Here is a 56,597-nt window from a genome sequence, read left to right as displayed (position 1 = left end):
GTACCTGGAGGTCAAGTGCCGCTGCGCCGTCCCGGCCGATGGCCATTGTACTTGGTGCACCCTCGCAAGGCGAAAAGAACCCGGCATCTTTTTTTAGCGGGAGCTTTCCCTTGAGGTGCCGGACAGCCACGCGGCCGAAGAAATGCCCAAGCCACATATCTGCGGTAATGACAATGATCCCGGCAATAAAGATCCCCATGGAGACAAGCACCCCCGGTTCCGGGGAGAGGCGCCAGGGATGCCAGGGAAGGGAGAGCGCCAATCCCAGCAGTTTTGCGACGGCAAGGAGCAACAGGACCGCCCCGCCGCAGATCATGGCAAGGCCGGCGATAAAGACCAGGCTAAAGACTACGGCAAAGAGGATGAACGGTACGATCACCGCGGCGAAAGAAAGGCCGTGAAGGCGGGTCGTTGCCCGGGTCGCCTGCCAGATCGTGCCGGCGCTTTTCGTCTGTTCTGCCTTATGGATCAGGAACGCGGCCCGGATCTCCTTTGCCACGTCTTCGGGCGAGCCGAGCGCTGTGCAGAGTTCCTCTTCGGTCCGCCCTCTGGACTTCCCGATGGCAAAATGCCCGGCATATTCTTCCATGACCTCGTCGAGGTCCTCGCCCGTGACATACCCGGTGAGCCGGTCCCTGAGTATGTCGAGGTATTCTTTTTCAGTTGTCACCATGTGATTCACCCTCCAAAAGCGCATTGACAGATGCCGCAAAATGGATCCATTCATCGCGCTGCTCCTGTTCTTTTGTCCCTCCCGTGTCGGTCAGCCGGTAATATTTCCGGGGCGGGCCTTCACCGGATTCCTGCAGGTACGTGGTCACCAGGCCATCGTCTTTGAGCCGGTGGAGCAAAGGGTAGATGGTACCTTCTGCGATGTCGATTTTTTTCGAGATCTCGTCCACGAGCTCGTACCCGTAACAGTCTTTTCTGGCAAGCACGGAGAGCACGCAGATCTCGAGCACTCCTTTTTTGAACTGGATATTCATGGCATCCCCGATATGATTTCATACGCCGGTTCCCGGCCGGCGTACTGAGTTGTGTTGCACAATATCTTGCATTGTAAGATACATGTTAGTGTTGGGATGGGTGGTATATTAAATCATCGGGGAACGGGGCTTTGCACGGTCTGGCCAGGTTTTGGGATTATAGAGGAAAGGACGCTCTGAACGGGGCTTCTTTAGTCCGTATCTTTTTCTTCGGGATCGTGGAGGGCTTTTTCGATCAGGGGTTTTAAGACCGGGAGATCTTCCTTTGCTACTTTCCAGACACTCAGGGGATCTGTACCGAAGTATGCGTGGATCAATTTGTCCCGCATGCCTGCCATATCGTTCCAGGGACCCTCCGGGTACCGGGACCGCAGTGTGGGAGGGATGTGCTTTGCCGCTTCACCGATAATTTCGATGCACTGTACCGTTGCAAAATAAGTTTTTTCATCGTCCCGGAACTCTTAAAAACGTGATCCCTTCTGTGAAGCGTTCGGTTCGGGTGATGTTGTCGGCAATATCTTTTAAGAAGATCCGGATATTTCTCTCTCGCTCCTTCACAGGTAGACCGCCTCTTTGAGGATGGCATCTTTAAGCTCCCTGCGGATATCTTCCCGGGGAACGACATCGATTTTGATGCCGATGAGTGCCGTAAGGTAATTTTCAAGGGAGACAAGTTTGAGGAGGCTGATAGTATCGGAAAATTCCACGAGCACGTCAACATCACTGCCGCTATGGGTGTCGCCCCTCACGTACGAGCCAAAGAGCCCGATCCGTTTAACCCTGTACCGGTCGCGGAGGATCTCCTTGTTGGCGCGGAGAATTTTTTTGATGGATGCAATTTGGTCCTGGTCGGATCTCATAAGGGCACGGCTTCCTGCATCACGGTTTTTCTGAAATTCTCACGAATCCCGTTCACCGATGCGACATCGACATCCCTGCCGAGAAGTTCTCTGAGCTCCCGCTGGAACGCGGCATGGGTCAGGAGAGATGTGCCCGGGGGGAATTCCACCAAAAAATCGATATCGCTTCTCCCGGTTGCTTCCCGGCGGGCGACCGAGCCGAAGATCCGGATGTTCTTTACGGCGAACCGATCTGCGAGTGCAAGAATGTCCGTTCTTTTTTGTGCGATAAGCTCGTAGATGTCCATGACGGTCGCCTCGTTCTTCTCACAGAATACATAGGCAAAAGAGGATATTAATGCATTGACCGAAGTACCCTGACCCGGATTTTTGCACCTTTTGTGCACTCCTCCCCTCCCCGCTGGTATCCCCATAATTCCCTCTACCCATATTCTCCACCCATCCGGGCCCAGATTGAGCCCGGATTCCCCTTTTCCGGATCCAAAAGAAGCCCGTATCGGGCTCCGATTAAAAATAAGCCCAAATAGGCCTTATTTTTGCAATCGGGCGAAATAAAACGACCTCATAAAGGCCGATTCCTGCCCTGATCTCACCCCAAACGGGCTTCCGACCCATCCTGGAAAAAGAGGCCGAAAAAACATGAATATAGCCCGATTATGGGCATTATATGGGGCTCAATTTTGGCGTATTTTGGCAAATTGTGGTATATATGGGCACGGATTTTTGGGCCGGGGAATCGGGCGGTTTTACGGGCTTGATTATGCCCTGCGTGACCGTGGCTGGTTCGATGAGTACACCGGTAAACCGGGAACCGAACTCTTCGTTGCCCGGGATAACAACTGATGCCCGGCTTTTTGCATACCATATGCGCAGTCCGCAGTAGTATCCCAACCCGCGGGCGGCAGGAGCCGGGAGAACAATAAAAACAGAATCTTAATCAATAGAAATCCAGATGATTTTGAAAATTCTCACGCAATAACGGATAATTACAGCACCCAGAAAGGAATAAAAGATCAGAAGTCCTGCCAGTGCCATAAGAATGAACGCAATATTAAGTAACACGGACATATCTTCCATGAAATTTCCTTTAGACCCTGTTTGGCGATATACTAAAAAGAATTTTGGGATTACTACGATACCGTGATCGTGAACCGGTTTTGGGCACTGGGAATAGTTCCGGTACCTACGACACTCGCAACAACTTCATATGTTCCGGCCTAAGTAAATCTCACACCCCATGAAGACGAAAAAGTGTCATGCAAAATAACATATCCCGTTTTGCTGTACATATCTCCGGTCTGGATCCATCCCGATGGTGTCGAGGTATACTGAATTCCGGCCTGGGTTCCGGTATTTAAATTCTGGATATAAAATTTTTGCCAGTACACATTGATAATGTTCCAGGATCATATACGTGGCACTCTACATTTAACAAAAAAGCCGGTGATACCATGAAGGTACTCCGGAGTTTTCCAAAATGCCCGCAGAATCCCCCCTCCGCTTTTTCCTGGATGAGGGTCATTACGAATAAAAATCCGATGGGGAAAAAGAGAAGACTGCATCATTTTTTCCTGGAGTATCCTGCCATTACAGCACATATCCCTAGCGAAGTAATCGCGATTGTCGATGGGAGCGGTGTCTCCTGTGTTTCTGAAAGAGATTGAATTGTTTCTCCAGCAATTGTATCAGACCTGTTGCCCGAAAAAAAAGTGGAGTGAACGGTAAGACCCGGTTCTACTGGAGGCAACGGCATCGTGGGAATCGATCCGAGATCGATCTTTTTCGTATTCCCGAATTGATCGATTATATCAAATAAATTATTGTACGTCCCGACAACAATAATCTCACCATTATGCGAAATTGAAATACTATCCGGTTTCGAATCAAGCGTGGATTTCCATAAACAAGTCCCGTTCCGCTCAAAATAATAAATTGTATCGCGGGAGGCCACGACGAGATTTTGTCCATTATGAGAAAATTCGATGTGATACACGTAATCATCAAGCGGATACTCCCAGAGGATCATACCGCTTTGATTGAAACAGATGAGTTGGTACTGGGTACCGGCAGCGATAAGCATTCCTTCCGGTGAAACTCCGATACTTCGAACCAGGTATTTTGGAGTGATATTACCGGTTACCTTTCCCCATTTACTAAAGAGGGTTATTCGGGTATCAGTTGACGCTGCAACCGTGGTACCGTCATCAGATATCACAACTCCGGATATCTTCCAGTTTTCCGCCATTTTTTTCCGCCATTCTTCAGACCCGGTGCTGGAGATCATTATGACGTCATTCCCATAATGGCCCCGGGTCCCGAGAACTGCGTTTTTTGCATCAGATGATATAGCTGTGACGGATAGTTGAGGGATATTTTTTTCCCAGAGGACTGTCCCATTAAAATCAAAATAGAACGTCGTATCGCTATCCTGGTGATCTTTTGTTCCGCTGTTAAATACAAAACCACTTCGGCCGTCACTGGATAATTCTACCTGATTATTGCATCCAAACCCCGTCTCGTTCCAGAGAAGTTTTCCCGAGTTATCAAAATAATACAAATTCCCGTGATACGTGGCGGCAGTAACAAAACCCCCATCGTTTGACATTGCGACACTGGTAATATTATCGTTGGTCTGGAAACTCCATCCAGACGTACCATTGGGATAAAACAAAGTGACTGTACCGGAATCCGGAGATCCGGTTGCAATAAATTTCCCGTCTTGTGAGACAACGGTCTGAACGGATTTTCCATAGATTATCGGATCAAAATCAAAACACGAATACTGTTGAAGCGCACTGGTAACGGGGATCAGGAATACTATGAACAGTGCACAAAAGAGGATGCGAGGGAAGTCATTTTTTTTCATGTTGCACCGGCCTTCATGTTTCTATTAATAAAATTGAGTTTGATTAAAAAAATTATGGGTTTTTCATTGGACTATGATATAATCATTATATCCCGTATTGGATCCGTAGGGATATGGTGCCGCTTCGATCTCGAAAACTCCTCCCTGCGAATTGGAAAACTTATAGTACGTATCGCCACCGGGATTTCTGCTGTATCCGATACAAGCTCTCGAGTGCCCATTTCTTCCTACTTTTAAAGGCGCCCGGTACTGAGTGATTTGTTCCTTTACTTTTTCATATGTCAGATAATTCCCACCCAGGGTCCCATAGTATGATGAAGTTTTTCCAAGTCCTCCGGTCGCCGCACCGTTCTGGTAACTGCTGGTGTAATAATTCAACTCTTTGTCCCACGTGGCAGAGTGATCCGTATCGGGAATTTGCATTTTAGTGGCGATGTTCTGGAGGGTCCTGGTATTTGAGGGGTAATAATATTTGGTAATTACCCAAGCCGTGGCAACCTGGCACCATTGTGTCTGTCCCTGATCGATTCGTGGAAAACTACTGGGTAGTTCATCATATTCGTAGACACCGGTTACTGAATCAGAGATTATCTGATTCATTGATTGAACTGCTGCATCAGAATTCAGAGCGGTAAGATCTATTCCGGAAGATTGAGCTTTGGATTTTATCTTACTTATCTGAAGATCATTTGTATTCCAGTGAGCGATATTGTCTGAAAATGAAGACTCCGGAATACTTCCATAATATGAAAATGCACCAGACTCATTATCAGAGATCATATTATTTAGAGGAATAATCTGGGAGGTGTATGCATCAAACAGGATATCCTGATATTCCGTTGTTGATTTATTTACAAGTTGTACCATTATTCCCATTTTCGGGTAACTATATGATACTATTTTCGTTGACTGGATTGAATAACCGGGATAATTTTTCTCTGCCAGTTGCCGAGCATTAATTTCACTTTTCTTCAGATCATAAGAACTGGCATCACTAATTTTCTGCACTGACACTCCGAGTACCTTGCTAGCTGATACAAGGATCTCCCCTATTTTTTCCCCTTTTTTCTCTGCAGAAAACTGGTAGAAGAGGATCTTTCCATTCAAGTCATAGATTAACTGAGGTTTCGGATCTACTGTTGCGCCATTCCAGATTTGATCGATTAGATTTTTCGAAGAAAAATCAAGAATCGCAACAATTGCGTGTTCTCGTGCGGTACTAATTGATACATAATTTGATTCAACCACGTCATTTGATGAAACAGCAGACTGCTCATCAAGTTGTTTCTCATCGGCACTTGCCATAGGTACCATCACCATCGCCGCCAGCAGCAGTGCCAGCAGCATGACGCCAATTTTTAGTGTTTTCATGTTCTTTACCTCTGCACATTTTTGTTTCACCCGGAGGCATGGGAACAAGATTCATAACCTGATGAGTACATGATCTCATACCTTCGGGCGGGACCGGGCCCGGCCGCAATTTGACGTGGGGCGGGCCCGACCTCCTGATTGCGGGACAACCCCCCGGCTGTCCACGCTTTGGCGTGTTCGCGACGGCAGATATAAGGATTCTAACTCGTATGTCTACCGGTTTTCCGGATCGGCAGAATGCTGGGCGGGAAACAGTAAGAGACGGCTGGCAGCCCCTGGCCGGGATATCCCCCGGCAAAAATCCTTATCTCCTGTCCCTTCTTCCTGCCATATCGCTCATATAGGGAAAATGCCCATATCTCCCACTAAGCATATGCAGGACACTGCCGGGATACTGGAGCAGCTGCGGGGCATGAGGCACGAGCTTGAGGACCAGTACCACATCAAAAGGATAGGGATCTTTGGGTCGTACGCAAAAAAGCGCAGACAGACGAGAGCGATCTCGACCTCGTAGTGGAATTCTCCCGGCCGATAGGCATGATGGCATTTGTGCACTTAAAAGACCTGCTCTCACGGCGGCTCAATCTCCGGATCGACCTTGTCACTCCCGACGGCCTGCACCCGCTGATCCGCGACCAGGTGATGCACGAGGTAGTCTATGCCTGAGAAACGCACGGCCTCTCTCCTGCTGTACGATATTTCCCAGGCCATAGAAAAGATCGAAACCTTCTGTGCCGGCTTTTCCTTTGAGCAGCTCATGGAGGATCAAAGAACACAGGATGCCATCCTCCGCAATATCCAGATAATTGGCGAAGCTTAGGAAAGAACTCGGCCGCCGGAACTGATCGCCCGCCACCCCGGAAGTGGACTGGAGCGGACTTGACGGGGTACGGGATATTGTAACCCACCGGTATTTCCGGGTAGACTGGCATCTCTTATGGACCAGTATCCATGACGAACTGCCGGTGCTCATGGATCAGATCCGCACGCTCATGAAATAAGGGGAATAACTGCCGGCCGGACTCCTCTGCCATCACCGGGACCTCGTTCCCGATAAACCCGCCCCTCACGTCACTTCAACGAGATTAAACACATTGGCATACTCGTTCTGCCGTGACGAAACCGGCAGTCTCGTCCACCCCAGGTTGCATGAGGCGTATTAAAAAAAATAGTTAATTTCCGTTCTTCCAGAAAAGGAAGATCGCACCACAGAGGCCAAGTGCCCCTATAACCGGTACCGCGTCAAGCCCGGACCGGGGCGTATTGGTGGGGAGCGGGGGTGCCGTAGCCGATGGCGTAACCGGCGCACTGGCGGTCTGCTGCACACTGGGTAACGGTGTCGGATTGGCTATTAATGGGGTGGGTGCCGGGCCGGTGTACCCATAATCCTCGCTGTTACCGGATTGTGCCCAGTAATCGGTACGGCTCTGGCCGCCAGAATTAGCTGATGCTGGTGCAGGTGTAGGTGTTGGTGTCGGCTCTGATACTGAAATATAGGCGCTTACATCCTGTCCGTCAACGGTGGCATTGATCATTACCGTCCCGACTGCCGTGGGGGTAAACGTCGTCGTGTTCGTGCCGCTCGTTGTATTCCCGGCCAAAGGCAGGATGCTGCCGCTTCCGCTTTTTATCGCAAACGTGACAGGTATGCCGTCCGCAAGGAACACCCCCCCACCCGCGGTATTGAAATTACTTCCGGATGAAGTCTGGTTGTACGTCAGGTTCGCCTGGATCGCGGAGGTTCCGGTGGTGTAGAGGGTGGACGGGCTGGCTATGGCTCCCAGGATCAACCACGAATTGACCGTGATTCCTGAAACCTCTCCCGTGGCAGGTCCGCTGTTCTGGCCCCACCAGTTATTATCGGCCGATCCTGAGCCTGAAGATACCAAAACCGCTTCAGTCCCATCCTGGTAAATCCGGGAAAAATTCATGGAGATGCTACCACTAGATATCGCGATCGCGCCGGGTCCGCTGCCTGCCGAACAGCCGGTAAATGTGGAGGAGGTAATGCTCGGTGTGACGCCAGAGGAATAGATCGCTCCGCCATACGACGCCTGGCAGTTTGTGAATGTGGAGGAGGTCAGCGTGACGGTGCCGCCATAGATCGCGAGCGCACCCCCATTATTTCCCTGGCAATTCTTGAATATGGTGGAGGTCACCTTGGCGGTGCCTTCGGAAAAGATCGCGCCTCCATTGTCATTGGAAGTGACCCCGCAGCTGGTGAAATTGGACGAGGTTGTGGTAAGCGTCCCGGTGCCATAGATTGCGATTGCGCCGCCATCGCCACCAGAAGAAGTGACCTTGCAACCGGTGAAATTGGCGGAGGTCAGCGTAACGGTGCCGGTCTCGGTATAGATCGCGCCGCCCCGGAATGCCGAGCAGCTGGTGAAATTGGAAGAGGTCAGCGTAACGGTGCCGGTCTTGACATAGATCGCGCCGCCAAGACTGCTACTGGAACCTGTCCCCGTGCAGTTGGTGAACGTGGAGGAGGTCACTGCAAGTGTCCCGGAGGATAAGGAATCGATCGCGCCGCCATTGCCCGATGCAGACCCGTCCTTCAGCGTCAGGTTGTCGATGGTGAGGTAAGTAGTAGAACTGGAAACGCTGAAGATTATGCCGTCCATCTGCGCATCAATGATCGTGTTTGCCGGGCTGCCACCAGCTGACGCGGACGTGTTTGCCTCGATCGTGAGAGAAGTGATACTGGACGGGATCGCGATGTTATTTTCGAAGTATGTCCCCGGGTTGAGGATGAGGGTGTCGCCGGTATTGACATTATGGGTGATATTGTAAGAAAGAGCAGTGGGCGAGCTGTTATCGATCGTAATCGTATTTGCTGACACCGGTGCCACGATCGCTCCGAGCGCAATGATCAAAAATCCTGCCAGAACCAGACTATACCGTTTCAAACTCAATTGTTTCAACTCCACACTATCGATCAAAAACCAGGGAATGCACGTAGTATTAAGAACGTATCATCAAGACACAATTTTGAGATGTCGCGGTTCAATAAGTCTGTATACCTGGTTTATTAAATTAAGGGAAAATTAGTATATAAAACGCTGGCAAATGAATTTTACAATTTGTTAACTCTGGTAATATGAACAGGAGTTTCTGCAGGAAACCGGGATTTGATTATGTAACAATAGATTCCCTTTATTTTTCATGCAGGATTCATCAAAACGGGTCTCACCTTCTTCCCGGTTTCATGGGTGAGGCCCTGAATATTTTCGGTACCGGAAATATTTTCTCTCATACTGCAGTTGAAAATCCTAAAAAAAATCCAGACACTACCACCGGGTTTTGGTGAAAATGTAATTTATTTTACTAATAAATTAGTGAGCGCCCAAAAACAGATCTTCTGCCTCCATTCCGGTACGCATTTCCATTTTTTTGCTCTGGAGAAATCCATGAACAGATTGTATGATCGCTCTTTTAGGTCTCCGGCACTTTTTGCCTTCGCGCCCGCATGCTTGTGGCATCCCCCGGTTGCGACAGTGCTCTGTATTACGCGTACTCAGGTATGCCCCCCGACACAGGTAATACAGAAGCATCGCATGTGCGCCCCGTCCATTGGGGGGGCAGGTGGCGCGAAGAGGGGGCTGCACTAATTTAAAAACAGGTTTTCTACAAAAACACATTTTTTTATAAAATTCTATCCTGCAAGGCTGCGCTGGTTGTGAGGCAAAAGCTCCTGTTGAAGCGTCCTCTAAAAAACCCCGACAATCTCCCCGATCACCTTCCCCACGACTTCCTCGAAATCCTCCTCTTCGCAATCGACCGTGATATCGGCGTACTTCTCGTACAGCGGGACCCTTTCGTAATACATATCGGAAAGACTCTGGCCCGCAACAAGGACAATCCCCCGGGTCGTGATGTTTTTGAGCCTGCGGATCATCTCTTCGCAGGAGATCTCCAGGTACACGACAACGCCGGCCTTCTTCAGGTGATCCATCGCTTTTCTCGAAAAAACCACGCTGCCCCCGGTGGCGATGACGGAATTGCGGCAGTGAATGGACAGGACGGTCCCTTCCTCGGTCGCGAGGAACGCGTCCGGCCCTTCCGAGTCGATAATCTCCTGCAGGAGCCGGCCGGCCTGTTCCTGTATCGCGATATCGGTGTCGACAAACGTCATCCCGAGCGTTTTTGCAAGGATGACGCCGACAGTGCTCTTCCCTGCGCCGGGCATGCCGATAAGAACAATGTTTTTCATGGGCATTGTGCACCCTCCGGGCTCCTAATCACCGGAAAACGGTTTCCGGTCCGGTAGTTTTTTCCTGGACCCGGCTTCTTTTTTCAACGGTATCCCTGCATTTTCAATCCGGTAAGGGACGGAAATGTTGCCGGTATTGGTGTTCCGGTGTGCATCGATGAATTCCCCGGAAGCCGGAATTCGTATATCATATAAGAGTTTTTTATATATCATGGATGAGGCCGCACGGTGGTTTGAAGAAGGGGTGGCCCTTTACGAAAAAGGCTATTACCGGCGTGCAATAACGGCATTTGACAAATCAATCGCTATCGATCCAGCCATCGCCGAAGTATGGAATAACCGTGGGTTAGCGCTTGTCCAGGCCGACCAGTACGAGGAGGCCCTACGGTCCGTCAATAAAGCATTATCTCTCAGTCCCGGTTACGAAAATGCCAAAAAAGCAAGGAACATAGTTCTCGACCTGTTAAACAACCAGAAAACTGCACCGGGGCCGGCAGGCACTCCCCTGCCAAAGGTCCCCGTGGCAACGGCACGGAAACACCCGCGGATCGTTGTGGCAGCAGTCATCGTGATCGTGGTCATAGGAATCGTAGCCGGTGGGCTCCTCGCCATGAAAAGCCTGCAGGATAACGCCGGCACCACCCTGCCTGCGTCACCGGCAGCAGCGCTGGCAACCCCTGCAGTACCAGCGACAACACAGCCTCCCGGGAGCGGACCTGAAGGTATTCCGGTGGGAAGGGGGCAATTCGTGTTCAACGATTCGCTCGGGAATGCTGATCGCCCGATAACGGTGTACACCTACCGGCCGGCGGCATGGAACCAGTCCGGCCCGGTACTGTTCGTCATGCCCGGGGCGGGCCGCGACGGGCTGCCCCCCCGGGAAACCTGGATCCCCTATGCCGAACAGTACTCCGCGCTTCTGGTCGTCCCGGAATTCTCCCAGCAGTATTACCCCGGCGACATGTGGTACTCCTTAGGGAACACCTATGATGACAAGAACTGGGTGCCGAAAGCGAACTGGTCATTCATGGCCGTTGAGCACCTCTTCGATTACGTCCGCGAAAAGAGCGGGGCGACACAGCCCACCTATTTCCTCGACGGGCACAGCGCAGGCGCCCAGTTCGTCCACCGGATGGTGACGTTTCTCCCCGATGCCAGGTACAACCGTGCAGTAGCAGCGAACGCCGGGGTATATGTCATGCCTGACTATTCGGTCCCGTACCCGTTAGGCCTGAAAGACTCGCCGCTTCCAAAGAACCGGCTTCCGGACGTGTTCGCCCGCAAACTCATTATTATGTCCGGCGGGAGCGACACGAACCCGAACGACACCAGCCTCGCGAACTTCCCCGGGGCCGAGGCGCAGGGCAGCACCCGGTTCGAGCGGGCAAAGACGTATTTTGCCACCGCACAGGCAGAAGCAGCAGGTCTGGGTGTTCCGCTGGACTGGGAATATTATGTGGTGCCGGGGATCGGGCACGATGAGGCAGGAATGGCCGGGCCGTCCGCAGCGATGCTCTTCAACAGCAGTTGAAGGGCCCGGGCAGACACGCAAGTGGGTAAAGTGCAGGCCTTTCTAAAAAAAGACCGGATCTCTCCCGTGCCTAATGTGCCCGGATACGTCCCCGGTAATCTCATTTCCCCTCTTTTTTGGCACAACCCACCGCACCCCGCCTCGGGGGTCCCGGACATCGCCGGCATACCGGGGGATCACGTGGCAATGGCAGTGCATAATGGTCTGCCCGGCTGCCTCGCCCACGTTGACTCCGATGTTGTAACCGGCCGGCTGGAATTGTTCCCCGACGATGCCTTTGCACACGTCAATGAGGGCGACCATCGCCTGTTTTTCCTCAATAAAGAGCGAGAAAAAATCCGGCTCATGGCGGAACGGGATCACGAGCAGGTGCCCCCTGCTGACCGGGAACCGGTCCCAGCGGGCATAGCAGAGATCGTTCTGTGCGACAATCTCATCCGCGATGGGATTGCAGAACGGGCATTTTTGGGAAGACACCATACGTTTGACCTCTCGACACAAGTATGATCGTGGCATTTCTTTTTAAGGTTCCGGATGGCCGTCTCCTGCAGCACGCGTCCGCCCTCCTCCCCGCGAAACGGGAACGTGACCCCCCCTCTCCCGGCCCGGCAACACGGGTTTTTTCCTCCCCTCAGTCCGCATTTCCCCCCGGGGGAATCCGGTACCTCCCGTGCGGCACCTTCATCTCGAAGCGTGCGCCCCGGCCCGGCTCCCCGGTCTCGCTGATGGCGATCCCGGTTATGGAAAGGATTTCCCTGGCTAAAAAGAGGCCAAGGCCGGTGTTTTTCCCATAGCCCCGCTGGAAAATCTTCTCCTTCTCTTGTACCGGAATCCCGATGCCGTCATCCTCCCAGAAGATGTCCAGCCCGTCTGGGCATTCACGGGCATACACCCGGATCGTTGTTGCATGCCTGCCATGACGCAGGGTATTGTCCAGAAGGTTGAAAAAGATTCTTTCAAGAATCGGATCCCCATATACCTCGACACCCCCGACATCAGACTGCAGGGTTACTCCCGGGGGGACCTGGGAACGGGGAGGGAGTACCCGGGCAAGATCCTGCCACCGCGATTCCGTGGAGCCGAGGTCCTGGTAAATCCTGGTGAACTCAATGTGCTCGCCGATCGACCGGGTGGTGGACGCAAGGATTCCCACCATGTCCATTACCTTCGGATCGAGCGGCTCCTGTTTTACAAGTTCCAGGTACCCGGAAATTTCCATAACCTTGTTGAGAATATCGTGGCGTGTGATGCTGTTGAGGAGATTGAGCTGCCGGTTTGCGGCGCGCAGCGCTTCCTCGGCCTGCTTGCGCCCGGAAATATCGCGGCCTACGACCTGGACCGCCGACTTTCCCTGGTACACGGTAGCGGTTGCGATTACCTCCACGTCAACAGTTGTCCCGTCAACACAATGGAACCGCTCTTCGATCAGGGGGACCGTTGCACCGGGATTTTCCAGCATTATCCCGATCCGCTCGCTTACAATACCGAAGAATGCCGGATCGACGAAATCGAGGGTCGCCCTCCCGATGATCTCATCAGGACTTTTTGCCTTCACCAGCCTTGCCGCAGCATCGTTTGCAAAAACGACTTGTCCGTCCTGGTGAATGACAACCGCATCGAAGGATTGCGCAATGAGCCGCCGGTACCGCTCCTCGCTTTCCCGCAGTGCATCTTCCGCCAGTTTCCTGTCGGTGATATCGCGCATCTGGACAATCCGCTGGGGTCGTCCCTGCCACAGTATGGGGGCGGATGATGTCTCGCCAGAGAAGAGGGTCCCGTTCTTCCTGGTGCCGACAATATCGATCGTGCCTCCGGCACCCTGTTGTTTCCAGTCGGAGATCCGGGCGTGGGATTCGGGAGTCATCATGAATTCAAACCCGTTCCGGCCGATAATCTCTTCGGGCCGGTACCCGAATAATTCGGCAAACCGCCGGTTGCAGTCACTGATGACACCCTTGTCGTGAATCATTATGCCTTCCAGGGCGCCATCGGACAGGGTCCTAAACCTCCTCTCGCTCTCCCGGAGCCGTTCCTCCATCTCATGCCGGGCAGTTACATCCCGGATGGAGATGATATTGGCCGGTGCTCCCTTGTACGTGATCCTGTTCCCGAGGGTCTCGATATACACATTCTTCCCCCGTGCAGTGATCGCGAAGTATGTCCGTGTGACGCCTTTCTTGTCCGGACGCATGGCAAAAAAATCGTGCCTGGCAGCATTCACGGAATCCGGTGTAAGATTTTCAAATATGTTCAACGGCTGGCGATCAGGCAGACCGTCGATTTCGAACATGGCGAGGCACGCGTGATTTGCGGTGAGGACCCGGCCTTCGAGATCGGTGACGAGAATACCGTCCAGTGATGATTCTGCAAGAACCTCGAACCTCTCTTCGCTCTCCCTCAACGCATCCTCGGCCTGTTTTCTCCGGGTAATGTCCCGGGAGAATGCGAAACTGTAGTCCCTGCCATCCTTTGAAACATAATTGGTCATTATTTCTACATCGACAATCGTCCCGTCCTTATAACGGTGCCGTGTCGTGAAAACGTTCGTTTTTTTCTCTTTGAGGATACACTTGGATCTCTCCCACATTTCGGAGGTGAAATCCGGATCCAGATCAAAGACCGTCATCTTCAGGAATTCCTCCCGCGAGTACCCGGTGTTCCGGCAGGCCGAATCGTTCACATACAGGATCTTCCCTTCGAAATCCAGCCAGTACACTTCATCGGATGCCTGGTCGACCGAAATCTGGAGCAGCCTGAGCTGGGATTCGTTGTCCCGCAGTTCTTCTATCGCCCTCCTGCGCTCGACGGCCTTCCTGATCTTATGTGCAAGTTCGGCGAACTGCGATCTGGGATCGCCGCCCTTCTGGAGATAGAAGTCGGCCCCGTTGTTGATCGCTTCTATTGCGATTTCTTCACGTCCTTTTCCCGTGAAAAGAATGAACGGGATGTCCCCGAACCGCGACCGGACTTCTTTGAGAAATACGATCCCGTCCATCCCCGGCATCTGGTAATCGGACACGATGGCATCGTAGGATGTATTCTGTATTTTTTCAATCGCTTCAGGTGCCGAACCGGTCGTTTCGATCCTGAAATCCCCGCTCTTCTCAAGGTACGACCTGCACAGATCGAGGAGCAGTTGTTCGTCATCAACATACAGGACTGAACACATCGGACACATAGTAAATATAACCGGATTTGAATAGGTGGTGATTCATAGCTGAATAAATATTCGAAAATAATCTCCTGGAGGATGACCTTACTTGTGCGAAAACGTCGGCGGGCACCGGTCCGGGCGCTGCGCTTGGTCGATCCTGCATGATGCGCATGGTTTAAGCAGCCTGCCGTCAGCGCCGCGACAGGAAGGGATGGCACGAATTACGGGATGCCCCCTTTATGAAGCAGGACCGGGTGGCATAAGGGGCCCATGTCCCTCCATTGAATGGGAAACACCCTGAAAAAACCTGTGGATCGCCCGGAATCCCGGGATAACTGCGGGAATATTCGAAGTTATCGCCGGATATTTATATTTTCCCGTTTGATACGATTGTATGAATTACAAGACCCTTGTCATCCTCATCGTGTGCATCGCGGCCGTGATCGTGGCCGGGTGCACCAGCCTTCAGGGCAGCACCGCGAAATCCACGATCGCACCGGCACCCGCAGGGAGCGGGGGCGCAGTCTCCGGTTATTCAGATCAGGCACTCATGGTGAGGGCTCCGGTGCCGACCGCGGCCCCCACCCCGGGAGGAATGCCGGGACAGGGTGTTGAAACGAAGATCATCAAAACCGCGGACCTCACGCTTGAAGTGAGCAATGTCTCCGGTGCCGCGGCGGCGGTCGAAGGGATTTGCACCAGCGCCGGGGGATACGTATCGACCACGAACATCGGGACGAATTATAACGGCCAGCCGTACGGGACCGTCGTTATCCGGATCCCTGCAAACCAGTTCGACAGCGTACTCTCCGGTGTGCAGGCAACCGGGAAGGTGACAAGCCTCTCCACGCAGGGCCAGGACGTGACCGCGGAGTACGTCGATGTCCAGGCACAGATCACCGCGTACCAGAACCAGATCGCCCAGTACAACCTGATCATGAAGAACGCGACAAAGGTCGATGACGTCCTTGCCATCCAGCAGCAAATCGATGCTGTGCAGACAAACCTTGACCGGGTCACCGGCCAGATGAAGTACCTCAACAGCCAGGTCGACTACGCGACTATCACCGTCTCCCTGCAGGAACCGGCACCGGTCGGGGGCACGCAGGGCCATGACTTTGTGACCGCAATCAACGAGGGCATCGCCGGTTTCTTTGGCGTAATTGACGCGATCATCGTGTTCGTGATCAGTGTCCTCCCGCTCATTATCATCGGCGGCGTAGCCTATGCCGGCTACCGGTTCTGGAAGGCCAGGCGGCCGGCACAGCCCTAGGTGGGCTCGAGCGGGCCCGCCGGGGATCTCTCACTCTTTTTGTCACCGCACAATTCCTGCAGGCCTCCTGCGGCAGGCACGGGTAATACCAGTATCTCCGATAAATAACTAAAATAAGGGTAAGATGTAAACTTTTTTATGATAACTACGAATAATTTCGTAATCAAGGCAATAATTATTGCCTGTTTCGTGCAAGCTCCTGCATATGCCTGTGGATAAAAAAACGCTGACGGTTCCCCTGCTTGTCGCCGCATTGGTCATGTTCGCCTTGTTTGCCTGTGCCTGCGTGAGCGCTCCCGCTCCAACGGCTGTACCGCAACCGGTTTCACCACCCTTCACATCTAACGTGACCCCGGATACCGGGAATACGAGCACTCTCCCCCTGCTGACCCCGCCGGCACGTATCTGCAACTGCCCGATGGAGCCAGTGGGCGCACCCACGGCCACTCTGACAGCCACTCCAGACGACGGCCTCTGCCACTGCCCCTGAGGGGTACCTCTCGCGGCGGACCGGGCAGGGGGGCTGGAAGGATCCGGCAGGATCACATTCCGGGAATCCTTATCAGCTGTGATGAGGGGGATCCTTATCCCCCATGGATGGTGATGATCGCCGGGCAATCTCCCTCCAACAAGCACCCGGGTAGGTATCCTGCCTGGTACCATGCGGCGCATGCATACAGGAGCTGGTCCGGCAGGGCCGGTTTTTGCGCGTTTGAGGCAACAAGGACACATAAAAATAATAATGGATATTCAATGAAGTTTATACAAATTATCGTGCAACCCGGATTCTTCCCATGTGAAAAATATCTTTCACCGGTTGTCAACATATTGGAAAAAACAACATCATGTGTTAATCTTTCATGAAAATCTAAACAGATGGTTAATTTTTTGCACTTTACAGTCTGTAAATTCAGGAATCTTTAATTATTATTCTGGAAAACTTTCCAATTAAGGCAAATTTGAACGAAGAAATTTTGTCTTAATTTGTGTGTGATGTGCATGGCTTTTGCTGTACATGTAAACATGGAACGCTGTACCGGCTGCAATAATTGTGTTGTTGCCTGCCCGGTCAACGCACTCGAGCTTTTTACGCTCGATCCTGTCACCAACGAGAAGATATACCAGGTGCAGGACGGTGTCGCTGTCAGCCTTGATGTCAAGACTGAACTTTGCGCAGGATGCGGCGTATGCGTGGAGGCATGCCCGTATGGCGTGATCAGCCTTTCCGGAAAAGGCATGACCGAGATCCCGGCCAAAATCTGATGGTAAACCCGAGGAGATACGAATGCCAGAGAAAAAAATTACCCTCAATCTGATCACGTGCCGTACCATCAAACAGGGTGTCGGCATGGAAGCAGGCAAAACGTCCCAGAAATATTTCGATGCCTGCACGATCATCCAGATGCACCCTGACGATTTCAAGCGGCTCGGCGCATGGAGGAACACCAATGTCAAGGTCACAAGCTCGGTCGGCAGCGTCGTTGTCAAAGCGGTCGAGACCACCGAGGACCTTGTCCCGGGCCTGGCCCACATCCCGATGGGACCATGGGCAAACCGTATCGTACCGGCCTATACCTTTTCAACGGGCGAGCCCTGCTTCAAGGGATTCCCGGTGGATGTCGAGGTTGCCGCGAATGAACGCATCATGGGCGCCATCGAAGTATTGCAGGACGCCTGCGGACTCTTAAGGAAGTGACGAGCAAATGCCAAAAGAAGTAACTGATGTTATCTGCCCGTTCTGCGGCACCCTCTGCGATGACCTTATCATCACCGTATCCGATGACAACAAGACGATCCTTGGTGTCAAGAACGCGTGCGCTATCGGCGCCGAGAAGTTTAACCACCAGAGACAACCCGGCCGGATCAAACGCCCGAGGATGCGCCAGGCTGACGGCACTTACAAGGAGATCACCTACGATGAGGCGATCGACTGGACGGCAAAGATGCTCGTCAAGTCACGAAAGACCCTGATGTATGGCTGGGCGTCCACCAGCTGCCAGGCCATGAGCGTCGGCCACGAGATCGCCGAGAAGGTCGGCGGCATTGTCGACAATTGTGCAACGGTCTGCCACGGGTCGTCCCTTATTGCCATCGAGGATGTCGGTGTCCCGAGCTGTACGCTCGGGGAGGTCAAGAACCGTGCCGACCGCGTCATCTTCTGGGGCTGCAACCCGGCACACGCCCACCCCCGCCACATGTCCCGGTACTCGATCTTCCCGCGTGGTTTCTTTACCACCAAGGGCCACAAGGGCCGGAAGATCTACTGTGTTGACTGCAGGTACACGGACACCGCAAAGTGCGCTGACGAATTCATCCAGATCCAGCAGGGCTACGATTACGAGCTCCTCGATGCTTTCAGGACCGCAGCCCGCGGCGAAGCGCTCCCGGATACTGTCGGCGGCGTTCCCAAGGAGAAGATCTACGAGCTTGCCGAAGAGTTCAAGAGCGGAAGGTTCGGCATCATTTTCTTCGGCATGGGCCTGACCCATACGATGGGCAGGAACCACAACATCGATATCGCCATCAACCTGACCCGCGACCTCAACGACTATACAAAATTCGCGATCATGGCGATGCGGGGCCACTGGAACGTTACCGGTTCCGGCCAGGTGCTTGGCTGGCAGTACGGTTTCCCGTATGCCGTCGACCTCTCGCGCCGGGATCAGGCCCGCCACCAGACCGGTGAGACGACCTCCGTCGACCTCTTAAACCGGAACGAAGTCGAGGCCTGTTTCTACATCGCCACCGATCCCGGTGCACACTTCCCGGTCGATGCGATGATCCACAGCTCGAAGAAACCGACCGTCACGGTCGACCCGCACATCAACTGCACGACTGAGATCTCGGACATCCACATCCCGGTTGCCATGGTCGGTGTCGAGACCGGCGGCTGCGCCTATCGTATGGACAACGTGCCTATCGAGACAAGAAAAGTCGTGGACCCGCCCGAGGGCATGCTCACGGACGAGGAACTCTTAACGAAGATCAACAAGCGTGTTGACGAACTTATGGCCGCCGGAGGCGCGTAAATGTCTGAATATATCATCAAAAACGGGCATGTCTTTGACCCGGTGCAGGGCATCAAGGGTGACAAGAAAGACATCGCTGTCAAGGACGGCAAGATTGTCGATAAGGTTGGCTCCTCGGCAAAAGTGATTGACGCAAAAGACAAGACCGTGATGGCAGGCGCCCTCGAGATCCACGCTCACGTGGCAGGCCCCAAGGTCAACGCCGGCCGCTGGTACCGTCCCGAGGACAAGCATTTCGATTCCCACAAGACCGCAGGCATCACCCGTATCGAAGGAGGCAAGTCGATCCCTACCGTCTTCAAGACTGGCTATGCGTACGCCCGCATGGGGTTCACGTTTGCCATGGAAGCCGCTATGCCCCCGCTCTACGCCCGCCACGTCCACGAGGAGATCCACGACACCCCGATCATCGATGAAGCCGCACTCCCGGTTCTCGGCAACAACTGGTTTATCCTTGAGTACCTCAAGAACCAGGAGATCGAGAACACTGCCGCATATATCGCATGGCTGCTCCGCCAGACCAAGGGATACGGTATCAAGTCCGTCAACCCGGGCGGCACGGAAGCCTGGGCATGGGGACTGAACTGCCTGTCCATCCACGACCCGGTCCCGTACTTCGAGATCACTCCGGCCGAGATCACGACCGGCCTGATGGCGGCAAACGAGTACCTGGGTCTCCCCCACTCGCTCCACATTCACCAGAACAATCTCGGAAACCCCGGTAACTACACGACCACGATCGACACCCTGAAGCTTGCAGAAGGCGTCAAGCCGAAGAACAATTTCGGCCGTGAGCAGGTCATGCACTCCACGCACCTCCAGTTCCACTCCTACAAGGGGACGAACTGGGGAGACTTCGAGTCCGGTGCAAAGGAAGTCATGGACTACGTCAACAGGCAGAAAAACCTCACCATCGATACCGGGAACGTCACCCTTGATGAGACCACTACGATGACTGCCGACGGCCCGTTCGAGCACCACCTCCACGGTCTCAACCACCTCAAGTGGTTCAACGTGGACGTCGAACTCGAAACCGCTGCCGGTGTGGTGCCGTATATCTATGACCCGGACATCCGTGTCTGTGCAACCCAGTGGGCCATCGGTCTTGAAGTTGCGCTGTATGCAAAGGACCCGATGCGCTGCTTTATCACGACAGACCACCCGAACGCAGGACCATTCACCCGGTACCCGCGGGTCTACTCGTGGCTCATGAGCAAGAAGACCCGGGACGAACGCCTCAACACCTTCAAGCATGCCGATAAGGTTATCGGGGCAACAAACCTCGCCGGCATGGACCGGGAGATCACGCTCTACGAGCTCGCCCAGATGACCCGCGCCGGACCTGCACGGGCACTTGGCCTGATGAAGGACTATGGCGGCCTCGCACCCGGTATGAACGCGGACGTCGCCATCTACAACATCAACCCCGACAAGTTCCCGTCAGATGGCGCGGCAATCGAGAAGGCATTCTCAAGCGTCGCCTACCTGTTCAAGGACGGGAAGATCTGTGTCGAGGACGGCAAGGTTGTCGATATGGGCAACAAGCAGACCTTCTGGGTGGATGTAAAGGTTCCGGAGAACAAGCAGGTCATGCATGATATCCGGGAGAAATTCCTCCGTTACTACAGCGTGAACGAGAACAATTACCCGGTTCCCGAGAGCTATGCACCGCACCAGCACATCATAGCCGTGGATGCGACCCAGGCGTAGGTGGAAAAGATGAACACGGTTACACTCACAGTAAAAAAGGCGCCGGAGCTCTTCCTCGAATGCGAGAAAGTTAATCCCGATGCATTTGTCGGAAAGACAGCCGACCAGATCGCACAGCTCCCCGCGTTCCAGGGGAAGGAGATATCAACCCTCGGCGATTACTTCACCGTCGCCGGGGATGCAGGTGCAACGGCAGCGGAGACAAGGATCGTCATCAACGGCGACTGCACCAAGATGAAGTACATCGGCGCCAAGATGACCGGCGGCGAGATAATCGTCAATTCCAGTTGCGACATGTATACGGGCAGCTGGATGACCGGTGGGAAACTGCTCGTCAAGGGCGATGTCCACTCGTTCTCCGGCCTCGCCATGAAGGGCGGGGAATTCACTGTCGAGGGCAATGCAGCCAACTACCTCGGTGCCGCATACCGTGGCGACTGGAGGGGTATGAGCGGCGGCGTCCTTCGCGTGAAAGGCAATGCCGGCTCGGATGCCGCGACCTTTATGACCGGCGGCACGCTGATCGTTGAGGGCAACGTCGATATTCATCTCGGCACCCACATGGAGGGCGGCAAGATCATCCTCAAGGGCAACGCAAACCGCCGTGTCGGCGGCCAGCTGGTCAAGGGAGAGATCTACGTCTTTGGCACGATCAACGTCATGATGCCGGGGTACAAGCCTGTCGGAGAGGTCGACCTCGATGTTGACGGGACCAAGGCAAAGTTCATCGATTACATTGGCGACCTCGGCGAGCGCCACCCCAAGCGCAAGGGAGAGACCGTCTACGGCCATCTCTACATGAAAAAATAATTTTTTTGCCGGCAGCACACACACGCGGCGGGAAATGGTTTTTCCCGCAACCGGTCTGTTTTTTTCGATCACTTTTTTCGTGCGGTCACGATGCAGAACCCGTGCAGGTCTTCCCTCTCCTGTACCGGCCAAAAACCTGCGAGTTTTGCGGCATCAGTCACCTCCTCCACCGTACGGAACCGGGCGTGGCAAAGGAACCTCCCATGGCGACCTTTGTTATGCCGGGTGATTTCGCCGCCCTTTACCAGAAACCCGATGACAAGGATGCCGTCTGGCCCGAGCACCCGGTGCGCTTCCCGGAACGGCAGAACGATGTCGTCCATGAAACAGATGACCGTCATCATCAGGATATGATCAAATATTCCTGCCCGGTACGGCAGGGCTTCGCCGGCTCCCTGCACGGTTTCGATGCCTCGCTGCCGGGCCATCGCGAGCATCCGTATCGAAGGGTCGAGGCCGTGCCGGATCCCAAGGTCCGCGGCAAACCTGCCGGTACCGGTACCGATCTCGAGGCCCGATCCGGTTGAGGGTAGGACGGAGCGCAACGCCTCCCGCTGCCGGGAAAAAATATCCCGGTGGGTCCCGAACCATCGGTCGTACTCGCCGGAGTACTTTTCGAATGCAGCCACAGCCCGGTTCATCCCGGCCCTTCCGGTGCAGGAAACCGGGTCTTCATCTTTTCCCGGATTGCGGATGTGATCTCATGCATCTTTGCTTTCCCGGCCTCGCCCTCACGCGAGTAATAGAGCAGGAGGTGGAAGTAATCCGCGGTCAGGTCGGAAAATTCCTTCTTGTACCGCACCTCAACGTCCGTCTCGCCGCAGAACCCCTTTATGGAGATGAAATGCTCCTGTTCGAAGGAAAAATACGGGCTTTTCATGTGGGAATATTCCCTGACCGTCCCAAACGACCCGAGAAATGCAAGGAATCCTGCCGTGAGCGGCTCGTCAAGGATGAACTCCTTCATCAGCGACCCGTCTGTGCAGACCTTTGTCTGGACGGATTTAACAATCCGCATCCTCAGCCACCTCCCTTACCGCATCAGCCGCCAGCCGGCACTCTTCCGGTGTCGTGAGATGGGAGAAACTGACCCGGACACAGCCTTTCCCGCCATCGATCCTCCCGTGGACGAGGGGGGCGCAGTGGAGACCGGTCCGGATGATGATGTTGTACGCCTTAAGAAGGATGTAACCGCTCTCATCGTTTTCGAGGTTCCGGATATTGAACGATATGACCGGAAGATCGGGTGCCGGCGTGTAGAGCACGATGCCGGGTTCTTTTTGCAGCTCCCGTATGAACAGCTCGGTGAGTTCCCGGCTCTTCTTTTTTATGGCGTCCAGCCCCTCATGTCCGATGAACTGTATGCCGGCACAGAGCGAAGCGATGCCGGGATAGTTGGGCGTCCCGGCTTCGAACTTCTGCGGCATTTCCTGCGGGTGGGCAGAAGACCGGGAATCCGTGCCGGTGCCGCCCTGCCGCACCGTGGCGACCGGTTCAGGGTCGTTCAGGTAAAACCCGCCTGTTCCGGGGATACCGAAAAGCGCCTTGTGCCCGGTGAAGACAAAGGCACCGGCCGGGAGATCCGAGAGATCAACAGGGACGAGCCCGGCGGTCTGAGCGCCGTCAACGACAAAAAAAATATCGTTTGCCGCACAGTATTCCGCAACCGGCCTTATATCCTGTACCGAACCGAGCACGTTGCTCCCGTGGGTCATGACGAGGAGCCGGGTCTCGGGAAGGATCGCATTTTTGATATCCTGCAGGCTGATGTGTGCATCATGGAACGGGACGATAGCAAGCGAAAGCCGGCCCTCCCTTTCAAGGGCAGAGAGCGGGCGCAGGACGGAGTTGTGCTCCAGTTCCGTGGTGATCGCGTGGAACGGCAGGGGATTTTTTTTTGCAAAACCGTGGATGAGCAGGTTCAGGGCATCGGTGGCGTTCTGGGTAAAGATGAAATGGGCGGGTTTCTCTGCCCGGAAAAACTTGGCAAGGACTTCCCGTGCTGCCGCGGGATAATCGGTTGCCGTCCCTGCCGTGGACCGGCCTGGCTCAGAGAACGGTGCGCCCAGGCACCGGGCTACCTCCTTAAGGACCCCCGGCGGCTTCGGCCACGTGGTTGCGGCATTGTTGAGGTAGATGAGCGGCGGGGCAACCCTTTTTTCGTGTTCTGCCATTACTGTAGTGTGGGCAATAGGCCCTCTTGGTTCTTTTGACAGGAAAAAGGGGATACCGGGCCCGTAGCCGGCATGCCGGACAAGTCCTAAATTCAATACGCTAATAAAGGGTAAATGATAATAGTTGTATGTTGCCTGAACCCAGGAAATACATGAGGTTATTACGATGGACAAATACGAGTGCATGATGTGCGGTCATGTGTATGACCCGGCAAACGGAGAATCGAAAGCATTTACGACAATCCTGTGTAACTCGACCGAGATGGACCAGTACCAGTGCAAGATTATGTCGGCAGAACCGATTAAGGCCGGCACCGATTTTTCAGCCCTCCCCGGAGACTGGAAGTGCCCGACCTGCGGATACCCGAAGTCGTACTACCGCAGGGTCGTGCCGAACACTCTTACCGCGATGCGGACGATCAGCTACTAAATAGCGGGCCGTCCGGATCGTACTTTTTTATCCGGATTTTCCCGGTAGCAGGAAAATGTGAACTTATCATAACAGGTCTGTGAGCGGCAGCGCCCGGAGGTTAAAAAAAGGCATTGTTTTTCGTATGCCTGCAGCTCTTCCCGGCACTCCTTCGTATCCGGACTCAGATCCCGGAAACTTCGGGGATCTTTCCCAGGATTGCCTGCCGGTACAGGTGCTCCGGGAACCGTGCATGGTTAATCGATGCGTAGAGCGGGTAGGACACCGGCGCATGGAAGGTTCTGGTGTTGTTTGCAAATACCACTGCCATTGTCCGTGTCGCGACATCGTATCCCAGTTCACGGATCCTGTTGGATACAAACCTGTCCCATACCATATTCATGATTCATCATCTCCAGAGCACCGCGTTTTTGCAGGCTCACGCGGCAATATGGTGTGAGAGGCGATAATGATTGCGGGGCAGATAAAAAAGAAAACCGGGCTCATCCCTCGATCATAGCGGCAATCGTCTTCCTGAACTCGTCAAATTCCAGTTCTTCAAGCTGTTCCGGGAGGAGCGAACCGGTCGAAGCCTGCCGGTAAATCCAGTAGATGATCTTGTCCACGACCCGGATCACGTCCTCCTGCGTCTTCACATCGATCATGTGCCGGCCGATCTTCGGGTGCCGGCCCCGGTGCCCCCCCACAGTGATGCGGTACTCCGGGTCGGTACCGCGGATGAGGTTGAACGGGCATGGCTTGATACAGAACCCGCACTCCATGCACTTGCTCTGCTGGAGGATAACAACCCCGTCCTCAACACCTATCGCCTTCTCACGGCAGTAATGGGTGCAGGTGCCGCAGCCGGTGCAGAGCCCGGGGTCCCGGATCGGCCGCTGGATACCGGTGATCCCGATCTCGTTGAGCCGCTCGCTCTCGCAGCCGTTCGGGCAGGAGGAGATCGCGATCCGGACCTTCACCGGGAGTTCCTTGCCGAAAAACCTCTTATCGATCTCAGCAGCAAGACCCACGCTGTCGATGATGCCGAACTTGCAGTTCCGGGTGCCCAGGCAGGCCGTGACGTTCACCACTTCTTCCCTTTCTGCGCCCAGCGGTGTGCCATTTGCCTCGAGGTCATCGACGAGTGCTTCAAGTTTTGCAGGATCCACATGCGTGAACTCCATGGTCTGGCGGGTGGTAAGGTGGATGTGCCCGATGCCGTGCCGTTCTGCAATCGCCCCCAGCCCCCGGATCTGCTCGGGCGTGATCATACCGGCAGGCAGGCGAAGGCGGACGATAACGAATTCGGGGTCGCGTTCGGTAATGACCCCGCCCCGCGTATAGAGGTCCTGGTTGACCGTTTGGCTTCGGCGTGGCATAGTGATGTAATCCGGTTAGCGGTCTGAACGGATAGACATTATCACTGTACCAACGATTATAGTATGACTGTACAAATTAGTACACATGACGAAGCAATCTGAATACATGGAGGCTTTTTTCGGGGTGGAACTCAACCAGAAGTTTGAGGACATGATCGGGGAGCTTAAGGATGTCGAGGAAAGCCTCAAGGCTCTCTCCTATGAGATCGGCAGACTGGGTACGAATCTCGGGCCCGAGGAATTAAAGGAGCTCATCAAGGAGTGCCGGGCCGTTGCCTACGAGAATGCCCAGCAGACCAAGGATGTGAGGACGTTTCTTGACTTCTACTTGAAATCCGACAAGACTTCTACCCATATCATTCTCGAGCGGGATGCTTACATGAAGATCTACCAGATCTTCAAGTGGGACGGTTCTGACGTGCGGGACCTGAAACACTGGATCAAGGAACTTAAGGAGATCTGCGACAAGATCGGCCTGAACATGCGGGATCTTATCAATTTCAAGAAGCTCACCGCCCAGCCGGTGCCGGAAGACCTTGCAAAGTTCCCGGTCTACGCGCTCGACCGGCAGGGATACTGCCTCACCGGACCGGCGTATGATATGGTGATGCATATCGATGAAGTGCGCGAAAAGATCGCAGAGAACAATTCGTCATAAAAGCCATCCTCCCCCACCTCCCGCTGCTGTCCTATCCACTGCCCGGTCCCCACGGGAGAGCAGGTTGTGGCCGGGATTCAAAACGATCTCCTCCGGCACCCGGAAGATCTCCCAACAGGAATATTCATTTGATTTTGGGTAAAATTGCCAACAAAACCCATAATAATCATGTTCATACAACTTTAGTAGTAAGAGACATGTCATGACCTCACATTTTTTTCTTCTCGGCGGGGCCATTTCGCAGGAACGGCTTTCCTGGATCGAAGGAAGCCTGAAATTTTTCTTTGTAAACCTTAATCCGGAAAATCTCCTGCACCATACGAAATCTTACACGGAAGATGGTTTCAGTTTCCTGCTGACCGGGGATGCATTGTACAGCCTGCATGATCCGGAGACCGTGCAGATTTGGGAGATTATCCTCTCGCTGCCGTCCGTCAGGATCATCTGCGACCGCCAGGAACTTGCCTCCAAGGGGATTTCTATCGAAGGCCTGAAAATGAAATACCACGACCAGGTGATTGACCATAACCGCCTCGGGGTCAGCGGCCAGCAGTCATTCTGGAATGACGTGGCAAAGATCGCACGGCAGCACGAGCAACCGATACCCAGTACGATCGGGTATCTCCAGATTGAATCGCCGTACATGCACCGATCGTCACAATCTGCAGTGCGGTGCCTCGCAGCAGCTCTCGATGTCCATGCATCTGTCGATTTGTACGCGTACCTTGACGGTGTCCACATCAGCCACATTGATCAGAACCCGACGGAAGCTGATACTATCAGCGGGGGGCTGGAAGAGATCAGCGGGAAATCAGCAAAACGCGGTTTGCAGTGCCTGATGATTGCCTGCTCCCGGAGCGCCAGGGCACGGGGATACAACACGTGGGATGACGGCAAAGGCCTGGTGATCTCGGCCTGCACCATCAGGCCGTTCCGGATCCGCAGCCTCAGCGAGATCGTAGACCGGTTTATGCGGAACCATATAATCCTTAGCGATAACGTCGCATCTGTCCGCCTGAAAAAAGATATCCCGCCATCGTTTCCCCTGGAGGAAAGGGTCCATGCCCCGCCGGTGACCATTCTTGTCACCGGCACGCCGTATGGTACCGAGAGGGCGTCCGGTGCAATTGCGCTCGGGGTTGCCATGGCTGCACAGGGTATACTTGCCCGGGTGATCTTTATCGAGGACGGGGTATACGCGCTGACCGGTGTCCACCGGATGGAAGAAGATACACGGGCGTTCAACCTCCAGGAACTTATCAATGTGGTTGCCGGCAATGAGAACCTCCAGTTCTTTGCTTTCCGGCCTTCGCTGCACAAGCGGGGGCTCACCAAGAACCCGAAACTGAACGCCGTCATGGATATCGGGATACAGGAACTGGGGCAACTGATTTTCTCTCCTCCCAAAGGCATGGAGGCAGGCCACCAGCGGATCCTGTTTTTTTAACAATGGCGATGGCCTGCATAGGCCCCTGCCCTGTCCCCAATCCCAACCTTAATGTGACCGGGGGTGCAGGTAACAAGCAATGAACACCCGCTCGTACCGTGTGATCGTGCTCGTGATAGTGGTTGTAATCATTGCTCTTCTGGCTGTTTTTCTGGGTCCGGTGTTCCGGTCCGGACCATCCTCCAACGGGACCACGAGCCTTGCTGCCGCTGAAGTCCGGTCGTACCAAGGCCAGGATCTCTCGTCCATCAGTGATGTCCCCGAAAATGCAATCATCGGCACCCAGTACGTGAACGAGTCTGGTTACCGGCTCACCGTCACCGGCCTTACCACGACAACTAAAGTGTCGACATATCGTGAAGTCCTCGACAACCACCAGCACTACACCAAAGTCGTCACGCTCGACTGCGTCGAAGGCTGGTCGGTTAAGATCCTCTGGGAAGGCGTGCTTGTCAGGGACCTCATCAATGAAGCAGGTGTCGACCCGCGGGCAAATACGGTTATCTTTCACGCCACCGATGGTTATACGACATCGTTCCCGCTCAGCTACGTCATGGACAACGACGTCATCATCGCGTACAAGATGAACAATGTCACCATTGACGCTGAACACGGCTACCCCTTCCGGCTGGTGGCAGAGGACAAATGGGGCTATAAGTGGATCAAGTGGATCGATGAGATTGAACTTTCCGACAATCCGGCCTACCGGGGCTACTGGGAGCAGCGGGGATATTCAGAGTCGGGTAACCTGAGCGAAAGCCAATACAGCTGAATGATATTTTAACGCCAGTCCGGGTTTGAAATACCCGGGTCCGTGGTAAGGACAAACAGGATAACGGTGAAGGCATGCCGGTCATTGAGACAAAAAACCTGACAAAGACCTACGGGAACCTCACCGCTGTCAATAACCTTGACCTGGAGATCGGGAAGGGGGAAGTGTTCGGCCTTCTTGGCCCAAACGGGGCGGGAAAGTCGACGACCCTCCTGATGCTGACTACATTGGTCCCACCGACATCCGGTACAGCACTCGTGAATGGTTTTGATATCATACGGCAGCCCGACCAGGTAAGGAAATCAATCGGGATCGTCTTCCAGGACCCCAGTTCGGATGAGACGCTGACCGGGTACGAGAACCTGAAGCTGCACGGCCTCCTTTACGATATGGACACTGAATTGAGGGAGGAAAGAATTGTGGAAGTTCTTCGTCTCGTTGACCTTACGGCCAGAAAAGACGACATGGTCAGGAAATATTCCGGGGGAATGCGGAGAAGGCTCGAGCTTGCCCGGGGCCTGATGCACCACCCCGAGATTTTATTTCTGGATGAACCGACGCTCGGCCTCGACCCCCAGACGCGGGAGCACATCTGGGAATACATCAGGAAACTGGCAACGGAGAAGAAAATCACCATCATCATTACCACGCACTATATGGACGAAGCAGACCGGCTTTGTGACCGGCTCGCAATCATAGACCGGGGAAAGATCGCTGTACTTGGTTCCCCGGAACTGCTGAAAAAAGACCTTGGCGGCGATATCATTCGCATGAAAGCCAGAAACTTCAACCGGGAATCGCTCATGAATCTGGACTATGTCAAAGAGGTCAAAAATGAGGACGGAAGTATAAGCGTGACTGTACAGGATGCCAGCCGGCACCTGCAGGACCTTCTGGGCCGCGCAGGCACGGTGGAAACCGTCGAAGTCCGCCCGCTGACCCTGGAGGATGTATTTCTCCACTATACCGGCAGGACGATCAGGGAAGGTGCCCCTGAGGGCGGCTGGGCCGAGAAAGTAATGCAGGCGGGATTGAGAAAATGAGCGATTTAAAAGGGATCTATGCGCTCTGGTACCGCGAATTCAAGGTCTTCCAGCGGGAGAGGTCCCGGATAGTTGCATCCATCGTCAACCCGGTACTCTGGCTTCTCATTATCGGCGGGGGCTTGGGATCCGTGTTATCCTTCGGGGGTGTGGATTACTTAACGTTCCTGTACCCGGGAATCCTTGTCCAGTCGCTCTTGTTTTCAGCGGTCTTTTTCGGGGTCTACATCGTCTGGGATAAAAAAATCGATTTCTTAAAAGAAGTCCTGGTATCCCCGATGTCAAGGACCTCCATTTTTATCGGCAAGATCCTCGGGGGATCTACCGATACACTCCTGCAGTCAGCCATCCTGCTCGTAATCGGCTATGCATTCACGGTGACCGGTGTGCTGGCAGGGATCACGTTCTCCCCGCTTTCGGTTGCCATATCCTGTATTTTTTTATTCGTGACCACGGTCGGGCTCGTCAGCATCGGTCTTATTATCGGTTCACAGATGGAGAGCCCTGAAGGGTTCCAGCTCATAAGCAGCTTCCTGATATTCCCGATGTTCTTCCTATCCGGGGCCCTCTTTCCTATCGGGAATCTGCCATCGTGGCTCACTCCCTTTGTTTTGGCTAACCCTGCTACCTATTCGGTGGACGGGTTGCGGGGGGCGCTCGTTGGGCTGCACCGGTTCAACCTTGGCCTCGATCTCCTCGTCATAAGCGTATTTTCACTTGCTATGATCCTCCTCGGTACGTATGCCTTTGAGAAGATGAAATTGTGAGCGTTTTGCTACACTGGGGTGATGCTGCTTCATACCGGCACAGTTGACAACATCATCACCGGTACCGGGTGAGCGGCCACGATGAGTTCCTGCGGTGCGAAGGCGCAACAGGACCCTGCGACTTTTTCCCCTGGTCACGTACGCTCCGCTGCCGACGCATCCGGGACCACCGGATCGAAACAGGTCATTTTCCTGCTTTCCTGTTCTTACACCTTCGTTTACGTCTTCTTCTCATTTCTTCCGACTGGAGTATCCGTCTCCCGCAGGATAATCTTCGCCGTCTCTTCTGCAACTTCACCGGTAAGTCCCGTGCATTGCCGGAGATGTTCGGGCGATTTCAGTACCATGCCATGAATCAGGGTACGGCAGCAGATGCAGCCGTGCCGGCTGATGAAAAATGCATGCAGTTCCCGGGAAAATGCGAGGCACCGGTCTATGGATGGGTCACCGGGCTCTTCACGCCCAAAAACCATCCCGAGCGCCATGACTCCCCCGGTTACGGCACCGCAGGCACACCCCGCACTCCCCATACCGATGGAAAACCCGGATGCCAGTTTTACGATATCGTCCGGGTAGCCAAACCCGAACTCATCGTTGATGGTCTTGACAATCGCTTCCGAGCAGTAATACCGGCCGGAGCGATAGTACTCCTCTGCGATCTTCCGGATCCTTGATGGATCCGGAGATGTGCCGGGTTTTGCCATACTGCAAGCCGGCCCTGATGCCCTTACTTCATGAGCCTGACCCTGGTCCTGAGGAGATTCAAACGCCATAGTGATCGATACACCAAATATTAACCTATACTTCTTCTGATGCGCCGAGCGCGGCCCCGACCGCGCCGACAATCTGGGGATCAGGTGGCACAAAAACGGGTCTGCCCGTATCTTTTTCAAGAAGGGTTCGTGCGCAGTCGTTCAGCGCAACACCGCCTGCAAAAAATATCTTCCCCGCTGGTGCGACCCTTTTTAAGAGGCCCGCGGAACGGCTTATTATGGCTCGGTGAATCCCCAGCGCAACTTCATTGCGATCCGCTCCCTCTGAAATAAGGGATACGACTTCGGATTCGGCAAAAACGGTACACATGCTGTTGATCTTTTCCGCTCTTTTTGCCGAAAGAGCCGCTGCGGAGAACTCTTCCAGCGTGAAACCGAGCACGGTTGCCATAACTTCAAGGAAACGGCCGGTCCCTGCAGCGCACCGGTCGTTCATTTCAAATTTACACAAATTGCCTTTATCATCCAGCGAAATGGCCTTGGTGTCCTGTCCGCCGATGTCAAGGATTGATCCGCAGTCGTCAGAAAAAAAGCGGGCACCCCGGACAAAGGCCGTTATCTCGCTGATCACCGGACAGGTAAGATGCCCTTTGATCAGGTGCCGCCCGTATCCGGTAGCAGTAATACGGTCAAAAGCTGCGCCGGCCATAAGTTCCCGTGCCATCTTGAGCGGGTCGTGGGAGGTAACCGACTTACGGGAAAGGACAAGCCTGCCGTTTTCAAGCACGGCAAGCTTGATGGTACGCGATCCGATGTCAATTCCCGCGTATCTCATTTTTTCTTCAGGCGCTCAGTGAATGCCTCAAGCCGTGTCTTGAGCTGCCCGGCGTCTTCCAGGCTGTAATCGGTTTCCAGGCGCAGGGTCGGTATGCCCGACTTTTCCAGCTCTTTTTCGACAGGGCCGCTTTCCATGATATAGGGCTGGCAGAACTGCAGGCTGTAATGGATGACACCCTGTGCGTGGAGTTTCTTTGTCATCTCTTTTATATATTCGACCCGTGACGGGTTCGGCGTAAAGACAGCGCAGTCGATATTGAAATACCGGTCCGTGATGGCATCGAGGATCTCGTCCACGGTGTTCCCCTTTAACTCGGTCAGCCACCGGGTGCCGCGTTCGCCCACGCATGACTCCTCGCCGACGATCACGGCACTGCTTGTCTCAATAAGCATCGGTAGTTTCCAGTTCGGGACGGCCATGGGACAGCCGGAAACGATGACCCGGGTTGTCCCTTTGGGGAAGACGCCCTTGTGGTGTTTCACCCGCTCTTCGAGCTCATCGCAGAGTTTGTTTACTGCATCGGTAAACCGAACCGGGTCGTCATGGAAAAAGACCTGGTTTACGAGCAGTGAGTCAAGTCCTGATATCGGGGCGGGATCGGCAGCGCGGATCGCAGCGAGTCTCTTGACTGCCTTTCGTTTCGCATTGACGATTTCAATTGCTTTCTTGAGCGAGGCTGCGGTCACCTTTTTTCCGCTGACTTTTTCAAGTTTTGCAATAAACCTGCGGTATTCTTCTTTGAGTAACTTCTTCCCCATCTCGGATTTTGTCTGCGGGAGGTCCATCACGTAGAGGTCCTTTACGAGCGGGCCGAGGATCTCGTAGGCCTTCTTCTTGCCATCGCAGGTATTCTCCCCGACAATGACATCGCAGGACTCCACATAGGGGCAGAGCTTCCCGAGCTTGAACCCGAATGCGGATTTGATAAGCGAGCAGGTATTCCTGGGGAGGAGCGCCTCGGCGGCTTCAAAATTTAATTCGGCACCGGCACACAGTCCGACTGCCACACCGTCAACGGCAAGGACGAGCTCTTCAGGGACAAAAACGCAATAAGAACCGATAACTTTCCGGCCCTGTTCTTTTGCATCCATAAGTTCCTTGATGCGCAGCCCGTGGACTTCGCTCATCACAAAATCAAAGTACTTCATTCCCTCCGGGCGGTCCTTCTGGGAAAGGAAAATGTCGGTATAGGCTTTCCCGAGACCTGCGAGCAGTGCGTTGTGACCGTCCACATCAATACCTAGCGACGTCCACATCTCCGTGTAATCTGTCATTGTTGTATAACCTGCCTTATCAATGATATCAGATTTTTCTGACTTCTGCCTTGAGCGTGATGGCGTTTTTGATGGTGAACATGCCCATACACTTTCCAAGGGCGTACTCTTTTAAATCCTGAACCTGTGCATTCGTGAGGTCGCCCCTGACATCCATAAACACCCGGTACTCGGTGATCAGCGGATTGTTGCCGAGATCGAACTGTGCGGTGTAATCGAGGTCCGCCTCGACTCGGGTCTTGACTGAGTCGAGTTTCAGATTGCGCATCGCTGCTTCAGTCACAAAGGTGCTGGTGTAGCAGGCGGCAAACCAGAAGAGGCCAAATGCCATCGGGCCCGGGCGGATGCAGGGACCGGCGAAGTTCGGGTGACAGGCTTCCATCGTGTAGGTGCCGTCTTTGACCTTGACTGCGGACCGGAACTGCGGTCCGCCCTCTTCAAAGAGCCAGTCGCCTTCGATCTTCGCGGTGAATTTTGCATCAGCCGGGTTCTTCTGGATCTCCTTTTTGTACTCTATTACCTGCTTGGTGTCGATGTTGTTCAGGCTCATGAGTTAACACTTTTAAAATATTAGGTGTAAGTGTTAAAATATTTTATTAATCACGCTTTTTTTGTTATGTAATTCCCTTTACACATTATATGAAATATAGATGATTTTTTTGTTATGTTAAATGGGGAGACGTAATAATTTTTAAAAATCTTCCATGCACTTTACTAAAAATACCCAAATATTGACAGAAAAACAGGATCATGGATTTATACCCGCCGGACCGAAACAATAAACACGCCCTGCCTTCCCATCCTAGTGTAATGGCAGAAGAAAAGTACAAGATTGTCGTTTTTGGTGCGTTCGGGGCAGGAAAGTCCACGCTGGTCCAGGCACTCGATCCGCAGGCAAAACACATCGAAGCCGAGTGCGCCGGGGGCACAACGACCATCGCGTTCGATTACGGCCGGGTGCAGATCGGCGAAAAAAGAGTGTACCTGTACGGCACCCCCGGGCAGGAGCGCTTCGAGTTCGCCCGGGAGATTATAGGAAAAGGCATGGACGGTGCAATCCTGCTCGTGGACGTAACCTGCCCGGTCGACGAGTTCGTGGAGCACCTCTCCACCTCGATTATCGCTGCCCGCATCCCTTACGTGGTGCTGCTCAACAAGTGCGACGCGGTCGGTGCGCAACCGGACGCGGCAAAAGCGCATTTTGCCGGTGCAGAGACAAAAATCGTATCGGCAAAGGACCGGCGCGAGGCCCGGGACGCACTTGAAGAGTTCATCGGCACGCTCCGGCCCCACACCGGCAATAAAACAAACTGAACCGGGCCGGGATCATTTCACCCGCTGCATTGGGGGGCGAAAACCGCCCGCGTTACTTTTCCGGTAAGGGCCGGGCGCGACCGCCCCTCCTGGTTTTCAGGGGCACGAAATTTGCACCCTGCATCCGGATGCCGTCAACAACTGCCTGCCCGGCCACATGTGCTTCGTCTGTGGTTACCGCGATCACGTCCACCGCATCCGCAAGCGGCCCGGCTCGCACCTTGGGCGCGAGGATCTCCTGCACCTGGAAGATGCCAGCGGAATTTGACATGTGGATCACGAGCTCGATGGGCCTTTCGCCTCCCTTTTTGATCTCGACCTTTTCAATCGCAAGCGCTGAGACCGAGTGGATGGTGATGCTGCCGGACTCAAACGCGGCCCGGCCCCGGCCCTTGGTCATATCAGTCGAGTCCGCGATGCAGACCAGTGCCGCTTCAACGGTCAGCGGCCTCGGGGTTCCATGGTGAGTGTACATTGCGGAGAGGATGAAGGACCGGATCGCGGTGCGCTGCAGGGGGTCATCATAGATTTTTGGCAGGAGCCGGTCGAGAATAGGCATCGCGAGCACCACGCCAAGGTCGGCGTGCTCTTCGCGGTGCACCATGTTCCCGAGGTCGTGGCAAAGCGCAGCGGTCAGCACCACGAGCGCCGCATCGTCGCGATCCCCGAATTTTGCGGCGACGATGTCGGGCACAAAAGGCGAGCCGTCCAGCAGGTCGAGCATGGTGAGCGCCGACGCGGTGGCAACCGTGACATGGGTCCGGCCATGATCGTTCATCCTAAGTTTTGTTGCGGCGACGTAGTTTGCCATCTGCCAGCTGGCCTGCACCTCGGGATCTCCGGTGAGCATGTTCCACATTTTTTTTGCCCGGGGCCTGCGGGCGAGGTGGAGCTCGATGATCCCTCTCGAATGGACTTCGAGATCGGGATCCTGATCGTAAGAGGATTTTTTCATGCTCGCATCCTTTGCATGTACTATCTGGCAGGCCCGGGACATAGGTGTTCCTTTTGGAGGAAAACGGCACCGGTCCCGGACGCCCGGAAGCACTCACGGATGTGACCGATCGTCAGGCAAATGCATGGTGAACCCGGGTAATGAAGACGTTTTTTTCCCGTCATAAAGTGCACATGCCGGGGGCTCGAAACAAGCGGTGAGAATTAAAACGAAGAGGAAATGGTACCCACGCATTTATATTCACCGTCAGTCAATTACCGATTGGGAAGAGGGGGTATCGCATGATTCACGTCCTTTATGTCGATGACGAACCTGACCTCCTCAACATTTCAAAACTCTTTCTTGAGGCAACGGGAGAATTTTCCCTGGATACAGCGATATCGGCACAGGATGGACTGGACACCCTGCAGAACCGGGAGTACGACGCTATAGTGTCGGATTTCCAGATGACGGAGATGGACGGCATCGAATTTCTCAAGGAGGTCCGGTCGAGGTTTGGCAGCATCCCTTTCATCCTGTTCACCGGCCGCGGCCGCGAAGAGGTGGTTATTGATGCCATTAACAACGGGGCAGATTTCTATCTCCAGAAAGGGGGCGATCCGAAGGCACAGTTTGCCGAGCTCGCCCACAAGATCCGGCAGGCTGTTGCCCGGCGCACCGCTGAGCAATCCCGTATTGAATCGGAGAAGAGGCTCTCTGACATCATCAACTTCCTTCCCGATGCCACGTTTGCCATCGATAAGGCGGGGACCGTCATCACGTGGAACCATGCCATCGAGGAGATGACCGGCATTGCGGCATCAGACATGATGGGAAAAGGAAATTACGAGTACGCAATTCCGTTATATGGTGAACGCAGGCCGATGTTGATTGACCTGGTCTTCTCGCCACCCGGCGAAATCAGTGCCAGATATTCCCATATTTTCCGGGACGGCACAATGCTTGCTGCCGAGACCACGCTTCCCCACCTGCGGGAAGAACCGCGGACATTCTGGGGCAAGGCAAGCCCGCTCTACGACCAAAACGGGCATGTCGCCGGCTCGATCGAGTCCATCCGGGATATCACCGACCGGAAAAAGGCAGAGCAGATGCTGACAGAACAGTACCGGCTTCTCGCAGAGAGCGAATTCCGGTTAAAGCGGGCAGAAGTGGCGGCTGGCATCGGCCACTGGGAATACCACCTCGATACCGGGATAATGACGGCGTCGGAGAATGCCGCTGCGATATACGGCGTGGACAGCACCGAGATGCCGATCAGTGAGGCCCAGGAGATCCCCCTGCCGGAGTGCCGGCGGGCGCTCGATGCGGCATTAAATGCACTCATACAACGGGGCGAGCCCTATAATCTTGACTTCAGGATCCGGCGGCCCTGCGACGGGGCAGTCCGGGACATTCACTCTACTGCGACGTATGATCCGGAAAAACGGGTAGTCTTTGGCATCATCCACGATATCACCGAGCGCAAAAAGACCGAGACTGAACTTGCGGCAACAAATGAGCAACTCATTGCTGCCGAAGAAGAACTGCGGGGACAGTACGATTCGCTGGCAGAGAACCAGAAAGCACTCGCCGCGTCCGGGGAAAAATACCGGGCCATCCTCGAAAACATCCAGGATGTCTATTACCGCACGGACTCCCGGGGCACCCTCGTGATGATCAGCCCGTCCGGCGCCAACCTCCTCGGGTACGCGGGTGTCGGCGAGATGACCGGACGGCCCGCCACGGATTATTATGCGGACCCGGCACAGCGGGAAGCGCTCCTTCTTGCACTGAAAAAAGATGGTGCCGTCGTGAACCGGGAGACGACGCTGAAACGAAAGGACGGGTCTGCCGTCATGGTCGCTACGAGCAGCCATGCCTATTACGATGCCGACGGGAATTTTGCCGGGGTCGAGGGGATCTTCCGGGATATTACGGATCTCAAGAAGGTGGAAGGAGATCTCCGGGCCGCGTATGAACAGATCACCGCAGCTGACGAGGAGCTGCGGGGGCAGTACGAGGAGCTCGCCCGAAGTGAACGCCAGCTCCGGGAGAATGAAGAGAATTTCCAGAGGATGGTCGAGTCCGCTCCCGAACCCCTCTATATCTCTATCGCCGAACGGTTTGTCTATGTCAACCCGGCCATGGTCAGGTTCGTCGGGGCTACATCTTCCAGCCAGCTGCTCGGGATGTCGCTTTTTGACCGGATTGACCCGCGGTACCATGCCGCGATCCAGGAACGGGTCCGGATAGTGATGGAAGAGCACAAACCCGTCGGACGCGGGGAAACCGTTTACCTGAAAATGGACGGCACGCCGGTCCCGGTCGAATCTACCGTCGCCCTGTTCCGGTATAACGACAAGCCCGGCGGTCTTATTCTCCTCCGCGATATCACCGACCGGAAGAAAGCCGAGCAGGCCCTGCGGGAGCAGGAAGAGAAGTACCGGGCCCTGATCGAGACAACCGGCACGGGTTTTGTCATCCTCGATAGTGAAGGCAGGGTACTGGATGCAAACCCGGAATATGTCCGCCTCACCGGCCACCGGGACCTCAACGAAATTACCGGGAGTGTTGTAACGGAATGGACTGCCGGGTATGACCGGGAGAAGAATGCGGAAGCGGTCCGGCAGTGCATGAAGGACGGTTTTATCCACAACCTTGAGATCGATTATGCGGGTGCTTCGGGCAGGATACTGCCAATCGAGATCAACGCTTCGGTGATACGATCCGGGGATTCCCAACGGATACTCACGCTCTGCCGGGATATCACTGAGCGCCGGCGGATGAGAAACGAGCTTGAGCTCCTGAAAATCTCGGTTGACCAGGCCTATGATGAAGTTTTCTGGCTGGATTTTGAAGGTAATTTCCTGTACGTAAACGATTCGGCATGCCGTATTACCGGGTATTCGCGGGAAGAGTTCCGTACCATGAAGATCTATGACCTGGACCCGGCTTGTACTCCCGAAGACTCGGTAGCGGTCCTCGATAACCTCCGAAAGAAAAAAACCCTTTTTATAACCAGCCGCCACCGTTGTAAGGATGGCCGGCTCATCGATGTCGAGATCGTGTCGGTCTATGTCAGGAGGGATGGCAGGGAATACAGTTTTGCCTTTGTCCGGGATATCACTGAACGCAGGGGTGCAGAAAAAGCGCTCAAAGAAAACGAGAAACGGTACCGCGACATGTTCGAGATCAACAATGCCGTGATGTTCATTGTTGATCCGGAGACCGGCAAAATTGTTGATGCAAATGCCGCTGCCTGTCGTTACTATGGGTACAGCAGGGAAGAATTTGCAAGGCTGGTTATCATGGAGATCAACATCCAGGACCCTGCCGTTACCCTGAAGGATATGGCTCACGCCAGAGTGGAGGAAGGGGCGGTGTTCCAGTTCCGGCACCGGAAAAAAAACGGGGAGATCCGGGACGTCGAAGTTTTCAGCGCTCCCATTACGCAGGAAGGTCACCAGTACCTGCATTCAATCATCCAGGACGTGACAGACCGGCGGCGGGCACAGGAGGCGCTCAAAGAGAGTGAGCAGAAGTTCCGCGACATTTTCAATAATTCCACCGATGCGATCTATCTCCACGAAATCATGGAAGATGGCACTCCCGGCAGGTTCACTGATGTCAACAAAGCCGCCTGCAGGATGCTCGGGTATACCAGAGAAGAGCTGCTGGAAAAATCCCCGCTCGATATCGCCCCGGGATACCACAATCCCTCCCGGGAAAAAGTTTTTGAAGACCAGCGGACGCTTGGGATAGCGAGATTCGAGACGGAACAAAAGACAAAGGACGGTACCATCATACCGGTGGAAGTCAACACCCATGTCGTCACCATCCAGGGAAGAGAGGTGATCCTTGCCGTTGTCCGGGATATAACCGCACGAAAACGGGCGGAAGATGCGATCAAGCTGGCCAATAAGAAGTTAAATCTCCTCTCGGGTATCACCCGCCATGATATCAAAAACCAGCTGACAGCGCTGCTTGAATACATCGACCTCTCAAAGATGATCCTGCAGGAACCGGATCTGAAAAAAATCATTGACAAGGAAGAGGGTGTGGCACACAATATCCTGCGCCAGATCGAGTTCACGAAGGAGTACGAGGACCTGGGAGCTGGCACCCCGTCCTGGCAGAACGTAAAGAGGTGCATCGATCTCGGCATTAAAGGATTGGACCTTTCCGGTACAGAACTGAACATTACCGGTCTGGACAACGTCGAAATTATTGCCGACCCCCTGCTCCAGAAAGTGTTTTTCAACCTTGTTGACAATGCCCTGCGGTATAGCGGGAAGGCAAAAAAGAACATCCGTATCTCGTCCTATGAGTCCGGAAACGGGCTCGTCATCGTGTGCGAAGACGACGGATCCGGGATCCCGGTGCATGAAAAAGATCTCATCTTCGAACGCGGGTATGGGAAAAATACCGGGTTGGGCTTGTTTTTGATCCGGGAGATTCTTGCCATCACGGGCATTACGATTAAAGAGACGGGTGAACCGGGCAAAGGCGCACGGTTCGAAATGTTCGTGCCAAAAGGGGAATACTGGTTTGTCCAGACCTGATAATTCCTTTGAGGCACCGCTTGCGATGATCACTATGCGGAACGTGAATAATCCAACGTTTCTGTTTTTATTATCGTGTTCCCGTTTTTACCTGTTAAGACAGTATTTTTTTTGGAAATTGTGGAGAAAAGAATAAAGAGATCGTTATTGTCTCCATCTTTACGACGAATACCGCCCCCCCCCGAAGGGACGTCACTGCGGTGGATCGGGGTGGCCGGGCACCAATAACGTCCATCCGCCCCGCCGTGCCCCGGAGGGGCCCTGGGACGGGGAATCCTCGCATTTTTCAGGGTTTTGGTGCACGTGAATATTTTTGAAACCGGTTTTCAGAGCCGGAATCCTGTCGCTCTTTTTCCCGTCGTGGTCGTCTCTTCCAGGCACCTGCAGCCGAACTAATGACTGGTCAACGGGCCGGTGACAAACCCCGAAAAAAAGAATAATGCCGGATCTTTTCCGGATCGACTCACTCCATGACCGCGTGGAGGATTGCGACTCTCTCTTTTGGCCGGTCGTTTGAATCGGTCGGGGTGCGGGCGATCTTGTCCACGACATCCATACCTTCGGCCACGTTGCCGAAGACCGGGTGTTTGCCATCAAGGAAGTTGTTGTTGACCAGGTTGATGAAGAACTGCGAGCCGCCGGTATTGGGGCCGGCATTTGCCATGGACAGGGTGCCCCGGTCGTTCCGGTTGCGGGCCGAAAACTCGTCCCTGATCGTGTAGCCGGGCCCGCCGCACCCGGTACCGGTGGGATCGCCTCCCTGGATCATGAACCCGGGGATCACGCGATGGAAGATGACGCCGTCGTAGTAGCCCTTCTTTGCGAGCGTTTCGAAGTTGCCGGCGGTGATTGGCATTTCAGGATCGAGCGCGATCGTGATGGTGCCCATGGTTGTTTCGAGCCGTACCCGTTTACCGGGTTCCTGTGCTGGTGTCATGATTACAAGGGAAGTATTGCATGCAGGAGATATTCTTTGTTTTTGCAAAAACAGATGGGGGGAGTGTCCCGGTTATGGGATTTCCCTGCCGTCGCCGTGTATGAAAAAGAGGCAGCCTGCACCGGGAGATACAGCATTCATACCATCTCCGCGTGAAGGATCGTTACGTTCGTGATCGGCCGGTTGTTTTCACCGGTGGTCACGTTCCCTATCGCGTCCACCACGTCCATTCCGGCAATGACCGTCCCAAAGACCGGATACCCTGTATCGAGGCGGTCGTTGTCCACGAGGTTAATGAAGAACTGCGAACCGCCGGTATTGGGGCCCGCATTCGCCATCGCAACCGCACCCCGGATGTTGTAGTTGTGGCTCGTGAACTCGTCGGGTATGGTGTAGCCGGGACCGCCGAGCCCGGTGCCGGTGGGGTCGCCTCCCTGGATCATGAACCCGGGGATCACGCGATGGAAGATGACGCCGTCATAGAACCCGTTTTTTACAAGTTTTTCGAAGTTGCCGGCGGTGATCGGCATATCGGGATCGAGCGCGATGGTAATATTACCCATCGTCGTCTCGAGCAGGACGTGTTCCCGTGTGGCCGGAGCTGACACGTTCGTTGCTTCAGGTGGTACGGTGCTTCCCGGCACTGTGACGGCCGGGCTTTGTGCCGGTGCAGTCCCTGCAGGCTGCGTGCACCCGGCTGCGAAAAGAAGGGTGCATGCGAGCAGGGCAAAGACGATAAACGGTCGTTGTGAAACCATGGAGTACCCGTTCTTTTCGGCGCAAAAAAAATGTTTGCAAAAGAGGCCGGGTCAGGGGGCCTTTGGTGCATCGTCACCAGCTTTTGCGGCCAAAAACGTAGAGCGCCGAGAGCACGATGATGATGGAGACTATGCCGGTCACGATGATCCATCCGCCCGTGGTGGTCGAGGCAATATAATCATTGGCCGCCACATCGAGCCCGAGGATCGCGTACGTGTTGCCGCTCGAATCCGCTGCCGAATCGTCAATCGGAGCGTACGCGGACATGAACGATCCCCACGAATCTGTGTAAGGAACCGGGGAAGCGGTCGGGCCCGAGAGCGCGGCGAAGATCTCCACCTTGTCCGGGGAATTATCGACCTGGCCGATCCGTGCGGAACCCGAAGGGTCCAGCGGGTACAGGTCGTCGACCAAAAACGAGGCGGACATGTCCGTCGTATTTACCCGGATGATATACGCGTTGAGGAGGTGGTCGTTCATGCTGCGCATCGTCCGCAGTTTTGCCGCAACGGCAAGGTATTGCGGCGTGTTTTCATCGCCCGGCTGGAGCCCCTGGATCTCGCTTGCATTGATCCCGGTTGCCATAACGCCAACCGTGGATTTGAGTCCTTCCTGTGCGGTACTCCTGAGCGCTGCATTCGAACTGGTGTACGCGAACGCAGTCAGCGCCGAGATGATAACCACCGCAACCAGTGCGGTGACGATAAGTTTTGTCGAACGTGAACAGGTCTCTGCCATATCAGCATCGCCTCCTCATATACCCGCCGGCCACAAAGGCGGCGGCAAGCGTGCCCAGCACCAGCGCGGGATCGGGAGCCGAACTGGTCATGGTGGGGCTGGGAGCTACCGAAAGCGTGACCGCGAGGGGGGAAGTCTGTCCTGCAGTGACGGTCGTGGTTGTGGTGTAGTCCACATAGCCCGGAGCCGAAACCCGGACCACATGGTTGCCTGCCGAAAGGTCCGTTACGGTGAGCGGGGTGGAACCGCGGAACAGGTTATCGATGTATGTCCCCGCGTTTGTTGGCGACGAGGCAATCGCAAGTCCTCCTGTCGGTGGGACCGGTGTCGGGCTTACGCCCGTGGGTGTGAGGGGTGCAGGGATCGAATTAACGGTGTTTGCCCGGATGTAGACCGTGTTCAGCCAGTCGTTGTACCCGGGCGCGGTCACCTTGAAAATATGGTTGCCCGCTTAAACGCCGCTGAGCGTAATGCTCCCGGCAGAATTGATCGTGCCCACCGCGTTGCTGTCGATGAAGACGGCTGCACCCGGCACGGACGTGATGACAACCGTCCCGAGAGTTGCCGTTGACATCGTGACCGGCAGGCTCTGGGACTGGCCGGCGGTGATCCAGACCGTTGTGGAATAATCGTTATACCCTGAAAGTTTGAGCACGATCTGGTGACTGCCCGGGTACAGGGTCACGGTAAGGGGGGTCGTCCCGTAATACCCGCCGTCGGCATATACCGCGGCATGGTTCGGGCTTGAGGTTACGTATACTGTGCCGGTCTGCCGGGGCTGGGGTGATTGCTGGAGTACCGGATAATAAGGGGCGGTCTGCCCGACGTACACGTTAACGAGCGTATCGTCAGGAGTGTATCCGGTCAGGGTGGCTTTCACAGAATAAGTGCCTGGCGCCAAGCTCGGGATGGTCAGCGGGGAGTACCCGTAGAAGTTCCCGTTCAGGTAGATCGCTGCGCCGGCAGGGCTGGACTGCGCATAGATCGCCCCGGTCATGACCGGCGGGACCGTTGTGGGAACCGTGGTGAGCGGGTTGAGGGTTGCGTAGACCGCGACATGCTCACCCTGCGTGGGCATGCGCGAGGGGCTGCCTGACCAGCTGGCGTATCCAGCCATGGAGACGGTGATTGTACTGATAGGGGAACTCGTGGTGGACACTGCCACCGAGAGGATGCCCCCGGAGATCGTGCCTTCGCTGACACCATCAAAATAGACGCTGGCGCCGTCCACGTTACAGTAGACGTCAATCCATCCTTTGTCGCCGCCTATCGGGGGGATCGTTTCGGTTGTGATTGGTTCCGTTACCGTTGGCAACAAGGTCGGTTCCGTGGTGGTCTCGATGATCACCGGGCCCGGCTCCAGCGGATAGGTGCCGGACGTACCGGCTCCTGCCGCGAGCGGGACAAGGACAACCAGCCAGAGTGCCAGCACCAGCACAAGTACAAGCAGTTTTTTTGTCACGCTATCTCTTCCTGTAATACTACATCTGGCCGATGCTGATATAAATAAAAGAGGGATTTTGCGGTACAGGCTGCGACAGCAAAAAACCGGTGAAAATTACCGGCCTGACACGGGACTTTTGCCTGCTGTCGCACTGCCTGCCGGAAAAAAGGAGGACAAAAAAATTTTCCGGTGGCGATGATAAAAAAGCCCGGCGATCCGATCCCGCACGGCTGCTGCCGGCATTTTTTACGACAACCCGTTGACAACCCCGGCGAGCCGGTGCATTCCTTCTGAGATCTTTTCCTCGTCTGCGTTGGAGAAGTTGAGCCGGATCATATCGGTGCCGCCCCCGTCCACGTAAAACGGCATGCCGGGGAGGACGGCGATCTTCTGCCGGATCCCCTCCTCAAAGACTTTCATCGCGTGCAGGCCGTCGGGCAGCGTCGCGGTAAGGAACATGCCCCCTGCGGGAGTCGTGTGGGAAAGGGCAGGCATCAGGTCGTCGAAGAGATCGCACATCAGCCGGCACTGCCGGCCGTAGATTTCAACGATCCTGTGGATATGGGCATCCAGGTCATGCGTTGTCAGGTACCGGTACAGGATCTGCTGGCAGAGGAAATTCGAGTGAAGATCTGCTGCCTGCTTTACCGTATTGAACGCTGAAAGGATCTCTTTTGGGGCATACAGCCACCCGATCCGCATACCCGGTGCGGTGATCTTGGAGAACGATCCGGAGATCACGGATTGTTCGGGAAGCCGGCGTTTGACCGGCAGCCGGGGTTTCCCGTCAAAGAAGAGCTCCCCGAACGCGTCGTCCTCGTAAAACACGGTATCAGTACCATTGATTATCTCTGCAATCTCCCTGCGCCGGTCTTCAGAGTACGTGCAACCGGAGGGGTTCTGGGAGTTGGGGATGCCGTAGAAGAATTTTACCGGCGTCTTTTTTATCATCGTCCCGAATGCAGCCATGTCTGGCCCTTCGCTGTCGAGCGGCACGGTCTCAAAGACCGGCTCGTAGAGCGAGAACGCCTCGATCGCCCCAAGGTACCCCGGACGCTCCATGCCAACCCGGTCACCGGCGTTTAAGAAGATCTTCGCGAAGAGGTCGAGGCACTGCTGGGAGCCGTTGGTGATCTGGATCTCGTCGGCCGTTGCGGGGACCCCGAGCCGCCGGCGGTACCGTGCAGCGATGTACTCCCGCAGCGGCCGGTAGCCGTCGGTTGTCGAGTACTGGAGGGCCGTCCGGGGATCGGTACTAAAGACGTCCCGTGCAGCTTCGGAAAGCCCCTCTGCATCGATCAGCGCGGACGAGGGAAGCCCGCCGGCAAACGAGATGATGGAGGGATCGGCTGAGACCCTGAAGAGCTCCCCGAGAAATGAGGCCGGCGCATGATGGATCCGCCGGGCAAATGAAAATGTCATGGTACGCCTGCACGTGAAAACTGGTTGGTACTATGTTGGCTTGCGCTGCTAAAAAATAAGGTGTTTGCACTGGAAACCGGGTTTTCGTAGAAATCATCAAAATATTTCTCTTAACGCTCATGGGGGCTTTCGGTATATGCCTGCGCCCCCGCCGCTTTGATATTCCCTGCTTGCGATAGTGCTGTATTACCCGTTCTGGTGCCATCGCTAATATCGCCCCGTCCTCCGTTGGGGACTGGTGGCGCAAGAGGGGGGGCAATTAATGACGCCCAAAACGGTTTTCTACAGACCAAAAAATATACGTTTGTTACCCCGCAGCGGGGGCTGACTATTAATAATCACCATGTATTAAATTACACTTCGGGATATCAACAAAAGGACGGCTCCGCCCGCACCCCTTATCTGTTCCAAGAGACAATCCCGGTACTATGACCCTGACACGGGCCGACGATGCGGCGGCCATATTTTCCGGCGGGTACTCCTGCTCGCAAGCAGTCGCTGCCGCATTTGCGGAGGATTTCGGCATCGGTCGCGCCACGGTGCTCAGGCTCTCCTGCGGTTTTGGCGGCGGGATGGCGCATACGGGCAATACCTGCGGGGCGGTCACCGGTGCACTCATGGTGATCGGGATGAAATACGGCCGGACGGAGATCGATGACCTCGCGTCAAAGGAAAAGACCTACGCGGTCGCAAACACGTTCATCACCGAGTTCCTGCGCAGGAATAATTCGATCGGCTGCACCGACCTGATCGGCCACAACCTTAGCGACCCAAAAGAACTCGCCATCGCCCGAAAAAACGGTCTCTTCACCGCGAAATGTACGAAGTATGTGCGCGATGCCGCCGAAATTCTTGAAAAATTGTTATAAATTTATGAGGGGATAAAACCCCTTTTGTGCGAAAAGGGCTACGCAGCTTCGGCCACGTCAATCCTGATGATCTCGGATGAGATGGACTGGATCGTGCGGTGCAGGTCGGCCTGCCAGGCCTGCTGCACATGCCCGATTGCCTCTTTGAGCCGGGCGAGCGCTTCACCTTTGTTCGCACCCTGGCAAACGGTCCCCGGAATCTCAACGCAGCGGGCGGCAAAACCACCTGCGTCATTGGGTTCAAGGACGATTGTGTATTGCATGATCTTGTATATTTCCCGGGAGGGTATACAGCCTTTCCTGTCGGCAAAAGGTGCCGCAGCCGCTCCGGCAGGGAGGAATTACCCCCATGTTTTTTCAGGCCCGGGATGTATCCCACCCGGATTCTTTGTTCTAACCCGGCGGTTCAATTGCGTTACCCGGACAATCATGGAAATATATACCCCCGGGCAGGCAACATCAGGGACAGATGCGTCCTCGCAAAGAGTGGTTTGCGCAGGCCATCGTACAGAAATACTCCACAGGTGAAGAAGATGAAACACTCAAGGATACTTTTGATCGGCAGCCTCTGCATGATCTGCCTCATCGCGGCGGTCATGCCGGCTGGCGCTGCTCCCGTGAACGGAACCGCCTGGAATATCAATCCCGAGCACATCGCCGCGATGCAGGCCTTCGTTGCCTATGCCGGGGCAAAGGGTCAGGCGCAGATGGACGGGACGATCAGCTACCTCGGAACAATCAGCAACAATGCCGGGACCAGCCAGCTTTCCTCCATCGAATCGCAGTTCACCGGCACCGTTTCTTCGGTGCAGTCGATGACCACCGGCGACCAGATCCGGGACGCGGAGACACAGCTAAGTGCGGACCGCAAGGACTTCATGACAACAGCAAAAGAATCGCTCAGGGAGTACAACGGTACCGGAAAAGCTCTCGCAGCGAGCGTCAACGCATCGGTCATGGCACAGTCGGCGACGCTCCAGACTCTCGAAAACACGTGGTGGGCAGACCGACAGACCGCCCGCATGGATGAGTTCGCGGCAAACGACCAGCGCAGGACCGGTGTCCTTTCAAACCTGACCACAAAAGGCATCGATGTCTCGCAGGCACAGGCGATCGAGAACCAGATACAGCAGGAGGGCACAGTATTGAATACCGCGCTCACCAGCCGGGATGAGAGCGCAATAAAGGCTGCAAACGAACAGCTCGCAACGCTCAACCGGCAGTTCACCACTATCGTGAAGGGTTACCGGGCTGCGCACGCCCACCGGGCGACGGCAACAACGACAGTTACTCCGGTTGCTACCCTGTGATGGGGGCACCGGCCTTTTCTTTTAAAAAAATTCCTGTCATCCGGTAACATATTACGTCGGGGAGATCCGGTACGCCCCTTTGGATACGAGGATCTCGAACTGTGCGCCGCTCTCGGGTACCGTTTTTGGTAGTACTATCCCCCCCATATACCTCATCTGTAATCTGTATCCAATCCGGGCCCAATTTGACCTCCGATTGGCGTCCGACACTTCCAAAAGAAGCCCGTATCGGGCTCCTTTTTTAAATAAGCCCAAACCAGCCGTATTTTGGCAATCGGACGAATTAAAAAGACCTCGATAACGTGGTTTTTTTGGCAGATCTCGTGCCTGATGGGCACTTTTACGATCCGAAAAACAAAGGCCTCCAGAACGCGAATATGGGGCTGCAAAGGGCATTATATGGGCCTCAAAATGGGCTTATTTTTTTAAATGCTGGGCTGTGCGGGTCTTGTTTTTTGAGAGGCTGTAAAATAGGGTGAATATCTCCTTCCGGAAGGCACTTTTTCCCGGAAAGTTCCGTAACCTTCGCGAACTTTATCTGAAAAGACCGGTAATGTCGTAGAACTTTTTTTGGAATCTTCACCAACCGTACCGGACTTTTTTATAAAATCCTGACAACCCTGCTGAACTTTTCTGAGAAAGTCCGGCAACCTTGCCGGACGTTTTTCGGAACGTCCGGTAGGGCACCCTGAAGGTTCAGATGGGAAACTGTCTGTCCGGGTCCCTGTTTTTTCAGAAAATGTTCGGTAACTTCACCAGACTTTTTTTGAAAATCTTCAGCTACTGTGCCGGACATTTTCCGGAATCCTCAGCTAATGATCGGAACTTTTCCTGAAAAGTACAATAGGGCCGGGCCGGAGCACCCGGATTTTGGGACAGGAATCAGAAAGATGGGGGCTGATGCCCCCATACCCCCCACGAGCGAGGAGTACCGCCGCCCCCGGCAGGAAGCCCCCGCGGCGGATCGGGGAAGGGAGAACCGCACTCGCCCCGCCGTGCCCCGTGAGGGTCCCTGAGGCGGGAGAGCATCGTAATTCTCTTATGAGTTTGGAAAATTATTTGGTGAATTTTGGGGATTCCTGTGACATCTGTAAAGTCATGGCATATCACAAAAAATCCAGCGGGCGTGCCGGCCCAACCTTCCCGCCATCTATTCCCGCCGCCCTTCCTCCGCGATCCGGCGCACCGCTATATCGCAGTAATGCGGATCGATCTCAACCCCGATTGCCTTGCGATTGCACCGCGAGGCGGCGAGGAGCGTGCTCCCGCTGCCCATGAAAGGATCGAGTACAGTGTCACCGATAAACGAGAAAAGTTTCATGCACCGCAGCGGCAGCTCGACCGGGAAGGGTGCCGGGTGGCCGATCCTGGTCTTCTTCTCGCCGCCAAATGTCCAGAGCCCGTTTGTCCAGTCCATGAATTCCTGTTTTGAGATGTCCGACTGCCGCGAACCGCTGGTTTTTTTCCAGGACTTTTTGTAGAGTACCACGATCAGTTCCACAGGGGCGATCACGTATGGCGCAGATGCGCTCGCCCACGAACCCCAGGCGGTCCGGCGCGAGATGGTTCCCTCGTTCCAGACAATTGTGGAATGATAGGAAAACCCGCACTCCTTTGCGATCATGGTCAGGTCGGCACCTACACTCTGCTGGCCGTCCTTGTTTTTGTCGAGCGGAATGTTGAGGCAGAACCTGCCGTCGTCCCTGAGCCAGCGGTAACAACGCTTCATCCAGCGCTTCGAGAAAGCGAGATAATCGTCGTACGTGAGCCGGTCGTCATGGGAATTGTACCTGATGTCCACGTTATACGGCGGCGAGGTGACCACGAGATCGATCCCCTGCGCCGGGATGGCACGGGTGGCAAAGATATCCCCGTTGATGATCGCGAGGCTGTCTGTCCGGTAAAATGTGCTCCGTCCCATGCGGCGTTCCTGCAGAATGAGCGTTGATCGTTATACCTAAAGAAGTTCCCGGCCTTGTAGTACCGGGATTATTTTACATCAGGGGCTCCATACTTCTCCATGCGCAATGCTTCCGGCCCGGCATTCTCGTACCGGCCGATTGGCACGATCCACTCGCCGTTCACCGATATTGCCGGCATGCCCATCCAGCCTTCAGGCGCCCGGGGTGTCCGGGGCACGGTCGAACTCAGGAGCGACCTCTGTGGAGGGCTTACCGATCTTGACGGTTTCTCCCGGATTATCCTGCTGTACTCCCTGCACCGGTGCACGGGGTATTCCCTTGCGGTCACCCCGTTCCTCGATCCTGTCCCCCGTGGCATCTTTGCGACGCGGTCGCCGAGACGCCCCAACGCGATCGGCTTTTCGGTTGTCCGGCTCACCGGTATCGACGGGTGTGTGCTCACGATCGAGGACGTGGACATCCTTGATGGTACGCCGCTTTTAGACATCAAGCCCTATGTGCCGTCCTTTGACTCATATCCCGATGAGCGCAGCGGCTGGCTTGAAGCCGTTGCACACAACGCACAGCATACACGGTCCGACGACCGTTTCCGGTGAAAATGCCTGGCAAGGTGTTGGGGGAGCAACAGCCTTTTGCGCCCGATCCCCTGCAGGGACGGTACGTATTTTCTCCTTTTAAGGCAAACGGGTATCCATGGCTTCTTTTGTCCACCGCATAGAAGTTCACTATAAAAAAGATCCCCGCCAGAAAATACGGACGGACCGGATCCGGTCGCTCGGGTTTCCGATTGACGAATTGCAGCTCGTGGATGTCTATACAATTGCAATCGGGGACCGAGACATGAGCCCCGGCGAGCTCGCGGAGATAGGCACCCGGCTGACCAATCCCGTAGTGCAGGAATTTGTGGTGGACAGAGCGACAAGAACCTTGTTTGACTCTGCGATCGAGGTCGGGTTTTTGCCCGGGGTGACCGATAACGTGGGCACGACCGCCCGCCAGACCATCGAAGATTTCCTTGGGATACAATTCGGGGAGGGTGAAACGGTCTCCTCATCGGAGCTCTATTTTGTCCGCGGGAGGCTCGCTCCCGACGTACTCGCACGGCTCGCGGCGACACTTGCAAACCCTCTCGTAAACCGCGTGAACGTAAAGAGCCGGCAGGAGTACGGGGAGAACGGGATGGACCGGGTCGTCCCTCAGGTCAGGCTTCACGAGCTGCCCGCTGCAGGGATGGTGGACCTTGCAATCCCGGATGCGGATCTCGCCCGAATCGGAAAGGAAGGGATATGTGACCCGCAGACCGGCCACCGCCGGGGGCCGCTCGCGCTCGACCTTGCCCAGCTTCATGCCATCCGGGATTATTTCGACCGGCATAACAGGAAGCCGACTGACGTGGAACTGGAATCCCTTGCCCAGACCTGGAGCGAGCACTGCAAGCACACGATCTTCGCATCAGCGATGGACGACGATGTCCCAAAAGGGTTGTACAAGACCTGTATTCAGGCAGCAACAAACGAGATCCGGGCGAAAAAAGGCGACCGCGATATCTGTGTCACGGTATTCACCGACAATTCCGGCGCGATTATTTTTGACGACGAGTACCTGGTAACCCACAAGGTCGAGACCCACAATTCGCCCTCCGCACTCGACCCGTTCGGCGGGGCGCTCACCGGGATTGTCGGGGTGAACCGGGACACGATCGGTTTTGGCCTTGGTGCAAAGCCCTGCATCAACGTCTATGGTTTCTGTGTTGGCGACCCGGCATCCGACCCGGGACTGTTCCGGGGAAAGGATCGTGCAATCCCTATCATCTCACCCCGGCAGATCCTCGACGGTGTCGTGCGGGGCGTAGGGGTGGGTGGCAACTGCTCGGGCATCCCGACACCGCAGGGGTTCTGCTGGTTCGACAACCGCTATGCGGGCAAGCCTCTCGTGTTTGCCGGCACGGTCGGCGTGATGCCCCGGCAGCATAACGGCCGGAACCTTTACCAGAAAAAGGCGGAGCCCGGCGACCTTATCGTGATGGTGGGAGGCCGGGTGGGAAAAGACGGCATCCACGGCGCGACATTCTCGTCCGAGGCCCTTGACCCGGAAAGCCCGGTCACCGCAGTCCAGATTGGCGACCCGATCACCCAGAAGAAGTTCTCGGATGTGATAGTCAAAGAGGCCCGTGACCTGGGCCTCTACCGGAGCATCACGGACAACGGGGCCGGTGGCCTGTCCTGCTCGGTCGCCGAAATGGCGAAAGAGTGCAACGGCTGCCACGTGGAACTCGACCGCGTCCCCCTGAAGTATCCCGGCATGGCGCCGTGGGAGATCTGGATCTCCGAATCGCAGGAACGTATGACACTTGCCGTCCCGCCGGAGAAACTTTCGGACTTCACCGGGCTCCTTGCACGCCGGGAAGTCGAGGCGACGGTGATCGGGCGGTTCACGGACACGGGCAGGTGCGTGGTAGAGTACCACGGCACGACCGTGATGGACATCGACCTCGCGTTCCTGCATGACGGCCTGCCCAAAAAACACCTCACCACCATGCCGGTGAAGGCGGCAGAGCCCGCCCCTCTCCCGGCCTGCCCGGACCGGCTTGGTGATACCCTGGTCGCCATGCTCGGGCGCCGGAATATCTGTTCGACGGAGTTTGTCTCGATCCAGTACGACCATACCGTGCAGGGCGGCCATGTACTCGGGCCCGTCCAGGGAAAGGGCCGGGTGCAGTCGGTGGCGACGCTCACAAAAGTAGTGCCCGGCTCGAAAAAAGGCGTCGGCCTTTCGCAGGCAATCTTTCCTTCGTACTCCGAGATAGATCCGTACCGCATGGCCGGGGCCGCCATCGATACGGCGATCCGGGGGCTTGTCGCGATCGGGATCTCTCCTGAGTCAATCGCGCTCCTTGACAACTTCTGCTGGTGCTCGTCCGATGAGCCAGGGCGCCTGTGGCAGCTCAAACAGGCTGCCATGGGATGCTACGATTACGCAAAAGCCTTCGGGACGCCGTTTATCTCCGGCAAGGACAGCATGTTCAACGATTTTTCGGGATACGACGCGGAGAACAACCGGGTCAAGGTATCCGTCCCGCCTACACTCCTGATCTCGTCCATAGGCATCCACGCCGACGTGGCAAAGGCGGTCTCGCTCGATGCAAAAATTGCCGGTGACCTCGTGTACGTGATCGGAGGGACAGAAGAAGAACTTGCCGGGTCGGAATATTTTGCCCATCTCGGCGCTTCCGGGAGCACCGTGCCCCGGCTTGATGCAGCAGCGGCACGGCAGCGCTACCTCTGGTTCTCCGATGTGATCGCCCACGAGCTCGTGGCCTCGGCGTACCCCGTCGGCCATGGGGGCCTTGGCGTGGCGCTTGCAAAGGTTGCAATTGCCGGCCGTCTCGGCATGGACATCACGATCCCTGAAACCCTGCGCCCGGATATCTTCTTTTTCTCCGAGACGCTCGGGCGGTTCGTGGTAACAGTTGCGCCGGACCACAAGCGGGCGTTTGAACGGGCGTTCGGCCCTGACGCGCTCCTGCTGGGAAAAACCGGGGGAAGCCGGCTCCGGGTGACCGGCCGGACGCTCCTTCTCGAACAGGAGATCGCAGCACTGGAAGAGGCATACAAGGCGCCCTTCAGGGGGTTCTGATATGCCTCCCGCACACGCACTACCATCATCCCATCGCCCTCTTATCCCGGAAAAGGCCCTCATCATGAGCGGGTACGGGATCAACTCCGAGATGGAGACGCGGGAGGCGCTCCTCCGGGCCGGCATGGATGCGGAGATAGTCCATATCAACGACCTGATTGCAGGGTGCGAGCGTCTCGCGGATTACCGGCTCCTGGTCTTCCCCGGCGGCTTCTCCTACGGGGACGATACCGGAGCCGGCAACGCATACGCAAACCGGTTGAGAAACAATCTCTGGGACGATCTCCTGGAATTTTTGGACGGCGACAACCTCGTGCTGGGGATCTGCAACGGTTTCCAGATCCTCGCAAACCTCGGGCTCATCCCTGCTTTTGACCAGTCGTACGCCCGGGATATCGCCCTGATGCCTAACCGGAGCGGGCGGCTCGAGTGCCGGTTCGTGACAATCCGGCCTGCGGCAGATACAATCTGGACGCATGGGATCGTGAAGCTCTGGTGCCCGGTCTCCCACGGGGAAGGAAATCTCTCCTGCTCTGCAGAGACCCTCCAGCAGATCAGGAAGCACCGGCAGATCGCATTCACCTACTGCCGGGACGACCTGAGCCCGGCTGGCGGCGAGTACCCCTTTAACCCGAATGGTTCGGTGGAGGACATCGCCGGCCTCACCTCAAAAGACGGCAAGGTGCTGGGCATGATGCCGCATCCCGAGCGGGCGATGGAATTTACCAGCCTCTACGACTGGTCGCTCCTCAGGGAACAAATGCGGCGGCGCGGCGAGCGGATACCTGAAGAATCGCTCAACATGGCCATATTCAAAAATATTGTGCGATATTTCGCATGAAAACGGGCCGCTCCCGTTTTCCCCCGGCAATCACAGCAAACGGGAAGGTGCGTTTGGGAGTTTCTTATCACTTCATGAATTTGAATATCCCGCCTTTTTTTCCTTGCTGCTTCCCCTTCCGCCCGGCGTTCTCCCCGGTATCGCGAGCGGCGCGGCGTTCGGCATCTTCTTTTAATTCGTCGGCGACAAGGGGGAGGTGGGCGTATTTTTTCCGTGAGCCGGAGTGCTGCGGTTCAGGGTCCTGGGCAGGCTTGGGCCGTGGCATTCCCCCGGCAATGCGTTCGAGATCGGTAAGAGGTCTCTGCTGCGGCTGCAGTGGCAGGGGAGCTGATATATCATAAAGCGGGTCCCCGTCTGTCCAGGGGTCCCATTCATTAGCAGGTTCATCAGGCTCCGGCTGGCGGCCTTTCCGTGGCCTGACGACGACCGGCTCCGGTTCTGCTGCAGGTACCGGGGGTGCAGCAGGAACTGCACGGTTTTTCCCCGGGAAAGGAGGTCCGAAGGTGGCACCGCACCGGGTACAGAATTTTGAGCGGGAAGACGGTGCCGGAGTACTGCAGACGGGGCAGACCAGTTTTGCAAGCGGTGCACCGCACACATCGCAGAACTGCGCTTTCTTATCAGAGACGATGGCCCCGCAGACCGGGCAAACCGGCAGCCCCTGCGGTGTTACCGGCTCTTCGATAAGCGGCGCCCCGCACAGGTCGCAGAACCGCGAGTTGGTATCGGGAGCTGGAGCACCACAGTTTCCACATTTTCTGGCCATATTCTTATTAGTAAATTCATTTCGTCTGCTGCATAAAGACTGCGGTTTCGTCGCATCCGGTGCGGATCCCGATCCGGTTTCACGCTGGAAAATATTTTTTGCGGGGCAGAGGGGTTTTGTTCGGACCCGGTCTAGTATAAATCTACCGGCAGTTTATTGGCCCTATGGTCTTGACATTCCCGGGTTCCGGAATCATTCTGGCAGGATATGCGCCAATGGGTGAAAACGGATCCTTTTTTCCTTTCCGGCAATCTATATACGGGTGTGACATCTTCACCGGATGACGACCTCGCCCGGCAGTACCCGGACATCAGGCAGATGCGCGAGACGGTCGGGACTTACGAGCTGGATATCAGGGATGTCGAAGTCCCCCTTAAGATCAGGATTATCCGGACCGGAGACCAGTACTTCGGCATCGCAAATCTTGCCGTGCGGGAAAAGGGCGCAAAGGACTATTACCGTGATACCGGGAGTTATCCGTCAAAGGAAGCCGCCCTGCATGGTGCAGTAGCGGGTTTTTTCCTGCATCTGACCCCGGGGGCATCCATACGGGAGATTAAGAACTGGGGCACCTGACATACGGGACCCAAAAAGACACCAAATCCGGACTTTTACCGAATGGCAGTCGTTTGCCATGCCAATAGGAGATTACCTGTGCCTGCTCATGGACTATGAGAGATTCATTGAACCGCAGCTCCGATCATGAGTCTGCACGTGACCTGTTCCCAGGCATCAACGGCTCTCTTTTAAAAATCCGGGTTGCCGGTGGCACCTGTGATCTGGCATAGTTTATTTTTTCACGTTCCTCTGCCGCATGCAGAGGGCATTAAAAAAAGATTTAGATGTAGGGGTTCCGGAGAGCCTTGCCAACGCCGAAGGTTTTGCGGGCTTCAACTGTGTTCTTGTTCTTCGTGATCTTCTCATTTGCGAGCTTGGTCACGAGTTCAAGACCGGGCTTGACCTTCTCAATGGGCTGGATCTCGAAGCAGCCTGCCTCCATTGCCTTTGCCCAGACTGATTCTCCGATCTTTGAGCGTACAAAGACCGTGGACCAGCCATCAGGGCTGCCAACGGAGCCGGTGGAGATATCACCGAGGTTTGCGACATAGTCGAGGCATACGTGGCAGCCGGGCTGCTCGTACTTGTGGGTCACCTTGAGCGGCAGCTGGACGACCTGTCCGCGCTTGCCATAGACCCAGAACTTGCCCTTGCCGATCTCCATCTTCTTGACGGCTTCAAGCTTCATTGCCGCGTGGTCTTCCACGAGCTGGAGGATGCTCTGGTACGGGAAGTTCTCCATGCAGAAGATACCGACTGCGAGTGCAATGCTGGCGCCAACATCACGGGCACCGATCGGGTAGAGCTGGAGTTTCCGGACTGCCTGCATCTGGCAGGGGGTACCGACGATACCGACCTTGTCCAGGCCGAAGCTGCGGGTTGCCTCCTTGATCATGGAGACGTTCGGGCTGATGTTGTACTTAGTGCCTGCTGCTGCAAGCAGATCCGCCTTTGATGTAACGATGACCGGAATTGGTCTCCAGGGCTCATGGAACTCCATGTTCGAGTTGTCCCTCATGGCTTTTTCCGGGTGCTTGTGCGCGAATTCCTTGGTTGCCGCGACAATGGCGCCGTCAATGATACCTGCGTCGAGTGCATACCCGAAGAGGGATGTAACAATACCGCCGTCCTGGGCGTGCTTGAGAACCTCCTTGTCGGTGCTTCGTGCTGAGACGCATGTTTTGTATTTACCGAGTTCTGCTCCCATTTCAATCACCTTCACTGGAGTGCCGCCATGATGGCCTCGTTGATCGCCTCATAGTTCTCGACAACATCGAAGCTGAACCAGCTCCGCGGGCACTGGTTGTA

At 55.2% G+C, this 56,597-nt stretch carries 57 protein-coding genes and 1 pseudogene (1 of these 58 running past the window's edge); 27 read left to right on the top strand and 31 right to left on the bottom strand.

Translation table 11 applies throughout. The annotated features are described in order from the left end of the window. From ACLQMU_RS05960 to ACLQMU_RS05930, 7 genes and pseudogenes are all read right to left on the bottom strand, one after another. A protein-coding gene (locus tag ACLQMU_RS05960; RefSeq protein WP_422149894.1) for a DUF1700 domain-containing protein crosses the window boundary here: on the bottom strand, positions 1-673 show its 5' portion. It extends 587 nt beyond the left edge of the window; 673 of the gene's 1,260 nt are visible here — the first part of the coding sequence; it begins with the start codon at positions 671-673; its stop codon lies beyond the left edge, outside the window. Further along, positions 660-986 (bottom strand): PadR family transcriptional regulator, encoded by a 327-nt coding sequence (locus ACLQMU_RS05955; RefSeq protein WP_422149893.1) that lies wholly within the window; start codon positions 984-986, stop codon positions 660-662. Before ACLQMU_RS05955 ends, ACLQMU_RS05960 begins: the two co-directional genes overlap by 14 nt. A gap of 191 nt (positions 987-1,177) precedes the next feature. Further along, positions 1,178-1,435 (bottom strand): annotated as a pseudogene (locus ACLQMU_RS05950) (HepT-like ribonuclease domain-containing protein); the annotation flags it as partial. Between the two features lie 105 nt (positions 1,436-1,540). Next, complete coding sequence (locus ACLQMU_RS05945; protein WP_422149892.1) at positions 1,541-1,846, bottom strand: nucleotidyltransferase family protein; 306 nt, start codon at positions 1,844-1,846, stop codon at positions 1,541-1,543. Further along, the gene (locus ACLQMU_RS05940) at positions 1,843-2,232 is read right to left on the bottom strand and encodes a nucleotidyltransferase family protein (RefSeq protein ID WP_443673606.1); all 390 of its coding nucleotides are present in this window, start codon (positions 2,230-2,232) and stop codon (positions 1,843-1,845) included. The genes ACLQMU_RS05945 and ACLQMU_RS05940 overlap by 4 nt, the downstream gene beginning before the upstream one ends. 1,175 nt (positions 2,233-3,407) lie before the next feature. After that, positions 3,408-4,712: a WD40 repeat domain-containing protein gene (locus ACLQMU_RS05935; RefSeq protein WP_443673605.1), complete on the bottom strand. Its 1,305-nt coding sequence runs from the start codon at positions 4,710-4,712 to the stop codon at positions 3,408-3,410. A 63-nt stretch (positions 4,713-4,775) separates the two neighbouring features. Continuing rightward, positions 4,776-6,083 (bottom strand): hypothetical protein, encoded by a 1,308-nt coding sequence (locus ACLQMU_RS05930; protein WP_424039474.1) that lies wholly within the window; start codon positions 6,081-6,083, stop codon positions 4,776-4,778. Between the two features lie 373 nt (positions 6,084-6,456). Here ACLQMU_RS05930 and ACLQMU_RS05925 point away from each other — a divergent pair, with 373 nt between their 5' ends. From ACLQMU_RS05925 to ACLQMU_RS05910, 4 genes are read left to right on the top strand one after another with little or no spacing between them, the layout of a single operon-like run. Further along, positions 6,457-6,597, top strand: coding sequence for a hypothetical protein (locus tag ACLQMU_RS05925; protein ID WP_422148563.1), 141 nt, complete (start codon positions 6,457-6,459; stop codon positions 6,595-6,597). After that, positions 6,597-6,749 carry a hypothetical protein gene (locus ACLQMU_RS05920; RefSeq protein WP_422148562.1) on the top strand — a complete coding sequence of 51 codons (153 nt, stop codon included), beginning with the start codon at positions 6,597-6,599 and terminating at the stop codon, positions 6,747-6,749. Before ACLQMU_RS05925 ends, ACLQMU_RS05920 begins: the two co-directional genes overlap by 1 nt. After that, positions 6,742-6,903 (top strand): HepT-like ribonuclease domain-containing protein, encoded by a 162-nt coding sequence (locus ACLQMU_RS05915; RefSeq protein ID WP_422148561.1) that lies wholly within the window; start codon positions 6,742-6,744, stop codon positions 6,901-6,903. Before ACLQMU_RS05920 ends, ACLQMU_RS05915 begins: the two co-directional genes overlap by 8 nt. 43 nt (positions 6,904-6,946) lie before the next feature. Further along, positions 6,947-7,084: a HepT-like ribonuclease domain-containing protein gene (locus tag ACLQMU_RS05910; protein ID WP_422148560.1), complete on the top strand. Its 138-nt coding sequence runs from the start codon at positions 6,947-6,949 to the stop codon at positions 7,082-7,084. A gap of 171 nt (positions 7,085-7,255) precedes the next feature. Here the strand turns inward: ACLQMU_RS05910 and ACLQMU_RS05905 are convergent, their stop codons facing one another. Further along, positions 7,256-8,992: a hypothetical protein gene (locus ACLQMU_RS05905; RefSeq protein WP_422148559.1), complete on the bottom strand. Its 1,737-nt coding sequence runs from the start codon at positions 8,990-8,992 to the stop codon at positions 7,256-7,258. Positions 8,993-9,183: 191 nt separating this feature from the next. On the opposite strand from ACLQMU_RS05905, the gene ACLQMU_RS05900 reads away from it, so the two are divergent. After that, on the top strand, positions 9,184-9,393 hold the full coding sequence (locus tag ACLQMU_RS05900) for a hypothetical protein (RefSeq protein WP_422148558.1): 210 nt from the start codon (positions 9,184-9,186) through the stop codon (positions 9,391-9,393). A gap of 399 nt (positions 9,394-9,792) precedes the next feature. On the opposite strand, the gene ACLQMU_RS05895 is transcribed toward ACLQMU_RS05900, so the two are convergent. Next, positions 9,793-10,296 (bottom strand): shikimate kinase, encoded by a 504-nt coding sequence (locus ACLQMU_RS05895; protein WP_443673604.1) that lies wholly within the window; start codon positions 10,294-10,296, stop codon positions 9,793-9,795. Positions 10,297-10,507: 211 nt separating this feature from the next. Here ACLQMU_RS05895 and ACLQMU_RS05890 point away from each other — a divergent pair, with 211 nt between their 5' ends. Beyond that, positions 10,508-11,827, top strand: coding sequence for a tetratricopeptide repeat protein (locus tag ACLQMU_RS05890; RefSeq protein WP_424040799.1), 1,320 nt, complete (start codon positions 10,508-10,510; stop codon positions 11,825-11,827). A gap of 42 nt (positions 11,828-11,869) precedes the next feature. On the opposite strand, the gene ACLQMU_RS05885 is transcribed toward ACLQMU_RS05890, so the two are convergent. Together ACLQMU_RS05885 and ACLQMU_RS05880 are read right to left on the bottom strand one after the other, a co-directional pair. Beyond that, positions 11,870-12,307 carry an HIT family protein gene (locus tag ACLQMU_RS05885; RefSeq protein ID WP_424040801.1) on the bottom strand — a complete coding sequence of 146 codons (438 nt, stop codon included), beginning with the start codon at positions 12,305-12,307 and terminating at the stop codon, positions 11,870-11,872. A 151-nt stretch (positions 12,308-12,458) separates the two neighbouring features. Next, positions 12,459-14,996, bottom strand: coding sequence for a hybrid sensor histidine kinase/response regulator (locus ACLQMU_RS05880; protein WP_424040803.1), 2,538 nt, complete (start codon positions 14,994-14,996; stop codon positions 12,459-12,461). Positions 14,997-15,375: 379 nt separating this feature from the next. On the opposite strand from ACLQMU_RS05880, the gene ACLQMU_RS05875 reads away from it, so the two are divergent. The 7 genes from ACLQMU_RS05875 to ACLQMU_RS05845 all read left to right on the top strand — a co-directional run bounded on the left by ACLQMU_RS05875 (position 15,376) and on the right by ACLQMU_RS05845 (position 21,803). Beyond that, positions 15,376-16,254 (top strand): DUF4349 domain-containing protein, encoded by an 879-nt coding sequence (locus ACLQMU_RS05875; RefSeq protein WP_424040805.1) that lies wholly within the window; start codon positions 15,376-15,378, stop codon positions 16,252-16,254. Positions 16,255-16,459: 205 nt separating this feature from the next. Continuing rightward, a complete protein-coding gene (locus ACLQMU_RS05870) occupies positions 16,460-16,744 on the top strand; it encodes a hypothetical protein (RefSeq protein ID WP_422148551.1) in 285 nt (94 codons plus the stop codon). A gap of 509 nt (positions 16,745-17,253) precedes the next feature. Then, complete coding sequence (locus ACLQMU_RS05865) at positions 17,254-17,517, top strand: 4Fe-4S binding protein (RefSeq protein WP_422148550.1); 264 nt, start codon at positions 17,254-17,256, stop codon at positions 17,515-17,517. Between the two features lie 22 nt (positions 17,518-17,539). After that, entirely contained in the window at positions 17,540-17,950 is a 411-nt protein-coding gene (locus ACLQMU_RS05860) for a molybdopterin dinucleotide binding domain-containing protein (RefSeq protein WP_422148549.1), read from the top strand. Between the two features lie 7 nt (positions 17,951-17,957). After that, positions 17,958-19,283 (top strand): formylmethanofuran dehydrogenase subunit B, encoded by a 1,326-nt coding sequence (locus tag ACLQMU_RS05855; protein ID WP_422148548.1) that lies wholly within the window; start codon positions 17,958-17,960, stop codon positions 19,281-19,283. Then, positions 19,284-20,993, top strand: a complete 1,710-nt coding sequence (locus ACLQMU_RS05850; protein WP_422148547.1) for a formylmethanofuran dehydrogenase subunit A — start codon at positions 19,284-19,286, stop codon at positions 20,991-20,993. Positions 20,994-21,002: 9 nt separating this feature from the next. Further along, positions 21,003-21,803: a formylmethanofuran dehydrogenase subunit C gene (locus tag ACLQMU_RS05845; RefSeq protein WP_422148546.1), complete on the top strand. Its 801-nt coding sequence runs from the start codon at positions 21,003-21,005 to the stop codon at positions 21,801-21,803. Positions 21,804-21,871: 68 nt separating this feature from the next. Here ACLQMU_RS05845 and ACLQMU_RS05840 read toward each other — a convergent pair whose 3' ends face one another. From ACLQMU_RS05840 to ACLQMU_RS05830, 3 genes are read right to left on the bottom strand one after another with little or no spacing between them, the layout of a single operon-like run. After that, positions 21,872-22,444 carry a class I SAM-dependent methyltransferase gene (locus tag ACLQMU_RS05840; protein WP_422148545.1) on the bottom strand — a complete coding sequence of 191 codons (573 nt, stop codon included), beginning with the start codon at positions 22,442-22,444 and terminating at the stop codon, positions 21,872-21,874. Continuing rightward, entirely contained in the window at positions 22,441-22,821 is a 381-nt protein-coding gene (locus ACLQMU_RS05835; protein WP_424040810.1) for a hypothetical protein, read from the bottom strand. Before ACLQMU_RS05835 ends, ACLQMU_RS05840 begins: the two co-directional genes overlap by 4 nt. Further along, entirely contained in the window at positions 22,808-24,073 is a 1,266-nt protein-coding gene (locus tag ACLQMU_RS05830) for an aminotransferase class V-fold PLP-dependent enzyme (RefSeq protein ID WP_443673603.1), read from the bottom strand. The genes ACLQMU_RS05835 and ACLQMU_RS05830 overlap by 14 nt, the downstream gene beginning before the upstream one ends. Positions 24,074-24,143: 70 nt before the next feature. Between ACLQMU_RS05830 and ACLQMU_RS05825 the strand changes: the two genes are divergently transcribed. Continuing rightward, positions 24,144-24,407: a rubredoxin gene (locus ACLQMU_RS05825; RefSeq protein ID WP_424040814.1), complete on the top strand. Its 264-nt coding sequence runs from the start codon at positions 24,144-24,146 to the stop codon at positions 24,405-24,407. A gap of 163 nt (positions 24,408-24,570) precedes the next feature. Here the strand turns inward: ACLQMU_RS05825 and ACLQMU_RS05820 are convergent, their stop codons facing one another. Beyond that, the gene (locus ACLQMU_RS05820) at positions 24,571-24,789 is read right to left on the bottom strand and encodes a hypothetical protein (RefSeq protein WP_424040815.1); all 219 of its coding nucleotides are present in this window, start codon (positions 24,787-24,789) and stop codon (positions 24,571-24,573) included. A gap of 100 nt (positions 24,790-24,889) precedes the next feature. Further along, positions 24,890-25,765 (bottom strand): 4Fe-4S binding protein, encoded by an 876-nt coding sequence (locus tag ACLQMU_RS05815; protein WP_422148540.1) that lies wholly within the window; start codon positions 25,763-25,765, stop codon positions 24,890-24,892. Positions 25,766-25,850: 85 nt separating this feature from the next. On the opposite strand from ACLQMU_RS05815, the gene ACLQMU_RS05810 reads away from it, so the two are divergent. The 5 genes from ACLQMU_RS05810 (at position 25,851) to ACLQMU_RS05790 (ending at position 30,452) form a co-directional block, all read left to right on the top strand. Then, positions 25,851-26,423 carry a hypothetical protein gene (locus ACLQMU_RS05810; RefSeq protein ID WP_422148539.1) on the top strand — a complete coding sequence of 191 codons (573 nt, stop codon included), beginning with the start codon at positions 25,851-25,853 and terminating at the stop codon, positions 26,421-26,423. 202 nt (positions 26,424-26,625) lie between these two features. Continuing rightward, the gene (locus ACLQMU_RS05805) at positions 26,626-27,870 is read left to right on the top strand and encodes a DsrE family protein (protein ID WP_422148538.1); all 1,245 of its coding nucleotides are present in this window, start codon (positions 26,626-26,628) and stop codon (positions 27,868-27,870) included. A 79-nt stretch (positions 27,871-27,949) separates the two neighbouring features. Further along, complete coding sequence (locus tag ACLQMU_RS05800) at positions 27,950-28,642, top strand: molybdopterin-dependent oxidoreductase (RefSeq protein WP_422148537.1); 693 nt, start codon at positions 27,950-27,952, stop codon at positions 28,640-28,642. A gap of 74 nt (positions 28,643-28,716) precedes the next feature. Beyond that, positions 28,717-29,685: an ATP-binding cassette domain-containing protein gene (locus tag ACLQMU_RS05795; protein ID WP_422148536.1), complete on the top strand. Its 969-nt coding sequence runs from the start codon at positions 28,717-28,719 to the stop codon at positions 29,683-29,685. Beyond that, positions 29,682-30,452: an ABC transporter permease gene (locus ACLQMU_RS05790; protein ID WP_422148535.1), complete on the top strand. Its 771-nt coding sequence runs from the start codon at positions 29,682-29,684 to the stop codon at positions 30,450-30,452. The genes ACLQMU_RS05795 and ACLQMU_RS05790 overlap by 4 nt, the downstream gene beginning before the upstream one ends. A gap of 218 nt (positions 30,453-30,670) precedes the next feature. Here the strand turns inward: ACLQMU_RS05790 and ACLQMU_RS05785 are convergent, their stop codons facing one another. From ACLQMU_RS05785 to ACLQMU_RS05770, 4 genes are all read right to left on the bottom strand, one after another. Continuing rightward, positions 30,671-31,156 carry a C-GCAxxG-C-C family protein gene (locus ACLQMU_RS05785; RefSeq protein WP_424040818.1) on the bottom strand — a complete coding sequence of 162 codons (486 nt, stop codon included), beginning with the start codon at positions 31,154-31,156 and terminating at the stop codon, positions 30,671-30,673. Positions 31,157-31,250: 94 nt separating this feature from the next. Further along, positions 31,251-32,000 carry an acyl-CoA dehydratase activase gene (locus tag ACLQMU_RS05780; RefSeq protein WP_422148533.1) on the bottom strand — a complete coding sequence of 250 codons (750 nt, stop codon included), beginning with the start codon at positions 31,998-32,000 and terminating at the stop codon, positions 31,251-31,253. Beyond that, positions 31,997-33,277, bottom strand: coding sequence for a double-cubane-cluster-containing anaerobic reductase (locus ACLQMU_RS05775; RefSeq protein ID WP_422148532.1), 1,281 nt, complete (start codon positions 33,275-33,277; stop codon positions 31,997-31,999). The genes ACLQMU_RS05780 and ACLQMU_RS05775 overlap by 4 nt, the downstream gene beginning before the upstream one ends. A gap of 28 nt (positions 33,278-33,305) precedes the next feature. After that, positions 33,306-33,827, bottom strand: coding sequence for an OsmC family protein (locus tag ACLQMU_RS05770; protein ID WP_422148531.1), 522 nt, complete (start codon positions 33,825-33,827; stop codon positions 33,306-33,308). 260 nt (positions 33,828-34,087) lie between these two features. Here ACLQMU_RS05770 and ACLQMU_RS05765 point away from each other — a divergent pair, with 260 nt between their 5' ends. Beyond that, complete coding sequence (locus ACLQMU_RS05765; protein WP_422148530.1) at positions 34,088-34,591, top strand: GTP-binding protein; 504 nt, start codon at positions 34,088-34,090, stop codon at positions 34,589-34,591. Positions 34,592-34,643: 52 nt separating this feature from the next. Here the strand turns inward: ACLQMU_RS05765 and ACLQMU_RS05760 are convergent, their stop codons facing one another. After that, a complete protein-coding gene (locus ACLQMU_RS05760; protein ID WP_424040821.1) occupies positions 34,644-35,588 on the bottom strand; it encodes an HD domain-containing protein in 945 nt (314 codons plus the stop codon). A gap of 239 nt (positions 35,589-35,827) precedes the next feature. Here ACLQMU_RS05760 and ACLQMU_RS05755 point away from each other — a divergent pair, with 239 nt between their 5' ends. Then, complete coding sequence (locus ACLQMU_RS05755; RefSeq protein WP_443673602.1) at positions 35,828-40,087, top strand: PAS domain S-box protein; 4,260 nt, start codon at positions 35,828-35,830, stop codon at positions 40,085-40,087. A gap of 463 nt (positions 40,088-40,550) precedes the next feature. Here the strand turns inward: ACLQMU_RS05755 and ACLQMU_RS05750 are convergent, their stop codons facing one another. The 6 genes from ACLQMU_RS05750 to ACLQMU_RS05725 all read right to left on the bottom strand — a co-directional run bounded on the left by ACLQMU_RS05750 (position 40,551) and on the right by ACLQMU_RS05725 (position 45,387). Further along, positions 40,551-41,024, bottom strand: a complete 474-nt coding sequence (locus ACLQMU_RS05750; RefSeq protein WP_422149923.1) for a peptidylprolyl isomerase — start codon at positions 41,022-41,024, stop codon at positions 40,551-40,553. A 137-nt stretch (positions 41,025-41,161) separates the two neighbouring features. Next, the gene (locus tag ACLQMU_RS05745) at positions 41,162-41,782 is read right to left on the bottom strand and encodes a peptidylprolyl isomerase (protein WP_443673601.1); all 621 of its coding nucleotides are present in this window, start codon (positions 41,780-41,782) and stop codon (positions 41,162-41,164) included. A gap of 73 nt (positions 41,783-41,855) precedes the next feature. Beyond that, positions 41,856-42,521, bottom strand: coding sequence for a hypothetical protein (locus ACLQMU_RS05740; RefSeq protein WP_424040827.1), 666 nt, complete (start codon positions 42,519-42,521; stop codon positions 41,856-41,858). Position 42,522: 1 nt separating this feature from the next. Then, complete coding sequence (locus ACLQMU_RS05735; RefSeq protein ID WP_443673600.1) at positions 42,523-42,951, bottom strand: PEGA domain-containing protein; 429 nt, start codon at positions 42,949-42,951, stop codon at positions 42,523-42,525. Positions 42,952-42,972: 21 nt separating this feature from the next. Continuing rightward, the gene (locus ACLQMU_RS05730; RefSeq protein ID WP_422148841.1) at positions 42,973-43,983 is read right to left on the bottom strand and encodes a PEGA domain-containing protein; all 1,011 of its coding nucleotides are present in this window, start codon (positions 43,981-43,983) and stop codon (positions 42,973-42,975) included. 228 nt (positions 43,984-44,211) lie between these two features. Then, positions 44,212-45,387 (bottom strand): aminotransferase-like domain-containing protein, encoded by a 1,176-nt coding sequence (locus ACLQMU_RS05725; protein ID WP_424040830.1) that lies wholly within the window; start codon positions 45,385-45,387, stop codon positions 44,212-44,214. Positions 45,388-45,815: 428 nt separating this feature from the next. On the opposite strand from ACLQMU_RS05725, the gene ACLQMU_RS05720 reads away from it, so the two are divergent. Next, positions 45,816-46,256 carry a C-GCAxxG-C-C family protein gene (locus tag ACLQMU_RS05720; RefSeq protein ID WP_422148839.1) on the top strand — a complete coding sequence of 147 codons (441 nt, stop codon included), beginning with the start codon at positions 45,816-45,818 and terminating at the stop codon, positions 46,254-46,256. A gap of 38 nt (positions 46,257-46,294) precedes the next feature. Here ACLQMU_RS05720 and ACLQMU_RS05715 read toward each other — a convergent pair whose 3' ends face one another. Next, on the bottom strand, positions 46,295-46,519 hold the full coding sequence (locus tag ACLQMU_RS05715) for a type II toxin-antitoxin system HicB family antitoxin (protein ID WP_422148838.1): 225 nt from the start codon (positions 46,517-46,519) through the stop codon (positions 46,295-46,297). Between the two features lie 270 nt (positions 46,520-46,789). Between ACLQMU_RS05715 and ACLQMU_RS05710 the strand changes: the two genes are divergently transcribed. Then, positions 46,790-47,566, top strand: coding sequence for a hypothetical protein (locus ACLQMU_RS05710; protein ID WP_424040832.1), 777 nt, complete (start codon positions 46,790-46,792; stop codon positions 47,564-47,566). Positions 47,567-48,716: 1,150 nt separating this feature from the next. On the opposite strand, the gene ACLQMU_RS05705 is transcribed toward ACLQMU_RS05710, so the two are convergent. Then, on the bottom strand, positions 48,717-49,487 hold the full coding sequence (locus ACLQMU_RS05705; protein ID WP_422148836.1) for a DNA-methyltransferase: 771 nt from the start codon (positions 49,485-49,487) through the stop codon (positions 48,717-48,719). A 99-nt stretch (positions 49,488-49,586) separates the two neighbouring features. Here ACLQMU_RS05705 and tsaA point away from each other — a divergent pair, with 99 nt between their 5' ends. From tsaA to ACLQMU_RS05690, 3 genes are all read left to right on the top strand, one after another. Continuing rightward, entirely contained in the window at positions 49,587-50,084 is a 498-nt protein-coding gene (tsaA, locus tag ACLQMU_RS05700) for a tRNA (N6-threonylcarbamoyladenosine(37)-N6)-methyltransferase TrmO (protein ID WP_422148835.1), read from the top strand. 97 nt (positions 50,085-50,181) lie between these two features. Then, the gene (locus tag ACLQMU_RS05695; protein ID WP_424040659.1) at positions 50,182-53,124 is read left to right on the top strand and encodes a phosphoribosylformylglycinamidine synthase subunit PurL; all 2,943 of its coding nucleotides are present in this window, start codon (positions 50,182-50,184) and stop codon (positions 53,122-53,124) included. A 1-nt stretch (position 53,125) separates the two neighbouring features. Further along, complete coding sequence (locus tag ACLQMU_RS05690; protein WP_422148833.1) at positions 53,126-53,965, top strand: phosphoribosylformylglycinamidine synthase subunit PurQ; 840 nt, start codon at positions 53,126-53,128, stop codon at positions 53,963-53,965. A 67-nt stretch (positions 53,966-54,032) separates the two neighbouring features. On the opposite strand, the gene ACLQMU_RS05685 is transcribed toward ACLQMU_RS05690, so the two are convergent. Beyond that, positions 54,033-54,731 carry a zinc ribbon domain-containing protein gene (locus ACLQMU_RS05685; protein WP_422148832.1) on the bottom strand — a complete coding sequence of 233 codons (699 nt, stop codon included), beginning with the start codon at positions 54,729-54,731 and terminating at the stop codon, positions 54,033-54,035. Positions 54,732-54,995: 264 nt separating this feature from the next. On the opposite strand from ACLQMU_RS05685, the gene ACLQMU_RS05680 reads away from it, so the two are divergent. Then, positions 54,996-55,307: a hypothetical protein gene (locus ACLQMU_RS05680; RefSeq protein WP_422148831.1), complete on the top strand. Its 312-nt coding sequence runs from the start codon at positions 54,996-54,998 to the stop codon at positions 55,305-55,307. Between the two features lie 262 nt (positions 55,308-55,569). Here the strand turns inward: ACLQMU_RS05680 and frhB are convergent, their stop codons facing one another. Continuing rightward, a complete protein-coding gene (frhB, locus tag ACLQMU_RS05675; protein ID WP_422148830.1) occupies positions 55,570-56,496 on the bottom strand; it encodes a coenzyme F420 hydrogenase subunit beta in 927 nt (308 codons plus the stop codon). Positions 56,497-56,597 lie beyond the last annotated feature (101 nt).

This window comes from Methanoregula sp. (assembly GCF_052325125.1).
GTDB lineage: Archaea > Halobacteriota > Methanomicrobia > Methanomicrobiales > Methanospirillaceae > Methanoregula.
The sequence above is the reverse complement of the archived record's forward strand: the minus strand, read 5'-3'. Positions and strand labels throughout refer to the sequence as shown.

Bases quoted from the DNA above. Each gene is read 5' to 3' on its own strand.
- ACLQMU_RS05770 (WP_422148531.1), bottom strand. From the start codon at position 33,827: ATGAGCCTGAACAACATCGACACCAAGCAGGTAATAGAGTACAAAAAG.
- ACLQMU_RS05705 (WP_422148836.1), bottom strand. From the start codon at position 49,487: ATGGGACGGAGCACATTTTACCGGACAGACAGCCTCGCGATCATCAAC.
- ACLQMU_RS05755 (WP_443673602.1), top strand. From the start codon at position 35,828: ATGATTCACGTCCTTTATGTCGATGACGAACCTGACCTCCTCAACATT.
- ACLQMU_RS05880 (WP_424040803.1), bottom strand. From the start codon at position 14,996: ATGTGTTCAGTCCTGTATGTTGATGACGAACAACTGCTCCTCGATCTG.
- ACLQMU_RS05780 (WP_422148533.1), bottom strand. From the start codon at position 32,000: ATGAGATACGCGGGAATTGACATCGGATCGCGTACCATCAAGCTTGCC.
- ACLQMU_RS05760 (WP_424040821.1), bottom strand. From the start codon at position 35,588: ATGTCCCGGGCCTGCCAGATAGTACATGCAAAGGATGCGAGCATGAAA.
- ACLQMU_RS05945 (WP_422149892.1), bottom strand. From the start codon at position 1,846: ATGAGATCCGACCAGGACCAAATTGCATCCATCAAAAAAATTCTCCGC.
- ACLQMU_RS05900 (WP_422148558.1), top strand. From the start codon at position 9,184: ATGAACAGGAGTTTCTGCAGGAAACCGGGATTTGATTATGTAACAATA.
- ACLQMU_RS05785 (WP_424040818.1), bottom strand. From the start codon at position 31,156: ATGGCAAAACCCGGCACATCTCCGGATCCATCAAGGATCCGGAAGATC.
- ACLQMU_RS05930 (WP_424039474.1), bottom strand. From the start codon at position 6,083: ATGAAAACACTAAAAATTGGCGTCATGCTGCTGGCACTGCTGCTGGCG.
- ACLQMU_RS05795 (WP_422148536.1), top strand. From the start codon at position 28,717: ATGCCGGTCATTGAGACAAAAAACCTGACAAAGACCTACGGGAACCTC.
- ACLQMU_RS05800 (WP_422148537.1), top strand. From the start codon at position 27,950: ATGAACACCCGCTCGTACCGTGTGATCGTGCTCGTGATAGTGGTTGTA.
- ACLQMU_RS05825 (WP_424040814.1), top strand. From the start codon at position 24,144: ATGGACAAATACGAGTGCATGATGTGCGGTCATGTGTATGACCCGGCA.
- ACLQMU_RS05895 (WP_443673604.1), bottom strand. From the start codon at position 10,296: ATGAAAAACATTGTTCTTATCGGCATGCCCGGCGCAGGGAAGAGCACT.
- ACLQMU_RS05710 (WP_424040832.1), top strand. From the start codon at position 46,790: ATGAAACACTCAAGGATACTTTTGATCGGCAGCCTCTGCATGATCTGC.
- ACLQMU_RS05840 (WP_422148545.1), bottom strand. From the start codon at position 22,444: ATGAACCGGGCTGTGGCTGCATTCGAAAAGTACTCCGGCGAGTACGAC.
- ACLQMU_RS05915 (WP_422148561.1), top strand. From the start codon at position 6,742: ATGCCTGAGAAACGCACGGCCTCTCTCCTGCTGTACGATATTTCCCAG.
- ACLQMU_RS05855 (WP_422148548.1), top strand. From the start codon at position 17,958: ATGCCAAAAGAAGTAACTGATGTTATCTGCCCGTTCTGCGGCACCCTC.
- ACLQMU_RS05685 (WP_422148832.1), bottom strand. From the start codon at position 54,731: ATGGCCAGAAAATGTGGAAACTGTGGTGCTCCAGCTCCCGATACCAAC.
- ACLQMU_RS05875 (WP_424040805.1), top strand. From the start codon at position 15,376: ATGAATTACAAGACCCTTGTCATCCTCATCGTGTGCATCGCGGCCGTG.
- ACLQMU_RS05725 (WP_424040830.1), bottom strand. From the start codon at position 45,387: ATGACATTTTCATTTGCCCGGCGGATCCATCATGCGCCGGCCTCATTT.
- ACLQMU_RS05865 (WP_422148550.1), top strand. From the start codon at position 17,254: ATGGCTTTTGCTGTACATGTAAACATGGAACGCTGTACCGGCTGCAAT.
- ACLQMU_RS05820 (WP_424040815.1), bottom strand. From the start codon at position 24,789: ATGAATATGGTATGGGACAGGTTTGTATCCAACAGGATCCGTGAACTG.
- ACLQMU_RS05845 (WP_422148546.1), top strand. From the start codon at position 21,003: ATGAACACGGTTACACTCACAGTAAAAAAGGCGCCGGAGCTCTTCCTC.
- ACLQMU_RS05890 (WP_424040799.1), top strand. From the start codon at position 10,508: ATGGATGAGGCCGCACGGTGGTTTGAAGAAGGGGTGGCCCTTTACGAA.
- ACLQMU_RS05935 (WP_443673605.1), bottom strand. From the start codon at position 4,712: ATGAAAAAAAATGACTTCCCTCGCATCCTCTTTTGTGCACTGTTCATA.
- ACLQMU_RS05715 (WP_422148838.1), bottom strand. From the start codon at position 46,519: ATGCAATACACAATCGTCCTTGAACCCAATGACGCAGGTGGTTTTGCC.
- ACLQMU_RS05690 (WP_422148833.1), top strand. From the start codon at position 53,126: ATGCCTCCCGCACACGCACTACCATCATCCCATCGCCCTCTTATCCCG.
- ACLQMU_RS05765 (WP_422148530.1), top strand. From the start codon at position 34,088: ATGGCAGAAGAAAAGTACAAGATTGTCGTTTTTGGTGCGTTCGGGGCA.
- ACLQMU_RS05860 (WP_422148549.1), top strand. From the start codon at position 17,540: ATGCCAGAGAAAAAAATTACCCTCAATCTGATCACGTGCCGTACCATC.
- ACLQMU_RS05720 (WP_422148839.1), top strand. From the start codon at position 45,816: ATGACCCTGACACGGGCCGACGATGCGGCGGCCATATTTTCCGGCGGG.
- ACLQMU_RS05790 (WP_422148535.1), top strand. From the start codon at position 29,682: ATGAGCGATTTAAAAGGGATCTATGCGCTCTGGTACCGCGAATTCAAG.
- ACLQMU_RS05850 (WP_422148547.1), top strand. From the start codon at position 19,284: ATGTCTGAATATATCATCAAAAACGGGCATGTCTTTGACCCGGTGCAG.
- ACLQMU_RS05870 (WP_422148551.1), top strand. From the start codon at position 16,460: ATGCCTGTGGATAAAAAAACGCTGACGGTTCCCCTGCTTGTCGCCGCA.
- ACLQMU_RS05810 (WP_422148539.1), top strand. From the start codon at position 25,851: ATGACGAAGCAATCTGAATACATGGAGGCTTTTTTCGGGGTGGAACTC.
- ACLQMU_RS05835 (WP_424040810.1), bottom strand. From the start codon at position 22,821: ATGCGGATTGTTAAATCCGTCCAGACAAAGGTCTGCACAGACGGGTCG.
- ACLQMU_RS05745 (WP_443673601.1), bottom strand. From the start codon at position 41,782: ATGGTTTCACAACGACCGTTTATCGTCTTTGCCCTGCTCGCATGCACC.
- ACLQMU_RS05750 (WP_422149923.1), bottom strand. From the start codon at position 41,024: ATGACACCAGCACAGGAACCCGGTAAACGGGTACGGCTCGAAACAACC.
- ACLQMU_RS05775 (WP_422148532.1), bottom strand. From the start codon at position 33,277: ATGACAGATTACACGGAGATGTGGACGTCGCTAGGTATTGATGTGGAC.
- ACLQMU_RS05955 (WP_422149893.1), bottom strand. From the start codon at position 986: ATGAATATCCAGTTCAAAAAAGGAGTGCTCGAGATCTGCGTGCTCTCC.
- frhB (WP_422148830.1), bottom strand. From the start codon at position 56,496: ATGGGAGCAGAACTCGGTAAATACAAAACATGCGTCTCAGCACGAAGC.
- ACLQMU_RS05815 (WP_422148540.1), bottom strand. From the start codon at position 25,765: ATGCCACGCCGAAGCCAAACGGTCAACCAGGACCTCTATACGCGGGGC.
- ACLQMU_RS05925 (WP_422148563.1), top strand. From the start codon at position 6,457: ATGCAGGACACTGCCGGGATACTGGAGCAGCTGCGGGGCATGAGGCAC.
- ACLQMU_RS05740 (WP_424040827.1), bottom strand. From the start codon at position 42,521: ATGGCAGAGACCTGTTCACGTTCGACAAAACTTATCGTCACCGCACTG.
- ACLQMU_RS05885 (WP_424040801.1), bottom strand. From the start codon at position 12,307: ATGGTGTCTTCCCAAAAATGCCCGTTCTGCAATCCCATCGCGGATGAG.
- ACLQMU_RS05695 (WP_424040659.1), top strand. From the start codon at position 50,182: ATGGCTTCTTTTGTCCACCGCATAGAAGTTCACTATAAAAAAGATCCC.
- tsaA (WP_422148835.1), top strand. From the start codon at position 49,587: ATGCGCAATGCTTCCGGCCCGGCATTCTCGTACCGGCCGATTGGCACG.
- ACLQMU_RS05805 (WP_422148538.1), top strand. From the start codon at position 26,626: ATGACCTCACATTTTTTTCTTCTCGGCGGGGCCATTTCGCAGGAACGG.